The sequence below is a fragment of the Massilia mucilaginosa genome (assembly GCF_011682145.1).
Lineage (GTDB): Bacteria > Pseudomonadota > Gammaproteobacteria > Burkholderiales > Burkholderiaceae_D > Telluria_A > Telluria_A mucilaginosa.
In genome coordinates, this window is record NZ_WHJH01000039.1 from 1 (window position 1) to 57,671 (window position 57,671).

Consider the following 57,671-nt stretch of genomic DNA (forward strand, 5'->3'; position numbering starts at 1 on the left):
AGTTGCCAGCGGACAAAGAAATGGTTATGCCAGGCGATAACGTGTCGATCACCGTCAAGCTGATCAACCCGATCGCGATGGAAGAAGGCCTGCGTTTCGCCATCCGCGAAGGTGGCCGTACCGTTGGTGCAGGTGTTGTTGCAAAGATTCTCAGCGAAGTAGCTGGTAAGTAATTAGTTAGGGCGGGCCCGGACATGCGTCCGGTGCCCCGCCGAAATCAGTCATTGCCATCAGCGGCCGCACGATGGTATAATTTCTGATTCCACTGAAGTTTTACGTAGGGACGTAGCTCAATTGGCAGAGCGTCGGTCTCCAAAACCGAAGGTTGGGGGTTCGATGCCCTCCGTCCCTGCCACCGTTCTGGTGCAGGGCACCGAAAGTAAAAACGTATGTCTAATCAATCCGTGCAAACCGTCAGTACGTCAAACGACAAGTTTAAAGTCGCGCTGGCAGTGGTTGCCGCGATTGCAGGGGTCGTCGGGTTCTTCTACCTGAAAGGCCAAAGTAAACCAGCTTGGATGTGCGCTGTCGCACTCGCGGCTGGTTTAGTTTTTGCCGTCCTGCTTTTGTGGACTTCGTCCAGTGGCCGTGAATTCCTGAGCTTCGCCAAGGAATCGGTTCGCGAGACCAAAAAAGTCGTCTGGCCCGCTCCCAAAGAAGCAATGCAGATCACCGGTATCGTGTTCGCGTTTGTGACCGTCATGGCGCTGTTCCTGTGGGGCACGGATAAGACGATTGAATTTCTGTTGTACGACGTGATCCTGGGTTGGAAATAAAATGAGCGAAAATGTGCAAGATGATGCGGCCGACGCTTCGGCGGGGGGTGCTGAAGTGCCGGGCGTAGACGTTCCGGCACAAGAGTCTGGCGCAGCCTTGAGCGTGCCAGTCAGCAACAAGCGCTGGTACGTGGTGCATGCTTATTCCGGCATGGAAAAAAGTGTCATGCGTGCCCTGACCGAGCGCGTCGAGCGCGCCGGTATGCAAGATCAGTTCGGCCGCATCCTGGTGCCAGTCGAAGAAGTCGTTGAAGTCAAGAATGGCCAGAAATCGGTTACCGAACGTCGTTTCTTCCCAGGCTATGTGCTGGTTGAAATGGAAATGACGGACGAAACCTGGCACCTGGTCAAGAACACCAGCAAGGTCACCGGCTTTATTGGCGGTAAGTCGAACAAGCCGACGCCGATTCCCGCGCGCGAAATCGACAAGATCATGCAGCAGATGCAAGAAGGCATCGAGAAGCCACGTCCAAAAGTGCTGTACGAAGTGGGCGAGCAGGTACGTATCAAGGATGGTCCGTTCACCGACTTCAACGGCAACGTCGAAGAAGTCAATTACGAGAAATCCAAAGTGCGCGTCTCGGTCACCATCTTCGGTCGTGCAACGCCAGTCGAACTCGAGTTCGGCCAGGTCGAGAAAGTCTAAGCGCCGTCCCCTTGGGGCGTCCCCTTGGGGCGTCCCCTTGGGGCGCCCTCTCGGGGGCGGCAGCGGCAGCAAACGCGTAATCGAGGCGTCGCGGTAGTCGAGCGGAACTCGGTAAGAGGAGCCCTGCCATGATTGTACCGGCGGGGCGCTACTACTCAATCCAAGATAGGAGCCATCATGGCAAAGAAAATCATTGGTTTTATCAAGCTGCAAGTGCCAGCTGGTAAAGCAAACCCATCCCCACCGATTGGCCCAGCACTGGGTCAGCGCGGCCTGAACATCATGGAATTCTGCAAGGCGTTCAACGCCCAGACCCAGGGTCAAGAGCCAGGTATGCCAATTCCGGTCGTGATCACCGCGTTCGCCGACAAGTCCTTCACCTTCGTGATGAAGACGCCTCCAGCGACCTACCTGATCAAGAAATTCGCCGGCATCACCAAAGGTTCGCCAACGCCGCATACCACCAAGGTAGGCAAGCTGACCCGCGCTCAAGCTGAAGAAATCGCTAAAATCAAACAGCCGGATCTGACCGCTGCCGACATGGATGCCGCAGTGCGCATCATCGCCGGTTCCGCTCGTTCGATCGGCATCACGGTGGAGGGTCTGTAATGGCTAAGCTGTCCAAACGCGTTAAAGCAATCAAAGCCAAAGTCGACCGTAACAAGTCCTATGGTTTCGACAATGCAGTCGCTCTGGTGAAAGAATTCGCCACCGCCAAGTTCAATGAGTCGATCGACGTATCGGTTCAGCTGGGCGTGGATCCTAAGAAGTCGGATCAAGTCGTGCGCGGCTCCGTCGTTCTGCCAGCAGGCACCGGCAAAACCGTTCGCGTTGCAGTATTTGCAACCGGCGACAAAGCCGAGCAAGCGAAAGCTGCCGGCGCCGACATCGTTGGTATGGAAGATCTGGCTGAGATGGTTAAAGCCGGCAACATGCCTTTCGATATCGTCATCGCTTCGCCAGATACCATGCGTATCGTTGGTACCCTGGGCCAGATCCTGGGACCACGCGGCCTGATGCCTAACCCGAAAGTCGGCACTGTTACCCCTGACGTCGCTACCGCTGTGAAAAACGCGAAAGCCGGCCAGGTCCAGTACCGTACCGACAAGGCAGGTATCATCCACGCAACGATCGGCCGTAAATCGTTCGCTGACGCTGACCTGAAAGCCAACCTGGTTGCGCTGATCGATGCACTGAACAAGGCCAAGCCAACGTCGTCGAAAGGTGTTTACCTGCGTAAGGTTGCACTGTCGTCGACCATGGGCGCCGGCGTTCGCGTCGACCAGGCTTCGCTGGCAGCTTAATAACTCGTTGGTGCCAGAGCGGACATCGCGCAGCGATGTCCGCTCTGGCACCAAGAAGATATCAAGAATTAAGTCCACGGTGCAAACCGTGGCGACTCTTTGGGATGTCCGGACGCAAGTCCGGGCAGACAATCAAAGACCGTTGGGCCCAAGGCAGCATGCAGGCCGGAGGTTAATACATCACCCAACGCAGATGGTGCACCCGAGCAAGTTTTGTTAGTCCCGCTGCGTGAATTCATCCGCTCAGTTGTACTTCTAAACGTCGGACGCCGTTGTTCGAACCGATGCAAGGCATTTGCCGCGCATCATTTTAGGAGGTTGACCGTGGGTCTCAATCTGAATGACAAAAAGGCCGTCGTCGCCGAAGTTTCCGCAAAAGTAGCAACTGCGCAAACGATCGTCGTGGCCGAATATCGTGGCATCCAGGTTGGTCACTTGACGCAACTTCGTGCCAAAGCGCGTACCCAGGGTGTGTACCTGCGTGTTCTGAAGAACACGCTGGCTCGCAAATCCGTTGAAGGTACGCAGTTTGCTAACCTGGCCGACTCGATGGTCGGTCCGCTGATCTACTCGATCTCGGATGATGCCGTTGCAGCAGCTAAAGTCATCGCTGACTTTGCTAAAACCAACGACAAACTGGTTATTACCGCAGGTAACTACGCAGGCAAACAGCTGGATAAAGCAGCTGTTGTCGCGTTGGCAAGCATTCCTAGCCGTGAAGTTCTCATCTCCCAGATCCTGGGCCTGATGCTGACGCCGGTGTCGAGCTTTGCACGTGGTCTGGCTGCCCTGGCAGCGAAAAAAGGCGAAGGCGCCGCTCCTGCAGAAGAAACTGCAGCAGCAGAAGAAGCCCCAGCAGCAGCGTAATCGTTCGCGATTACCCTTGCACTTTTTTAGTCAATACCAATCTATACAACGTATTAGAGGACATCGCCGCCAAGCGGCCCTGTCCTCAACAAAATAAATGGAGTTTCAAATGGCAATCAGCAAAGACGACATCCTGGCAGCAGTTGGCGAAATGTCCGTAATGGACCTGAACGACCTGGTCAAGGCATTCGAAGAAAAATTCGGCGTATCGGCAGCTGCAGTCGCAGTTGGCGGCGGCGCTGGTGCGGGTCCTGCAGCTGTTGTTGAAGAGCAGACCGAATTCAACCTGGTTCTGGCTGATTTCGGCGCGAACAAAGTTGGCGTCATTAAAGCAGTTCGCGAAATCACCGGCCTGGGCTTGAAAGAAGCTAAAGACCTGGTCGATGGCGCACCAAAAACCGTTAAAGAAGCGATCTCGAAAGCTGACGCTGAAGCCGGCAAGAAAAAGCTGGAAGATGCTGGCGCGAAAGCCGAAATCAAGTAATAGCAATAAAGCCTTATTTGGCGTTCAGTTCTGCGCCGGAGTCAAAGCTTGCGGTCCTCTCCCGAAAGGGGGAGGATGCGGCTTTGGCTCTTTTGTCGTCCCTGTCGTATAAGTAACGCTTAAGCAGCACCCAGTAGTATTCGTATTATCTTCTTATCACCTGGCATAAAGTTCGAGACTTGAGGCCTTTCTAGTGCGCGCCCGGCCCTGGAAATTCCTGAATTCTCATCCTTTCTGTCACTCACGGAGTGTCCATGCACTACTCATTTACTGAGAAGAAACGCATTCGCAAGTCATTCGCGAAGCGCGCCAACGTTCACAACGTTCCTTTCCTTCTGGCTACACAGCTCGAATCCTACGAGAATTTCTTGCAAGCGGATACCATCCCGTCGACCCGCAAGAACGACGGCCTGCAGTCGGCTTTCACCTCGATTTTCCCTATCGTGTCGCACAATGGTTTTGCGCGTCTCGAATTCCTGTCGTATGTCCTGGGTGACCCGGCTTTCGACGTCAAGGAATGCCAACAGCGTGGCCTGACGTTCGCGTCGCCGCTGCGCGCCAAGGTGCGCCTGGTGATTCTGGATAAAGAATCGCCAACCAAGCCTGTGGTTAAGGAAATGAAAGAGCAAGAAGTTTACATGGGCGAATTGCCGCTCATGACGACCACCGGCTCGTTCGTCATCAACGGTACCGAGCGTGTCATCGTCTCGCAGCTGCACCGTTCGCCTGGCGTGTTCTTCGAACACGACCGCGGCAAGACCCACTCGTCGGGCAAGCTGCTGTTCTCGGCACGGATCATTCCGTACCGCGGCTCGTGGCTGGACTTCGAGTTCGACCCGAAGGACATCCTGTTCTTCCGCGTCGACCGCCGCCGCAAGATGCCAGTGACGATCCTGCTGAAGGCCATCGGGATGTCGCACGAACAGATCCTGGCGAACTTCTTCGTATTCGACAATTTCAATCTGCGCTCCGAAGGCGCCGAGATGGAATTCGTTGCCGAACGCCTGCGTGGTGAAGTCGCGCGTTTCGACATCGTGGACAAATCCGGCAAGACCCTGGTGCTGAAAGACAAGCGTATCAACGCCAAGCACGTGCGCGACATCGAAGCGGCCGGCATCAAGCACATTTCCGTGCCTGAAGACTATCTGCTCGGCCGTGTGCTGGCCAAGAACATCGTCGATGCCGACACCGGCGAAGTCATCGCCTCGGCCAACGACGAGCTGACCGAAGACGTCCTCGGCCGCCTGCGCGATGCGTCCGTGAGCGAAATCCAGACCCTGTACACGAACGATCTCGACCAGGGTGGCTACATCTCGCAAACCCTGCGTATCGACGATACCGCCGACCAGATGGCCGCCAAGGTCGCCATCTACCGCATGATGCGTCCAGGCGAGCCGCCAACCGAAGATTCGGTCGAAGCCCTGTTCAACGGCCTGTTCTACAGCCCTGAGCGCTACGACCTGTCGGCCGTGGGCCGCATGAAGTTCAACCGCCGCATCGGCCGTGATGAACTGACCGGCGCCATGACCCTGTCGAACGACGACGTGCTGGCCGTGATCAAGATCTTGGTGGAACTGCGCAATGGCCGCGGCGAAGTCGACGATATCGATCACCTGGGTAACCGCCGCGTACGTTGCGTCGGCGAACTGGCGGAGAATCAATTCCGCGCCGGCCTGGTGCGCGTTGAGCGTGCTGTCAAGGAACGTCTCGGCCAGGCCGAAGCGGACAACCTGATGCCGCACGACCTGATCAACTCGAAGCCGATTTCGGCCGCGATTCGCGAGTTCTTCGGTTCGTCCCAGCTGTCGCAGTTCATGGACCAGACCAACCCGCTGTCGGAAATCACCCACAAGCGCCGCGTTTCCGCGCTCGGACCTGGTGGTCTGACCCGCGAACGCGCCGGCTTCGAAGTGCGCGACGTGCACCCGACCCACTACGGCCGCGTGTGCCCGATCGAAACCCCAGAGGGCCCGAACATTGGTCTGATCAACTCGCTGGCTCTGTTTGCCCGCCTGAACGAATACGGCTTCCTCGAGACGCCGTACCGCAAGGTCGAAAACAGCATGGTCACCGACAAGATCGACTATCTGTCGGCGATCGAAGAAGGCCGCTACATCATCGCTCAGGCGAACGCGACCATCTCGTCCGAAGGCACTTTGTCGGATGAACTGGTGTCCGCGCGTGAAGCCGGCGAAACGATCCTGGTCTCGCCGGAGCGCATCCAGTACATGGACGTCGCCCCAGGCCAGATCGTGTCGGTCGCAGCGTCCCTGATTCCGTTCCTCGAACACGATGATGCGAACCGCGCATTGATGGGTGCCAACATGCAGCGCCAGGCCGTTCCTTGCCTGCGCCCTGAAAAAGCCTTCGTCGGTACCGGTATCGAACGCACCGTGGCAGTCGACTCCGGCACCACCGTGCAAGCGCTGCGTGGCGGCGTGGTCGACTACATCGATGCAGGCCGTGTGGTGATTCGCGTCAACGACGACGAAGCGCTGGCGGGCGAAGTCGGCGTGGACATCTACAACCTGATCAAGTACACCCGTTCCAACCAGAACACCAACATCAACCAGCGTCCGATCGTGCAGGTCGGCGACCGCGTCGCCAAGCGCGACGTGATCGCCGATGGCGCATCGACCGACCTGGGCGAACTGGCCCTGGGTCAGAACATGCTGGTGGCATTCATGCCATGGAACGGTCTGAACTTCGAAGATTCGATCCTGATCTCGGAAAACGTCGTGAAAGACGACCGCTACACCTCGATTCACATCGAAGAGTTGTCGGTTGTGGCACGCGATACCAAGCTCGGCGCCGAAGAAATCACGCGCGACATCTCGAACCTGGCTGAGAACCAGCTGGCTCGTCTGGATGAGTCCGGCATCGTCTACATCGGTGCGGAAGTGCAAGCAGGCGACACCCTGGTCGGTAAAGTGACGCCAAAAGGCGAAACCCAGCTGACCCCGGAAGAGAAGCTGCTGCGCGCGATTTTCGGCGAGAAAGCATCGGACGTCAAAGACACCTCGCTGCGCGTGCCTTCGGGCATGGTCGGCACCGTGATCGACGTGCAAGTGTTTACCCGTGAAGGCATCGTCCGCGACAAGCGCGCCCAGCAGATCATCGATGATGAACTCAAGCGTTTCCGCCTCGACCTGAACGACCAGATGCGTATTGTGGAAGGCGATGCCTTCCAGCGTCTGGAAAAAATGCTGATTGGCAAAGTTGTCAATGGCGGCCCTAAAAAGCTGGCCAAGGGCGTGAAGATCACCAAAGAGTACCTCGACGACCTCGACAAGTACCACTGGTTCGATATCCGTCCCGCCGACGACGATGCCGCCACCGCCCTCGAAGCGATCAAGGAATCGATCGCCGAGAAGCGTCACCAGTTCGACCTGGCCTTCGAAGAGAAGCGCAAGAAGTTGACCCAGGGCGATGAACTGCAACCTGGCGTGCAGAAGATGGTCAAAGTCTACCTGGCCGTCAAGCGCCGCCTGCAGTCGGGCGACAAGATGGCCGGCCGTCACGGTAACAAGGGTGTGGTTTCCCGTATCGTGCCAGTCGAAGACATGCCGTACATGGCGGACGGTACCCCGGCCGATATCGTACTGAACCCGCTGGGCGTGCCGTCACGGATGAACGTCGGTCAGATTCTCGAGACCCACTTGGGTTGGGCAGCCAAGGGCCTGGGCCTGCGCATCGGCGAAATGCTGAAAGCGCAAGCCAAGGTCCAGGAAATGCGCAAGTTCCTGAACCTGATCTACAACGAAACCGGCAAGACGGAAGACCTGGACAACTTCAGCGACGACGAGATCATGACCTTGGCGCAAAACCTGAAGAACGGCGTGCCTTTCGCGACGCCCGTGTTCGACGGTGCGCACGAGTCGGAAATCCATCGCATGCTGGACCTGGCGTATCCTGACCATATCGCGACCAAACTCGGCATGACACCGTCGAAGAACCAGGTCACGATGTACGACGGCCGCACCGGCGAATCGTTCGAGCGCAAGGTAACTGTTGGCTACATGCACGTACTGAAGCTGCACCACCTGGTCGACGACAAGATGCACGCGCGTTCGACCGGTCCTTACTCGCTGGTCACGCAGCAGCCACTGGGCGGTAAAGCCCAGTTCGGTGGCCAGCGTTTCGGTGAGATGGAAGTCTGGGCACTGGAAGCGTACGGCGCATCGTATGTGCTGCAAGAAATGCTGACCGTCAAGTCGGATGACGTGAACGGCCGTACCAAAGTGTACGAAAACCTGGTCAAAGGCGACCATGTGATCGACGCGGGTATGCCGGAATCGTTCAACGTGCTGGTGAAAGAGATTCGTTCGCTGGGTATCGATATCGACCTCGAGCGTAATTAATACTGCCACCTCGTCGTTCCCGCGCAGGGCTAGGCGCCCCCGCGGGAGCCCATAGCACCTCGGATCTGCCGTGCTATGGACCCCCGCCTTCGCGGGGGCGACGGCGCAACGCATTGGTGGATGTAATATAGAAGTTCCATCACCTGGAGTGATACATGAAAGCACTGCTCGATCTATTCAAGCAAGTTCAGCAAAACGAAACGTTCGACGCGATCAAGATTGGTCTGGCGTCGCCTGAAAAAATCCGTTCGTGGTCCTACGGCGAAGTCAAAAAGCCGGAAACCATCAACTATCGTACCTTCAAGCCAGAACGCGACGGTCTGTTCTGCGCCAAGATCTTTGGCCCGATCAAGGATTATGAGTGCCTGTGCGGCAAGTACAAGCGCCTGAAACACCGCGGTGTGATCTGCGAAAAGTGCGGCGTCGAAGTCACCCTGGCCAAGGTGCGCCGTGAGCGCATGGGCCACATCGAGCTCGCTTCGCCAACCGCGCACATCTGGTTCCTGAAGTCCTTGCCGTCGCGTCTGGGCATGGTCCTCGACATGACCTTGCGCGACATCGAACGCGTTCTGTACTTCGAAGCCTACGTGGTCACCGATCCAGGCATGACCCCGCTCAAGAAGTGCCAGATCATGTCGGAAGACGACTACGCCGCCAAGTACGAAGAGTACGGCGACGACTTCACCGCCTTCATGGGCGCCGAAGGTATCCGTGAACTGCTGCGCTCGATCGACATCCACCGCGATGCCGAAGCCCTGCGCGTTGAGCTCAAGGAATCGAAGTCCGAAGCGAAGATCAAGAAATACGCCAAGCGCCTCAAAGTGCTCGAGGCATTCCAGCGTTCGGGCATCAAGCCGGACTGGATGATCATGGAAGTGCTGCCAGTGCTGCCGCCGGAACTGCGTCCGCTGGTGCCGCTCGACGGCGGCCGCTTTGCGACCTCCGACCTGAACGACCTGTATCGCCGCGTCATCAACCGTAATAACCGCCTGAAGCGCCTGATGGAATTGCGCGCGCCGGAAATCATTACGCGTAACGAAAAGCGCATGCTGCAAGAAGCGGTCGATTCGCTGCTGGATAACGGCCGTCGCGGCAAAGCGATGACCGGCGCCAACAAGCGTCCGCTGAAATCGCTGGCCGAAATGATCAAGGGTAAAGGCGGCCGTTTCCGTCAGAACTTGCTGGGCAAGCGCGTCGACTACTCGGGCCGTTCGGTCATCGTGGTCGGTCCCCAGCTCAAACTGCACCAGTGCGGTTTGCCGAAACTGATGGCGCTGGAACTGTTCAAGCCCTTCATTTTCAACAAGCTCGAACTGATGGGTCTGGCAACGACAATCAAGGCCGCCAAGAAGCTGGTCGAGATCCAGGAACCGGTCGTGTGGGACATTCTGGAAGACGTGATCCGCGAACATCCGGTCATGCTCAACCGTGCGCCGACCTTGCACCGCCTTGGTATCCAGGCCTTCGAGCCAGTCCTGATTGAAGGCAAGGCCATCCAGCTGCACCCACTCGTCTGCGCGGCGTTCAACGCCGACTTCGACGGTGACCAGATGGCGGTCCACGTTCCTCTGTCGATCGAAGCGCAGATGGAAGCGCGTACCCTGATGCTGGCGTCGAACAACATCCTGTTCCCGTCGAACGGCGAACCGTCGATCGTGCCGTCCCAGGATATCGTGCTCGGCCTGTACTACGCGACGCGCGAAGCGATCAACGCCAAGAACGAAGGCATGCTGTTTACCGACGTCTCGGAAGTGATCCGCGCCTACGACAACAAGGAAGTCGAACTGACGACCCGCATCACCGTGCGTATCGTCGAGAACCCGAAGGATGCCGAGTCCGGCGAATTCGTGCGCACCGTCACGCGCTACGAAACCACGGTCGGCCGCGCCATCCTGTCCGAAATCCTGCCGAAGGGCCTGCCGTTCTCCGTACTGAACCGCGCCCTGAAGAAGAAAGAGATTTCGAAGCTGATCAACACGTCGTTCCGCAAGTGCGGCCTGCGTGCCACCGTCGTGTTCGCCGACAAGCTGATGCAATCCGGTTTCCGTCTCGCGACGCGCGCCGGTATCTCGATCTGCGTCGACGACATGCTGGTACCGCCACAAAAAGTGACCCTGATTTCCGCCGCGGAGCAGGAAGTCAAGCAGATCGAGCAGCAGTACGCGTCGGGTCTGGTCACCGCTGGCGAGCGTTACAACAAGGTGGTCGACATCTGGGGCAAGACCTCGGACGAAGTCGGCAAGGCCATGATGGACCAGCTCAAAGTGGAAGACGTCATCAAGCGCGACGGCACCAAGTCGACGCAGGAATCGTTCAACGCGATTTACATGATGGCCGACTCGGGCGCGCGCGGTTCGGCAGCCCAGATTCGCCAGTTGGCTGGTATGCGAGGCCTGATGGCCAAGCCGGATGGTTCGATTATCGAAACGCCGATTACCGCGAATTTCCGCGAAGGCTTGAACGTGTTGCAGTACTTCATTTCGACCCACGGCGCTCGTAAAGGTCTGGCCGATACGGCGCTGAAAACGGCGAACTCGGGTTACCTGACCCGCCGTCTGGTCGACGTGACCCAGGATCTGGTTGTGATCGAGGACGATTGCGGCACCACCAACGGCGCGCTGATGAAGGCGATGGTCGAAGGCGGTGAAGTCATCGAGCCGCTGCGCGACCGTATCCTCGGCCGTGTCAACGTGCATGACGTCGTCAATCCTGAAACCCAGGAAACCTTGTACGAAGCCGGCACCCTGCTCGACGAAGACATGGTCGAAGAAATCGAACGCCTGTCGATCGACGAAGTCAAGGTGCGCACGCCACTGACTTGCGACACGCGCTTCGGCCTGTGCGCCAAGTGCTATGGCCGCGACCTCGGCCGCGGCATGCTGGTCAACGCCGGCGAAGCCGTTGGTGTTGTTGCAGCGCAGTCGATTGGTGAGCCGGGTACCCAGCTGACCATGCGTACCTTCCACATTGGTGGTGCGGCATCGCGTGCGGCAGTGGCCTCGTCGGTGGAAGCGAAGTCGAACGGTACCATCCGTTTCACCGCGACCATGCGTTACGTTACCAATGGCAAGGGCGCCCAGATCGTCATTTCCCGTTCCGGTGAAGTGCTGATCACGGACGACCACGGCCGTGAGCGCGAGCGTCATAAAGTGCCGTACGGCGCGACCCTGATCGTCAAGGATGGCATGGTCATCAAGGCCGGTACGGCCCTGGCAACCTGGGATCCGCTGACCCGTCCGATCATTACCGAGTACGCCGGTACGGTTCGCTTCGAGAACGTCGAAGAAGGCGTCACCGTGGCCCGTCAGGTCGATGAAGTGACCGGCCTGGCAACCCTGGTGGCGATCGATGCCAAGCGTCGCGGTTCGCTGACCAAAACGCTGCGTCCGCAAGTGAAGCTGCTCAACGACGTCAACGAAGAAGTCAAGATTGCCGGTACCGAACACTCGGTGGCGATCGGCTTCCAGGTCGGCGCGCTGATCATGGTCAAGGACGGTCAATCGGTATCGGTCGGCGAAGTGCTGGCACGTATCCCGACCGAATCGCAGAAAACGCGCGACATTACCGGTGGTCTGCCACGGGTTGCCGAGCTGTTCGAAGCGCGTTCGCCGAAAGACGCCGGCATGCTGGCGGAAGTCACGGGTACGGTTGCGTTTGGTAAAGAAACCAAGGGCAAGCAGCGTCTGGAAATCACGGACATGGACGGCAACAAGCACGAGTTCCTGATCACCAAGGACAAGCAAGTGCTGGTTCACGACGGCCAGGTAGTGAACAAGGGCGAGATGATCGTGGACGGCCCGGCCGATCCGCAAGACATCCTGCGTCTGCTGGGTATCGAAGCGCTGGCGCGTTACATCGTTGACGAAGTGCAGGACGTGTACCGTCTGCAGGGCGTGAAGATTAACGACAAGCACATCGAAGTGATCGTGCGCCAGATGCTGCGCCGCGTGCAGATCGTGGAAGCGGGCGATGCGAACTACATCGTCGGCGAACAGGTCGAGCGTTCGGAGCTGCTGGACGAGAACGATCGCGTGATCGCTGCCGGCAAGATCCCTGCGACCTACGAAAACGTACTGCTGGGTATTACCAAGGCATCGCTGTCGACCGATTCGTTCATCTCGGCCGCATCGTTCCAGGAAACCACCCGCGTGCTGACGGAAGCGGCGATCATGGGCAAGCGCGACGGTCTGCGCGGCCTGAAAGAGAACGTCATCGTCGGCCGCCTGATTCCTGGCGGTACCGGTCTGGCCTTCCACCGCGCCAAGAAGGAAAAAGAGGCGTGGGAAGTGGAAGAGCGCAAGGCGCTGCTGGATGCTGAAAAAGCCAACATGGCGACCGAGCTGCAAGCCATGGAAGACAACACGGCGGCACAGCACAGCGACGAAGCATAATCTAGCTTAGACGCACACGAAAACGGCACCGAGGAGAAATCCCGGTGCCGTTTTTTTATGCCCATCGGCAGTTCATTCCAGTCAGTCGATTGCAAGCATCCGACCGTCCCACCTTTCAGCACAATCTATTTCCGGTAATCTGAGCAAATGGCAGAAGCGAATCGATCTGACTGTTGGGACAGAGCGGGGGAGCGGAAACGGTGGAAGTGCTTCCTCACAGACCAGCAATGATGCGCTGGTTCAAGCGAGACGGGTCATTCATAGATTTTGCCCATCCACAAAATCTGCGCCATGCGGCACCATGGATTTTGCGGGACGCTATAAAATTGCAAACCATCGGCTGACGCATCCGCCCAGGAATGTGCCGCGTCGAGGAAGTCGCCAATGGTATGGTTCTCCCAGCCATTGGCGCCCGGTCCGTAGGGGGAACTTGGCTGTTCCTTTTCTTTGCGCCGCTCATCCACCCAGTCTGCGCGAAGGGCTTCCAGAAAAGCCAGAAAGGATGGCTCGTCATGGACTTCGTCGGCCATCGTCGACAGTGCGATCTTCATCATCTCATCCCTTTCCGTGCGCTGGCTCCCGGCCGCTTGCCGTCCATTGTATCCGGCTGCGCGTGGCGGCCCTCAACAACGCGGCATCGCGCGGACAGCGCCGCTTCGACTGCCTCCAGCCCCACGTCTTCCGCGATCCGGCAGGCTTGCATGCCTGCGGACATGCGGTCATCCTGGCAGGAAAAATCGCGGAAGCGCAGGCGCGTGTGCTTTCCGAAATAGGCGAACTGGATCACCGGCCGCCTGGCCAGCCAGGCAATCAGGGGCCAGTCGAAATCGGCAAACGCTTGCGCCACGTTGGGTGCCACGATATGGTCCTGCTCCCAGGCCAGAAAAGCGTCGAACAACTGTTCGCGCTTGTGGCGGGGATATCCGGTACCGGCCGCGAACGAGGCATGGCAGTCGGCCAGCAAGTCGGCGAAATGCGCGCCGATCACCGGGCGGATGATCTCGTTGGCGCCATATTGCCGCGTGTAGTTGAAGATGGCGTACGATTCGGCGCAGACTTGGCGGTTAATGCTGCGGAAACGGTCCGCGAACACGGCAACGGCATCGAGCTTCTGCTTGCGCCTGCCGCGAATGCACAGCGACGGCAAGGAAGCGATGCGCGCACCGAGCTTTCCCAATTTGAAATACCCGGTCGCCCACAAGGACCCGTGTGCCGCGATCAAGGCAAAGACATGGCGTTTGCCGGACTCGAGGTAAATGCGGTGATACAGCCTGATGCGCTTATGCAAATCGTGCACCTCTCCCGCCAGCACATAACCTTCGCTCCTCAACCTCTCGTATGCCGCTGCTGTCATCCTGTCCTCGCCTGCTGATAAGTTTTCCGTACTCATCTATACGCAAGCGCCGTGCCACTTCTGCGAATTTTCCAAGTGATTGATTGTTAAGGGATTGCTGACTGCGCATTCACTGCGCCTGTCAACCTCGTGTACACCAAACGACGTGTGGCTATCAACGACGCTTACATCGGATCTGGCCGGCTACCAGCGCGATTGCAGCCGCGACGAGGAAGATCCGGCCGGCATGGACCGCAGCCTGGACCAGCTCTCTGGCGCCGAGATAGTTCATCGTCGTCCGTAACGATGAGCACTGGTCGCAGATCAATCATGGTTGCATTGAGCAGCGGCTGAATGTTAAGGTGCATTATTGTTCCAATAACATTGAAAAGCCGACATTCTGCTTTCATGTGTCAATTCCAGGAATCACAACATGTATGAGCTCGTGCAGCATCAGAAAGAACGTAATCTTGTCTCGGTTTCCCGCAGCGGCATCGATAATTACTCAATAGAAGCATTTGTCCTGGGCGTATCCGACGAGCTAGTATTGCTTCAATACGTCTACGACTTCAATCTTGATGGCTTGATGGTCCTCAGAATCGCTGACATTACTGAGGTCAGGTGCTCCGATACATGTAAATTCCAGCGCGAGCTGCTCGAGCACGAAGGATTGATCCAGCAAATTCCATTCGATATGAGCCTTGATTTGCGTAACTGGAAAACGCTGCTCGCGCAGTTGTCTACCATGTATCCGTTGATGATTCTGGAATGCGAAAAACTGGATGATCCGGACTATATCATCGGCCAAGTTGAAGAGGTCCGCACAACGGCAGTCGCGATGCAGTGGTTTTCCGGCACCGGCCGCTGGGACGACGAATTGGCAAGCCTGGCGTTAGAGGACATCACCTCGTGCCAGGTCGGGACGAATTACATCTCATTCTATCAACGCTATTTCGAGCGCACCGCGCACCGACCATGACCGCGTACCGCTTTCGCCTGCTTCTGTGCCTGTACATCATCCTCTCTGTCGCGGCAATCGTGGCGGCCTGGTACTCCTCCTACCTCATCTCGCCTGCGATGCAGGCGGCATCGGAAGCCGAGCCAGTCGCCTGGGACGTCGCCAATCTGGCACTGTCCATGTCGATAATTGTTCCTTTAGCCATCGGTTCCCTGGCCGGACTGGCCGGCATGTTCCTGTTCAAAGCGTGGGCGCGTACCTTCTCGCTCGTGTTCACGGTGGCCGGCATGGTCATGCTGCCCTTCATGGGAACGTCGGTCCTGTCGTGGCTCGACTACATGCTGGTGGACATGGCCGCAATGGTCTGGGGCGCCATTTTGGCACTGGCCTATTTTTCGCCTGTCAGCAGCCTGTTTTCCGCCGCGCGGCCATCGGCCTGAGCCGTGCCCGTTCGCCCATCTTTCTTAGACCTCCGGTGCCCTCCATGCCACTTCAAATGCCGCTGTATGCCCGGCTTGCCCAATACTTTCTGTTCGCGGTCCTGGCGTATCTGGCTGTCTGGTCGGGATGGACCTTCCTGGCCGATACACACAATGTGATGATGCTGGTTTTCTTCATCTGGCTGTGCGCCACCATCGTCGGCCTGTACCGGCGCGTGGCGTGGGGCCGTTTCTACGTCTCCTGCCTCAGCGTGATGGCGGCACTGCTATTGTCACTGTCGGCCATTCCGCTTTACGAACCGCCGGTGCGGGACACCATTCTTCACCAGATGCTCATGTTGCCGTTGTGGGGAGCGTGGCTGTGCCTCGTCACCCTGGCGATACTCATTCTGACGCCCGCATTCCTGATCGGCATACGCAAAGACTGGTTCCGCAGCGCGTGGTGGTAAGGCACCCGGTACGACAATTCCCCACAATGAATGAACGAGACAACCATGTTTAATCGAGCTGGATGGACCGCATCGGTGGCCCTGATGCTATGCGCGCTGTCCCTCCCTGCGTGGGCCGCGCAGATCACCGTCTTCAAATCCAAGCGCCTCCTGGAATACAAGGTCGATGGCATCACGCGCACCTACAAGATCGGCCTGGGCGGCTCCCCCGTCGGCCACAAGCTGCGCCAGGGCGACCGCAAGACGCCCGAAGGAAGCTACGTCATCACGCATAAAAATCCGCAGAGCCAGTACTACCTCTCGCTCGGCATCAGCTACCCCAACCTGAACGACGCCGCGCGCGCCCGCCAGTCCGGCGTGATCTCGAACGCGCAGTACGCCGCCATCGACGCCGCCATCAGGCAAGGCCGCGCGCCCTCCCAGCACACGCCACTCGGTGGCGACGTTTTCATTCACGGCAAAGGCGCCGGCAGCGACTGGACCCTGGGCTGCGTGGCCCTCGACGACAAGCAGATGCGCGAGCTGTACGACCTGGTGCGCCCGGGCGACAAGGTCGATATTCGCCCTTAGCCCTGTTTCAGCTGGTCGATGAACCAGCGCCCGGCCCGGCCCGGCGGATTGTCCGCCAGATGGATGGCATGCATCGAAAACCCCGGGCCGGCCGTCGCGAACATCTCCAGCTGAATCGTCACCAGCGCGCCGCTGGCAATATCGGCCTCGACCATGTGCAGCGGCATATGTCCCCAGCCCAGCCCGGCGCGCAGGAACGCATGCTTCGCGCCCAGGTCGGCCAGACGCCAGACCTGCGTCGACGCCACCCCGAAATTGCGCCCCGCCGTTAGCGCCGAACGGTCCGTCAGCACCAGCTGGATCTGCTCGGCCGCGGCGGCACGCGGCACCATGCCTTTCAGCGCCGCCAGCGGATGCGTGGGCGCCACCACCGTCACCGCCGGCACACTCAGCAAAAATTCGGACGCGCAGCCGGCCGGAATCTCTGGCAACGAGCCGATCACCGCGACCCGGCAATGGCCATCGAGCAAAGGCTGCAGCACCGCGCCCAGCGCCTCCACGTACAGCCGCAGCGGCGTCGACGGAAACGCCTGGTGAAAGGCCTGCACCGCGCGCGTCAGATGAGCGATCGGATACATCACATCGACCGCTACCGCCAGCTCCGGTTCCAGCCCCTCCGCCAGGCTGCGCGCCTTGGCCTTGAACTCATCCATGCTGTGCGCCGCCGCGCGCGCCAGCTCCAGCAGGGCGCGGCCCGCCTCGGTCAGCTGCGGATAGCGGCCGGTCCGCTCGAACAGCGCAAACCCCACCTGCGCCTCCAGATTGGCCAGGGTGGTGCTCACCACCGACTGGGCGCGCCGCAGCTTGCGCCCGGCGGCGGAAAAACTCCCTTCATCGGCTGCCGCAATGAAGGTGCGCAGCTGGTCCATCGACATCCCGTCAAGCATATATCTACTCCTTGGATACTATCGATCTAATTATATAGGCTTCTTGGATGCTTCAAGGAGGCATAAGATTCACTCATGCACTACCAACCAACACCGGAGAACGCCATGAACATGAATCAACCGCCACTCGAACAAACCTCGGCAGGCCAACGTCAACTGGCAGTGCGTTCCGCAGGCCACAGCCGCGGCGGCATCAACCGGCTGGTCAGCCCCGGCGATATTGGCCAGCTGATCAAGCCGTTCGTCTTCCTCGACCTGTTCCAGCTCGGCGCCAACGGCAGCAACATGGGCATGCACCCGCACTCGGGCATCGCCACCGTCACCGTGGTACTCGACGGCGCCATCGCCTACACCGAAACCACCGGCAGCGAAGGCGTGCTTGCGGCCGGCGGCGTGGAGTGGATGAGCGCCGGCGGCGGCGTGTGGCACGACGGCGGGGCGGTTCCCGGCCAGCCGGTCACCGGCTTCCAGCTCTGGCTGGCGCTGCCGGAAGAAGACGAAAATGGCCCTGCGCAAAGCCAGTACCTGTCGCCCCAGCAAGTGCAGAGCCACGGCCCGGCCCGCGTCATCATCGGCAACTATGGCGACGCCAGCAGCCTGATCCGTCCACGCGCCCCGATCAACTACCTGCACGTGACTCTGGCCGACGGCGAGCAATGGACCTACACGCCGCCCGCCGGCCATGACGTGGCTTGGGTCGCGGTCGCCAGCGGTGCCCTGCGGACGGCAGGCACCGTCGTCAAGCGGGAAGTAGCGGTATTCGAAGAAGGCGAGGGCGCGATCGCGTTCGTGGCCCAGGGCCGCACCGAATTCGTGCTCGGCTCGGCCCCCAGGCATCCGCATGAGCTGGTCATGGGCAACTACTCCGTGCACACCAACGCGCAAGCGCTGGCCCGGGGAGAGAAAGAAATCGCGCGTATCGGCGCCCAGCTGCGCGCGGCAAAACTGATGTAAGCGCTGCATCCAACAATCTGACTATGCAATCGAAAGGATTTACCATGAACACCACCACCAACACGACTTCCGTCATTCCCGTCATCGGCCGCGTGCTGCTGGCAGCGATCTTCCTCTTCAGCGCGCTCGGAAAAATCATGGCGCCGGCGGCCACCATTGGCTACATCGAGGCCATGGGCCTGCCGCTGGCCTCGGCCGGCCTGGTGCTTGCGATTACGGTTGAACTGGTAGGCGGCCTGATGCTTGCGGTCGGCATCAAAACCCGCGCGGTGGCCCTGGGCCTGGCGCTGTTCTCGATCGTGACCGGCCTGGTCTTCCACCATGGGATCAGCGACCAGAACCAGCTGATTCACCTGCTCAAAAACCTGGCGATGGCCGGTGGCTTGCTGCAAGTGGTCGCCTTTGGCGCCGGTGCGTACAGCCTGGATAACAAATCCCCCAGCCTGGTACCGCCGGTGTCAGGTCTGACAAACGGACACGAACTGAGCTGAGAATAGCATTTGCCGCCGGTGTCTGTTCCGCCGGTGTCTCCGCCGGTGTCAGGTCTGACAAACGGACACGAACTGAGCTGAGAATAGCGGCTGGGCTCGTGTCCGAATGTCAGACCTGACACCCTCCGCCGGTGTCAGGTCTGACAAACGGACACGAACTGAGCTGAGAATAGCGGCTGGGCTCGTGTCCGAATGTCAGACCTGACACCGGATGGGAGGTGCTAGAACACCGGTTCGCTAGCGATCGGCTCACGGCGCGCAGGCCGCGCCGGTTTATCCCGCCAACGCTTCTTCTTGCGCTCGAACCGGTCCAGCGCCAGATACATCGCCGGCGTCACGTACAGCGTAATGAGCTGCGAAAACACCAGCCCCCCAACCACCGCCAAGCCAAGTGGCTGGCGCAGCTCGGCGCCCGCGCCCCAGCCCAGCGCAATCGGCAGGGCGCCCATCAGCGCGGCAATGGTCGTCATCATGATCGGCCGAAAGCGCAGCAGGCAGGCCTGGCGCACCGCCAGCTCCGGCGCCATGCCTTCCTCGCGCTGCAAATGCAGGGCGAAGTCGATGATCATGATCGCGTTCTTCTTCACGATCCCGATCAGCAGCAAGATGCCCACCACCGCGATCATGGTCAGCTCCATCCCGAACAGCCATAACGTGAGCAGCGCACCGACCGCCGCCGACGGCAGCCCCGCCAGGATGGTCAGCGGGTGAATATAGCTTTCGTACAGCACCCCGAGCAGGATGTAGATGACCGCGAGCGCGGCCACGATCAGCCACACCTGGCTCGATTGCGCCTCCTGGAACACGGCCGCGTCGCCGCCGTAGCGCGCCACGATCGACGCCGGCAGCTTCATCTCGCGCGCCATCGCGTCGATGGCGCCGGTCGCGTCGCCCAAGGCCACGCCGGGCGCCAGGTTGAACGACAGCGTAATCGCCTGCAGCTGCCCCTGGTGATTGACCGACAGCGGCCCGATGCTGCGCTCCACCGTCGCAAAGCTCGATACGTTCACCAGTTCACCCGCCTTGCTGCGCACCGACAGATGGCCCAGCGCATCCTCGAACTGGCGCTCGGCCTGCGTCGATTCCAGGATCACCGAATAGGTGGCGGCGGCGCCGTAAATGGTCGCCACCTGGCGTTCGCCAAACGCCGAATACAAGGCGCTGCGCAGATCGGCGATCCGCACACCCAGCACGGCCGCCTTGTCGCGGTCCACCTTCAGCCTCGCCTGCAAGCCCTGGTTGCGCGCGTCGCTGGTCACGTCGGCAAAGCGCGCATCGGCCCGCATCCGCTCCAGGAAACCGGCGGCCCATTCATCCGGCCCGCCAGCCCCCACGCTTTGCAAGGTGTACTGATAGCGGCTCTTGCTGGACCGTCCACCGACCTGGAAATTCTGCACCGGCTTGAAGTACACGCCCACGCCGGCGATGCCGCTGGTGGCGCGTTTCAGGCTCTTGACCACCTCGGCCATCGGCGCGCGTTCTCCGCGTGGTTTGAGCAGCAGGAACAAGCTGCCGTTGTTGTCGCCGCTGACCGACGACGACACGTCGCGCACATTCGGATCGGCCTTGACCGCCGCCGCCACCTTCATGTGCAGTGCCAGCATGGCGGACGACGAAATATCCTCCGATGCCTCGGTCGAGACGCGGATCTGGCCCAGGTCTTCCTCCGGCAGCAGCCCCTTGGGAATGGCCGCGTACAGCCCCACCGTCAGCGCCAGGATGGCCAGCGCCGCCAGCAGCACCGCGCCGCGCCGCGCGAGCGCCCGCTCGAGCGAGCCCGCATAGGCGCGCTCCAGGCGCCCGAACAGGCTGGCCTTGTCCGCCACGTGCTGTTCATCGTCGTGCAGCAGGCGGCTCGCGAGCATCGGCACCAGGGTGAGCGACACCAGCGCCGACACCAGCACCGCCAGCGATACCACCACCGCGAATTCGTGGAACAGCAATCCCATCACGCCCGGCATGAAGAAAATCGGCATGAACACCGCCGCCAGCGAGATCGAAATCGACACGATGGTCAGGCTCACCTCGCGCGAGCCGGTAATGGCCCCGTCAAGCGGGTTTTTGCCTGCCTCGACATGGCGCACGATATTTTCAAGCACCACAATCGCATCGTCCACCACCAGCCCCACCGCCAGCGTGATCCCCAGCAGCGATACGTTATTCAGGCTGTAGCCGAGCCAGTGCATCAATAGCAGTGTCCCCAGCAGGGACACGGGAATCGTCAGCGCCGGAATCATCGTCGCCGCGGCGCGCCGCAGGAACAGGAAGATCACCAGGATCACCAGGGCGATGGTCAGCCAGAGCGTGATGTTCACGTCAATCATCGCCTCGCGCACCGATACCGAACGGTCGTTGATGATATTGACCGCGACCGATTGCGGCAGCTGTCCGCGCATGCGATCGAGCGTCCGCTTGGCCGCGTCCACCACCGCCAGGGTATTCGCATCGGGCTGGCGGAACAGCAGCAGCACGATCGAGCGCTCGCCGTTGAAACTGGTGGCCGAGCGCACCGACTGGTAGCTGTCTTCCACAGTGGCCACGTCTTCCAGGCGCACCGGCTGGCCGCCGCGCATGGCTACGATCAGGCCCGCGTAATCGGCCGCCTTGAGCAGTTGCGCGTTACCCTGGATGACCATGGTCTGCGCCGGTCCGTCCAGCACACCGAGCGGCGAATTGGCGTTGGCCGCCTGCAGCGCGGCCGACAGTTCGTCCATCGACAGATCGCGCGCCTTCATGCGGCCCTGATCGGCGCGCACGCGCACGGCAAAACGCTTCTGGCCCAGCACCGTCATCTGCGCCACGCCCGGCAGGCCGGACAAGGCCGGCGCGATCAGGTTCTCGGCGTAGTCGTTCAGCTCCGACAGGTCCATCGACGGCGATGTCATTTCCATCGACAGCACCGCCGCCTCGGCCGGATTGACCTTGCGGTACGAGGGCAGCTCGGTCATCTCGCGCGGCAGTGCGCGCTGCGCCCGCAGCAGCGCTGCCTGCACGTCCACCGCCGCGGCATTGATGTCGATGGCCGGCCCGAACTCCAGCGTCAGCGAGGTCGCGCCCAGGGTGCTGGTGGAGGTCATCAGGCTCACGCCGGCCACCGCCGAAAACTCCTTCTCCAGCGGCAGCGCCACCGACGACGCCATGGTGTCGGGACTGGCCCCCGGCAGGTTGGCCTGCACGTTGATGACCGGCGTGTTGTAGCTCGGCAGCGCGGATACGGGAATGAAGCGGTATGCCAGCAGCCCGGCGATCACCAGGCTGGCCGACAGCAGCACCACCATCACCGGGCGCTCGATGCACAATGCGGAGAGGTTCATCCCTGGCCCGCCTTGATGCGCGCACCGGTCTTAAGATTCTGCTTGCCCTCGGTGACGATGGTCTCGCTACCCGCCAGGCCGCTCACCGCCGCATTCGATCCGAATGCGTGCAGCCGCTTCACAGGCACCTGCTTCACCGTGCGGTCGGCCCCCACCACGTACACGAAGCTGCCGGCGGGACTGGTGATCATCGCCGCTTGCGGAATCACGACCGCGCCGCGCAGCGTGCGCACGGTGACGCGCGCGTCCACATACTGGCCCGGCCACATGGCGGCGTCGCCATTCTCGAAACTCGCCTTGACCCGGATCGCGCCGGCCACCGGGTCGACGCTGTTGTCGATGAAGCTGAGCGTTCCGCTGCGTTTGCCGGCTTCGACCGCCACCGCGCCGCGCTGGTGCGCCGCCAGCAGCTCGCCCACATGCGACTCAGGCAGGGTGAACGCCACCGCAATCGGATCGAGCCGCGTGACCGTGACCAGCAGGGTGCTGACCTGCACCAGGCTGCCCGGATACACGTTGACCGCGCCGACCCGGCCCGCCATCGGCGCGCGGATCGCGTTGAAGCCGGCGTCCACCCGCACGGCGCGCAGCGCCGCCTGGTCCGCCCGCAGCAGAGCGCGCGCGGCATCGACTTCGCTGCGCAGCGTGTCCACGGCGGTGACGGCGATGAACTGCTTTTCCAGCAGTTCCGCGCTGCGCCGGTAACGCTGCTCAAGGCCGGCCAGCGCCGCCTCGTCGCGCATCACCTGCGCCTGCGCGCGTTCCACATTGGCGCGTGCGGCACGGTCGTCGAGCGAAAACAGCAACTGGCCTTCCTTGACGAACTGGCCCTCGCGGATATGCACTTGCTTGACCGTGCTGGTAGTCTGCGCATGCACGTCCACCACGCTCGTTGGCGTCACCGTGCCGGTCGCGCGCAGCACCACCGGCACGTCGCGCACGACGGGCGTGACCGTGTTGACGACGATGTCGGGCGGGGAGGGCGACGCCGTCGCTGTGGCCGATGCGGCGCGGGCGGGCGTGCTCCAGACGCGTGCCGCGCAGGCCACCGCCACCGCGCCGCACAGCATCGCGATCGCGTATTCCTTCTTCATGCGGCCTCCCGCGCGCGCGGCGCCAGGCGGAACAGGCCGAACGCGGAGAGGAGCCCGACCGCGCAAAAGATCATCCACGGCAGCTGGGGCCACTGGCGCGCGCCGGAGAACTCGACCAGCCAGCCGCCGGTCACGTTGCCGATCGCGCCGCCAAGGGCCAGGCTGAGCGAACTAAAACCGAGAAAGGTCCCCAGCGCCTGCGGATTGGCCATGCTGGCGATCAGGTTCTGCATCGTCGGCCGCACCAGGATCGCGCCGATCGAAAACGCCGCCACGCACACCAGGAAGGCCGCAAAGGTATGCGCCAGGGCGATGGCGCCGGCGCCCAGCGCGATGATGGTCACGCCCAGCACCAGGATCTGCTGCGTCGACAGCCACTTTTCCGCCACCCGCAGCAGGTGGTATTGCAGCAGCACCGTCAGGGCGGCGCTGAGCGCGAACATGATGCCCACGCTGTCCTGGTTCCCGCTCAGGCGCTCGGCCAGCAGCGGGAAGCTGATATTGATCTGCACCGCCACGAACCAGTAGCCCATCATCAGGCCTGTGAACAGTAAAAAGGGACGGTCGCGCGTGACCAGCCCGAGACGATGCGCCATTGGACGCGGCGCCTCCGGGCTTGCCAGCGGCGGCAGCATCCACAGGGCGATGCCGCAGTTGAGCGCAAAGCACGCGGCCGCGGCGAGGCATACCATCTGGAAGTCGACATGCAGCAGCGCCACGCCGACCAGCGGGCCGACGGTGCTGGCAATGCCGCTGACCCAGTTACTGAGCGCGTAGTAGCGCGGCCGCGTCTCTTCCGTCGTCAGGGCCGCAATCGCCGCCTGGTAGGGCGCTTCGAACAGCGCGCCGCCCAGCGCCGACACCACCATCGCCACGCACAGCATCACGGCGTCGTCGGCGAAGGCCAGGCTGGCGAAACCGGCGGCGCGCAGCAGCACGCCGAGGCAGATCATGGGCCGCACGCCGAAGCGGTCGGCCAGCATGCCGCCCACCAGCGCGAGGCCCTGCTGCGTTATCTGGCGCAGCGCCAGCGCGCCGCCGACCACGGCCGCCGCCATGCCGGCATTGCTCACGAAGTGCACGCTCACCAGCGGCATCAGCATGGCAAAGCCGACCACCATCAGGAAGGTATACACCAGCAGCGCATTGAGCCCGCGCTTGCGGACCTGGTCGGACAGAACGGTCATGATGCGCGGTACAGGTAGACGGAGGTTGGATCGGCGCTGAATTGCGAGAACGGGAACGGCTCGGCGCATACCGCGGCCACGCCGTCGCCCAGAAAGCGCGGAATGATGCCGCTGCCGGTCTGCGCGTAGACGATCAGCGCAATCCCGCGCCGGCGCGCCGCCATCAGGATCTGGTCGAACGAGCCGTTCGACAGGGTCATGCCGGTGGCGATGATCATGTCGGCCGTCTCCAGGATCGGCAGCATGTCGCGCGCCACTTCCAGACCGCTTTGCGTGCGCTCCATGTTGAAGTCGCACGGCAGGCAAATGCCGCCGTTGCGCGTAATGGCGTCCACCAGCGGGTTGACCACGCCGATCAGGCCCACGCGCTGGCCCGGCGTGATCGACACCAGCGCGGCAATCGCGTTGTCGCGCGCCACCGCCCGCACCGGCGGCGCGCCGGCTGGCAGCGGCATGGCCTGCGCCAGCGCCGACTCGCGCGGCGGGCGCACCGCGTTCAGGTACGCGTCGAGCGCGGCGATGCGCACCGGCAGGCGCGGATCGACCAGCAGGTCGGCCACGCTCGACCCGGCCAGCGCGGGTGCAATCGTCGGGTCGAGCGCATCGCGTTCGATGCAGCAGGCGCCGAACGCCGCGCCCACGCGCAGCACCAGGTAATAGTTGCGATAGGTTTGCTGGGTACCCGGAAAACGCGTGCTTTGCGAAATCCACGACGCGCCGACCACGTGCAGCGATGCCGGCGCCGGTCCATACAGGCCGGCCTGCACGTCTTCGATCAGGCCCGCCACGTTCCACGGCGCGGCCGGCTCCCTGGCGTCGCCCGCAAAACTGATCTCGACCCTGCTCAATGCCCGCTCGGCATACTTGCGCGCATCCAGGCCGTCCGGATCGATGGCCACCACGTGGCCGAGGTAGCAGGCGTTGTCGATCGGCGCGGCCAGCTCCTTGCCGGTCGCATTCGTGATCAGCGCACGCGCCACGTGCGGCGCGCCGGCCACGCTGTCGATGCCGTTCATGGCCTTGACCCGTCCCGCGCCCTGCGGCACCAGGAACTTGATGGCGGCGCTCTGCACGCCGGTGTCCTTGCGCGTGAGGTCGGGCTGGCGGCCGAGCGCCAGGTCGATCTGGGCCGACAGAAACTCGATGCCGGTGACCCGCTCGATCAGCTCCGCAATGTAGTTGCCGCCCGGGCGCGGGTTGATTTCGACGATGCGCGGCCCCTTGCGCGTGATTTTCACTTCGGTGTGGCTGATGCCGTGGTCGAAGCCGACCGCCGCAAGCGCCGCCGTCACCAGTTCGCACACGGCGTCGGTGACGTCGCCGTCCAGCCGCGCCGGGAACATGTGGCCATCCTCGATGAAGTAGGGGAAGCCGGTCAGGCTCTTGTCGGTGACGCCGATGATGGTCGTCTGCCCGCCGAAGGTGCAGGCCTCCACGCTGACTTCCTCGCCTTTCATGTACTCTTCCAGCAGCCAGAGCGGCTCGCGCGCCTGCTCGCGGAAGTTGACCGGGAACGCCTCCAGCGCGCTGAACGCCGCGTGCAGTTCGTCTTCGTCCCCGACCAGCTTGACGAAGGCGCTCGACGCCAGGTCGGACGGCTTGAGGATCAGCGGGTAGCCGATCTCGCGCGCCGCCGCGCGCGCCGCATCCCACGACGTCACCGCGGCAAACGCCGGATTGGGCAGGCCGGCTTTTGCCAGCGCCGCGCGCACCAGGTGCTTGCGGCGCACCATCGCCACGTTGCTGCAGAAGGCCTGCGGCAGCTCCAATGCCTGCGCCACCTGGGCCACGGTGTCGATGTAGTAGTCGCAGATGGTCACCACGCCGTCGAATCCCAGCACGCGGTGCTGGGCGCGCAAAAAGGCGACCAGCGCCGGCACGTCGTTCGTTTCGGTGGTGAGCACATTGGCGGCGTGCGCCAGCACCGGGTGAATCGGTGCCTCGGCGCCATCCAGATAGTGGCCGCGGTTGCGCGTGACGAACGTGTAGGTGTGTCCGGCGCCGGTGATGGTGGCCGGGAAAATACGGCCGGTGCCGCCGACCCAGCTTTCGATCATTAACAGGTGTGCCATGCTTGAATACTCCCTTTTCAGTTGATTGATTCGGTGGCGGCGCGGCGGTTCCAGGCCATCACCGACCAGGGCAGGACGAGGTCCGCGTGCGCGTCGACGTGGGTGGGCGCCAGGTCATGCAGTTCCAGCGCGTTCTCGTGCTGCGCGAAGACCGCGTCCACGTAGCGGTGGCCGGTGTCGGGCGCGATGAACAGCACGTTGCGCTCGGGCCGCAGCTGCGCTTCGCGCGCCGCCGCCAGGTAGCAGCAGCCGCTCGACAGCCCGGCGAAGATGGCGTGCCGGCGCAGCAGGGCGACTGCGCCCGCCAGGCCGTAATCGAAGCCGATCCAGTGAATCTGGTCGTACAGCGCGTGCTGCACGTTGCGAAACGGGATGCCGGTGCCGATGCCGGCGATGATGATGCCCGGGTCTTCGATGTGCGCGCAGCCAAAGGTGACGCTGCCGAAGGGCTGCACGCCGACCAGCTCCACCGCCTCGTCGGTGCGGCGCAGGGCGCGCGCCAGGCCGCCGGTCGAGCAGCCCGAGCCCACGCCGCCGACAATGGTCAGGCCGTCGGTGCCGAGCAGGCGTTCGATCTCGCTGGCGATCGGCTCGTAGCCGGCGTAGTGAATGTCGTCGTGGTACTGCTGCATCCAGTGCACGTGCGGATTGGCCGCGCGGATCTCGCCGATGCGCGCCACACGCAGGCTTTGGTCCATCTTCAGGGTGGCCGACGGCGGCACCTGTTCCACGTTCGCGCCGAGCAGCTGGAGCTGCACCATCAGTGTCTTGTCCACCGTTTTCGAGGCGATGATGTGGCACTGCATGTCGAACTTGTGGCACGCCAGTGCCAGCGCGTAGGCGTAGATGCCGCTTGAGCTGTCGAGCAGCGTATCGCCTCGCTTGACCACGCCCGCCGCCAGCAGGCGCTCCACCGCCACCAGGGTCGAATATACCTTCATCGTCTCGAAGCGGGCGACGTACAGGTTGGGGCCGAGGCGTACGAAGTCCGGCGCCTTGATGGCGTCCGCAATGTGATCGAACATGGTCAGAATCCTGTCTGGACGAAGCGGCTTTGATACCCAAGGCCGCGAAAGAATGACGAAAGTGCGCCCATTTGCGTGGGCCCCGGTTTGTGGATGAACAGGTAGCCCGCCAGGCTGCCCGTGTGTGCGACGAAGATGCCGTCGGCTCCGTAGCGCGCCTGGTTCTTGAGCAGCACGCCCAGGTTGCGCTTGGGGATGGCGTCCTGCCCCAGCACCGCGCTGACCGTGGCGCAGGCGGCAATCGCACCGAGGTCGCCGCGCAAGAAGGCATCGACGGCGTTATCGAGATTGGCGGTGTAGGGCGTGAGCCGTTCCTGGTACAGCGACAGCAGGCGCGCTCCCGTTTTTTCGGTATCGATGCGGTTGCCCTCATCGATATAGCAGGCGTGAAAAGTCGGGGCGCTGCCGAAGCACTGCACCACTTGCTGGCGCCCGCTCAGGTACAGCGCGTACGTCTCCAGAAAGACGCTGTCCGAGCGCTCGATCGCGCGCAGGGTGGCCGATATCGATTCGCCGCACGACGCGATGCCGAAGATGGCGTCGAGACAGCGGATGGTGGCCACGATGTCGGCCGTCGAACTGGCCATGCCTTTCCCTTCCAGCAGTTCCGAATCGTGGCTCCAGGTCCCGGGCGGCAGTTGCCTGCCGTGCCGCGCAAGGTAATGGGCGATGGCTTGCTGGCACTTGGTTTTGGTGGCCAGCGCGTTGTCCGCGCCGGCCCGCTCGCCATGGGTGAAATGCATGCAGCTGTATTTCTTGACCGGCAGCGAGATCAGGCTGATCTGCGCCGCGCCATTCTCGATGTACGGGCCTTGAATCAGCTCGCCCAGGGTGCCGTGGCAGATCCCGCTGCTGATCGTTTCCTGCGTGCTGGCATGCCAGCTGAAGTTGGGGCGCGCCGCCGGTGTGTATCTGCTGTCTGCGAAGTCGATGGAAGGCACGGGATCATGGCTTTCGTGGTGGAGGTCGAGAGAGAGTTACGTGACTGCTTGGCGTTAACGATAATCCATTCTCATTAGCGAGGCAAGCATTTGTTCGGCTTTATGGGATAATGGGTTTTTGCTTCAATAGCCTTGCCATGGAACGTTCTACACGCCAGCGGACAGCGATTCGTACTGTCATCGATGCGGCGGCCCGCCCGCTCACGCCCCAGGAAATTCTCGCCGGGGTACGCGAAACCGTGTCCGAGATCGGTATCGCGACCATTTACCGCAACCTCAAGCTGCTGCTCGACGACGGCACCATCCAGACCGTGAGCCTGCCGGGCGAAAACGCGCGCTACGAAATGAGCCACGCGGCGCACCACCATCACCACCACTTTCATTGCATGCCGTGCGACCGGGTGTTCGATGTGGAAGGCTGCCCTGGGTCGATGGACAGCCTCGCGCCGGCCGGGTTTGTGATCGACCGCCACGAGCTGACCTTGTACGGCGTATGCGCCGACTGCTCGGTGGAGCGCGCCAAGGAGGCGCCAGTGCCCAAGCGCCGGGCGCGCGCGCCGAAGACGCACTGAAAAGTCGATCCACCTCTCCCCTCGTCGTTCCCGCCGAGTGCCGCCTTGGCGCGGGAACGACGTTACGCTTACACCTTGAACTTCCTCCCGCTCCACAGCACCAGCATCACCCCGCCCGCCAGCAGCCACAAATACCCCACCGCGCCGCCAATGCTGCGTGCCACGCCATCGAGCGGCCGGTCCGCCTCGAAGCGCGGAATCCTGTCATGCTCGGTAAAGTTCATTCGCCCCGCACAGCCCTGGCACGCCGTGCCCGGCCGGGCCGCTTCGGCCATTGCGCGCGGCCAGAAGAACGCCCGCAGTTGGTCCGTATACTCGCCGGTGCGCTTGATGAAGCGCTTGTGCCGTTCCACGCCGCTGCCCGCAGCCTGCTGCAGCAAGGTGTCGAACACCATCGCCGGCGACAGCCAGCGCAGCGCGGCGGCCTTGCCCGAAGCGAGATCGTTCTGGCGCACCGACGCCGCGGCGCGCTCGGCCACCTGGCGCTCCACCGCCTGCTGCACCGCGATCTGCTTGGTCGCATACGATACCTTGCCAACCCGCTCCGCCGCCGCCGCATACGCCGGATCGGCGCGCGCCAATGCAACGAACAGCGCATCGCGCTCGGCCGGCTTGAAGTCGTTCGCGCGGCGCAGGTCGTCCAGGTACAGCAGCGGCGACTGCGCTGGATACGCCATGCCGATCAGCAGCGCACCGGCCGCCGGTACGAAGAACGTCAATCCGATCCACACCGACACCAGCCGCAGGTAACTGCCCACCACCCCGATGCGGCTGGCCACCAGCGCCGTCAGCGCCACCCAGAACAGGGTGAAGCCGGCCAGCGCTGCGCCCAGCAGCAGCATGGTGTCCATGGTCTGCACACTCCAGCAGGGCGTGCCCGCCACCAGCAGGGCCAGCACGGTCGCCCCCAGCGTGAACGGCACGCAGACGACGGCGACCACGCTGAACTTGAGCATCACCAGCTGGCGGAACGACGGCAGTTGCGCCGCCATCAGCCGCAGCGCGCCGGAGTCGCGTTCGGCCGCCAGGCGCGAGGCGCCGATGGCGATCAGGGCCAGCGGCAGCACATACACCAGCACGAACGACAGGTCGAAGTCGCCCAGGCTCAGGATGCGCGGGTTGATGAAGTCGAACGAGGCCGCCGGCGGCGCCACATAATCCAGATCGGTCTTGATGTAGAACGGCAGCAGGCGCGACTGGCCGATGGCGATGCCCGCCAGCGGCGACGGCGGCTTGACCGCATACGCGGCGAGGCCATAGCGCATGTAGCCGGCGGCGTCGGACGGGTCCTGCCAGTACGGCAGCACCGCGTCAAGCGGGCGGCTGTAGCGCGCCACGTCGGCCTGCTGCTTCGCCACCTTGGCCGCCGCGTGCACTTTCACCCGGTCGACGGTGGCCTGCTGCGCGTCGGCGTTGGCCTGGCCGTTGACCGCCCCCCAGGCCAGCGCCGCGAACAGCAGCGCGCCGATAATCCATGTGAAGCGCGCCTTGAGCAGCATCGCCAGTTCGAACCGGAACAGTGCGCGCGTCATGGCCGCACCCCTTTCGCTGCGCGCCAGGCGGCAAGGCCGGCCACAGCGCACCATCCCGACAGCAGCAGCAGGGGCGCCGCCGCATTCGCCAGCACGCTGCCGAGTGGCGGCGCGCGGTAGGCAAACGCCGGCACCGCTTCCCAGAATTGCTGGCCGGTTGATTTGCTGGCGTCTTCGTGTTCCGTGTGTCGCATCAAATCTCCATTGAGGCGGTTGACCATCGCGCGCCGGTAGGTTTCGGCCGCTTCGATGAAATGCCTGTGCTGATAAAAGTCGGTGCCGGCGACGGCCGCGCCGGAGGCTTGCAGCGCCACCGTCGGCGTGAATGCGCCCAGCCAGCCGAAGGTACGGTCCTGCTGTTCGACCGAATCGTAGAAGCGCCCCAGCACGCGGTCGAACACCGCATGCGATTCGCGCTCCGACTGGTCGAGCTGCGCGGCGCGCACATTGGTGGCGCCGGCCTTGATCAGGGCCTGGCGCCGCGCTTCCCATTTGTCGGCCCCTTCGTACGCGGGCGACTCGGTTTCAAGATGGCTGCGCACTTCCTGGTACGAGGGCACCGGCGCCAGCACCTGCGCCGCATTGCCGGCGGCGCGCGGCAGCACCACGCACAGCACCAGCCAGAGCACCAGCATGATGGTCAGCGCCGCGCGCGCACTGGGCGCCTTGAGCGACACGGCCAGCGCGATCAGCAGGAACACCAGCAGGTACAGGAAGTTCAGCAGGCTCCAGAGGGCTAGCCGGCCGGCGCCGCCCCAGCCGGCATCGGGCAGGGCCTGCAAGGCGTACGACCCCATCGCCACCACGGGAGCGAGCGCCATGCACACCAGCAGGCCCACCATCACCGCGAAGCGCGACAGCAGCAGCCGTCCCGGCGTGGCGCCGTTACCGAAGGCCATGCGCAGGGTGCCGCGCTGGCGGTCCTGGGCAAAGCCGGCAAAGCCGAGCAGGATCGCGAACATCGGCCCCAGCACTTCGAGCACCTGCGCCACCGAGGCGGCGCTGCGCATGATCGGATCGGCATCCTGGTTGGGGCGGAAAATCATTTCGTTGCGCTTGTGCGCTTCGAGCCAGACCGACAGGCCGACAAACGGCTCGATGCCAGGCGCGAGCACCTGCAGCGGCGACGACGGCTTGACCGCCCACACGCCGAAGTGGGCCGCGCTGTGCGGGTCTTTCTGGCCCTGCGCGACCCAGCGCGCGCGCTCGGATGCGGCGAAGCGCGTGCGTTCGTCGGCCATGCGCGCGGCGCTGTTCATCGACGCGAAAAACACGATCAGCAGCAGCACCGGCGCCAGCATGGCAACCCAGCGCAGGCGCGGTTCGCGCCACAGGCGCTGCGCTTCGGCGCGCAGCAGCGCCGTACGTAAAGTCGCAGGCAAACCCCGGCTCATCGCGCCAGCTCCGCGATGTAGACCTGTTCGAGCGTCGCGTGTTCGGTTGTCTGCGGATCGATCTCGCGTTCGATGCGGCCCGCGTGCAGCACGCCCACGCGGGTAGCGACTTCCTTGATGCGGTACAGGTCATGCGTGGCCATGAGGATGGCGACGCCGCGCTGCGATGCGGCGCGCAGCAGGCCGGACAGCTCGGACGCGGCCAGCGGATCGAGTCCCGAAGTCGGCTCGTCGAGCAGCAGCAGCTTGGCCTCGCGCGCCATGGCGATCGCAATCCCGACCTTCTGACGCATGCCTTTGGAGTAGTTGCGCGCGTGGCGGTCGTGGGCGTCGGCGCGCAGGCCGGCCTCTAGGAGCAGGCGGCGCAGGGTGGCGTCGTCGAGCTCTTTCGACGCCAGCAGCGAAAAGTAGCGCAGGTTTTCCAGTCCGCTCAGTTCCGGATAAATCGCCACCTGTTCGGGCAGATAGGCAATCGAACTGCGCGTGCGGGCCGCGTCGCCGGCCACCGGCTCGCCGCACACATGGATGCTGCCGCCGTCCGGCTGCAGGAAGCCGAGGATCAAATTGAGCGTGGTGGTCTTGCCGGCGCCATTCGGCGCGAGCAGCGCGTACACCTCGCCCGCCTGCAAGGTGAGCGAGAGGCCGTTCAGGGCCACGCGCTCGCCGAAACGGCGCGTGACGTTGTCCATCTGGAGGGCTGGTTTCATCATGTCCATGGGTTGGCTTAACTAAAAGATTGCGAAAGTGTCGAGGACTATACGATAATGAGAACTTATTATCAATAGGAGTCTTGCCGTGAAACTCAGAAAGCTGCCTTGCGCACTGCTTTGCCTGTACAGCCCCCTGGCCGCGTATGCCGACGACGCGCCGCCGCCGATGCAGGTGGTCGTCATCGACAGCGCCCGCGTGCAAGCCGGCAGCGACAGCACGGCCCTGGGCAGCCGCCTCGACCTGACCCTGCGCGAGACGCCGGCCTCGGTCGAGGTGATCGACCGCGCCCTGATCGAGGTACGCGGCGCGCGCAGTCTCGATGAAGCGGTGCGCGGCGCGGTCGGCGTCACCCAGGGCGGCAATGCCACCTCGCCGTCGCAGACCTCGTCGCGCGGCTTCAGCGCGGGTTTTGTCAGCTATCTGTACGACGGCAGCCGCATCGCCGTGCCGACCATGAGCGCGCGTACCCAGGACACATTCAATTTTGAACGCATCGAAGTGCTCAAGGGCCCGGCCTCGCTGATGTCGGGCGACGGCGCGATCGGCGGCGCGATCAATTTCGTGACCAAGCGGCCGGACCGCGCGCAGGCGTCCAGCGAAGCGATGCTCTCCTACGGGAGTTTCAACACCTGGCGCATGGGCGCGGGCCTCAACCGTCCGCTCGGCGAATCGCATGCGCTGCGCATCGATTACAGCCACCAGCAGAGCGACGGCTACATCGAGCGCAACAAGCAGCGCTACGACAGCCTGACCCTGGCCACCACCAGTGCGCTCACGCGCGACATCACGCTCGACCTGAGTCTCGACCTGCTGTCCGATAACGTGAACTCGTACCAGGGTTCGCCCCTGGTTCCGCGCGCGCTGGCGACGGACCCGATCGGCGCGGTCAGCGACGCCGGCGGGCGCGTGATCGACCGCCGCCTCGCCTTCAAGAACTACAACGTCGACGACGCGGTAATGGAGTCCGACAGCGCCTGGGCGCGCGCCAAGCTGACCTGGAAGCTTGCCCCCGAGTGGACCTTGCGTAACGAACTGTCGTATTACACGGCCGACCGCAGCTGGCGCAATGCCGAAAGCTACACCGTCAGCGCGCCGCGCCAGGTGGTGCGCGACCTGGTCGGCGTCACGCACGACCACCAGGTGTTCGGCAACCGGCTCGACCTGTCGTACACCGGCAAGCTGGCCGGCATGAAGCACCGCTTCGCCGCTGGTGCGGAATACAGCAAGACGCGCTTCGCCACCCGGCGCAGTTTTTCGAACGGCGGCGCCGCCGCCAATGCCGCATTGGCGGTCGACCTGTTCGATCCGGTCTACGGCACCTACGAGTCGCTCAGCGCCAACAGCGCGCTGTACACCGGCGCCGGCAACCGCAGCAATTTTTCGACCAGCATTCCGACCGCCTCGCTGTACCTTGAAGATGCGCTCTGGGTGACCGACAAGTGGACCATCGTCGCCGGCCTGCGCCAGGACCGCGTCAAGCTCGCGCGCCGCACGGCGGACCTGAACATCGGCGCGGCCACGGCCTACGCGCAGACCTACGATCCGCGCTCGCTGCGCATCGGTACCGTGTACGCGTTCGACAAGGACCTCTCGCTCTACGCGCAGCACACCAATGCCTCGGCTCCGGTCGGCTCGGGCAACCTGCTGCTGCTGTCCGCCGCGAATGCCGCTTTTGAACTGTCGAAAGGCACGCAGAGCGAAATCGGCATCAAGCAGTCGCTGTTCGGCGGCAGCGTCGACTACACGCTGGCGCTGTACAGGATCGGCCTCGATAACATCCTCTCGCGCGACGCGGCGGTGCCGACCCTGACCGTCAACAGCGGCAAGCAATCGTCGCGCGGGGTGGAGCTGGCGGCGGCCTGGCGCCCGGCGCGCCAGGTGAGCATCAACGGCAACGTGGCCGTGCTGGACGCACAGTTCGACCAGCTGCTCGAAGCGGGCAACGTGTCGCGCGCGGGCAAGCTGCCGCCCAACGTCGCCAAAAAGACCGGCAACCTGTGGGTCGACTACAAGATGGACCAGCTGCCGCTCAAGGTCGGCGCAGCGCTCAATTACACGGGCGAGCGTTTCACCAACAACGCCAACACGATCCGCATGAACGCCTTCACCACGGCCGACGTGTACGCGAGCTGGCGCCTGGGCTCGGGCGAGATGACCCTGCGCGTGCGTAACCTGGGCGACAAGCTGTATGCCGGCTGGAGCGGGGCGAATGTGAACAGCCAGGTCATCCTGGGCGCGCCGCGCAGCGCCGACCTGACCTATCACGCGCGGTTTTAAGCGGGTTTCGGCACCGACGGCATAAAGGAGCGCCGGTTTGCTGTGGCGAAGGCGAAAATCAGGGTAAGATTGCCGTTCTTATCAACTTGCAAACCGGAGTACATCATGAGTTTCGACAATTTTCTGACTCGCCTGAAAACCAAAGCCGGTGAAATGAAAACGGAAGTACTGAAATTCAAGAACAAGGATTTCATGAACGCGGCCATGGCCGGTTCGGCGCTGATCGCCATGGCCGACGGCAGCATCACGTCCGACGAGAAGCAAAAAATGGTCAAGTTCATCGAGACCCACGACGCGCTGTCGGTCTTCACGACCAACGATGTGATCAAGGCTTTCCAGGAACACGTGGGCCAGCTCGAATTCGACAAGGATATCGGCGAATCGAAAGCCTACCAGGCCCTGGGCAAGATGAAATCGAACGGCGAAGCGGCGCGCCTGCTGGTGCGCATGGTGATCGCCATCGCCTCGGCCGACGGCAATTTCGACGCCCGCGAAAAGGCGGTTGCGGTCAAGATCTGCAAGGAACTGGGCGTCCCCCCGTCCGAATTCGAACTGGCATAAACAACGGGGTGGGCGCGCCGCCCACCCCGTGCTTCTTTACTTGGCTGACGCGCGGATCTTGCCGAAGGCGTCGCCGGCTTTCCAGGCCGGCATCTTCGGCGCGTTCGCCACGCGCAGGCCCAGGTTCAGCGTGAACTGCGCCTGCTGCACCATCCCTGCCAGATCCCAGGTCGGATCGTATTCGTCGCCTACCTGATGGTAGCGCGCGCGGTACGACGCCTGCTTGGCCTTCGCGCCCTCGATATCCTTCACGTAGTCCTTGCCGCCTTCGATCGAAAAGGCCGGAATGCCCGCCTTCGCAAAGCTGAAATGGTCGCTGCGGAAGTAGCCGCCGGCCAGGTCGGGCTCCGGCGTGCGCACCCTCAGGCCCATGGCCTTGGCGGTGGCTTCGGCCAGCGCACCCAGTTCCGTGCGTTCGCTGCCCTTGGTGCCGATATCCCTGGCCGCGCCGACGAAATTGAGGCTGTCCAGGTTCAGGTTGGCCGCGGTTTTGTTCGCTGGCCACAGCGGGCTGCTGGCGTAGGCCGCGCTGCCCAGCAAGCCCTGTTCTTCGGCCGCCACCCACAGGAACATCTGGCTGCGCTTGGCCGGCGCGCGCACCGCTTCCTGCGCCATCGCCAACAGGCCCGCGGTGCCGGAGGCATTGTCGACCGCACCGTTGTAGATGGTATCTAGGCCTTCGCCTTGCTTGCCCAGGTGATCCCAGTGGGCGCTGTAGATGACCACTTCGTCCTTGAGCCTCGGATCGGTGCCCGGCACCACGCCGGCCACGTTGAACTGTTCGACCATGCGCACGGCCGCCTTCATGTCGCCCTTGACCTTCGCTTTCAGGGCCACCGGCTTGAAGTTCTTGGTCTCGGCCGCGGTGCGCAGCAGGTCCAGGTCTTCGCCGGCGGCGGCGAACAGGGTGCGCGCGGCGGCTTCGGTCATCCAGCCTTCCATGCTGGCGCCACGCTTGCCCTGCGCCAGCTGGAAGCGTTCGGCGAGCCAGCTGTTCTGCACCACGCTCCAGCCATACGAAGCCGAGGCGTCGGTGTGAATCAGCAGCACGCCAGCGGCGCCCTGGCGCGCGGCTTCCTCGAATTTGTAGGTCCAGCGGCCGTAGTAGGTCAGGCCCTTGCCGTTGAAGCGATTCGGCTCGGCGGCGGTCGGCGCCGGGTCGTTGACCATCATGACCACTACTTTGCCCTTGACGTCCATGCCCTTGTAGTCGTCCCAGCCTTCTTCCGGCGCGGTGATGCCGTAGCCGACGAAGACCAGTTCCGCATCCATCGCGTGCGCGTCTTTCGCGTCGCCCGGCGCCCAGACCCAGTCCTTGCCGAAGGCGAGCGACTGCGCCTTGCCGCCGGCTTCCAGCGCCACGCTGCCCGCCTCCGGCGTGGATTTCACGCCAGCGATCTTGACCGACTGGCGGAAGCTGTCGCCGTTGCCCGGCTTGAGGCCGGCGGCCAGCGCCTGCGCTTCCAGGTAAGCGACGGTCAGGTCGCCGCCGCGCTGGCCGGTACCGCGCCCTTCGAGCAGGTCGCTCGACAGGAACGACATGTGGGCGCGCAGCGGCGCTTCTTTAACGATGGGAGCGGCGGCGCCGGCGGCGCAGGCCGGGAAAGCGACGGCCAGGCTGGTAGCCAAGGCCGTGCCGACGAAGGAGGAAAGCATCTTTTGCATGGGTTCCTAGTGCGGTAAAGGGTGGTAAATACGGCGTCCACGGGGGACGAAGCGAAACATTGTATGCCATTCCGCCGCGCCGTTTGCAAAGGAAATCGCGCCTCGCTAACGCAGTACCAGGGTATCGGTCGCCAGCGTGCGGCCGCTGCGCCGCGCGTCGATGCGGCGCGCCGGAACGGCGTCGGCGGGCAGGCCCGGGATCGACTCCTCGATCATGATGCGCGCGGGGCGCTCGCCGTCCAGTTCCAGCTCGATGGGCAGGCGCCGCTCGCCCATGCCGTGCAAGGTCAGCGTCCAGCCGCCGCCGCGCCGGGCGGCCAGCGCGCGGCCGTCCAGGCGCGCGGCCAGCACGCGCGCCCCTTCGACCCGCAGTGCGATGGTCGGCGCGGCGTTTTTGGAGGTGAGCGCAAAGGCCACCTTGCGCCGTGCCGGGCTGTCTTCATCCTTGAGCATTTCCACCTGCGGAAAGGCGATGCCGCTCCCCGGCGCTTCGGTGGCCGTGCGCGTTTTGCTGCCATCGAGCCAGTACGATTTCCAGGTGACGGCGTCGGCCAGGAAGGTAATGCCGGCCGCTGGCGGTGCCGCTGCTGGCGTGCGCGAATCGGCCGCCAGCGGCACAAGCAGCACGATCGCCGGCAGCAGGCCGAGCGTCGCAATCGCGCCGCGCGCAGGCCGCGACAGGCTGGCGGCCAGCGGCAGGTACAGCGCGCCAACGCCCAGCAGCACGCCGATCAGCGGCCACGCCAGCAGGTAGCTTGCGCCGGGCCTGGCCGCGCTCACGACGATCAGCAGCGCAAGCGCGCCCGCCAGCGACATCGGGACGATGCGCACCACGCCACGGCGCAGCAGCGCCCAGCACACCACCAGGCACAGCGCGCAGGCGACGCGCGTGATGTCCCACACGATGTGCTCGGGGTAGTGCAGCACGCCGGCCAGCGGTACGTTGAAGTACACCCGCTCCGGCGCGGCGATGGCTTCCAGCGGCCTTGCGCCGAAGGCACGCACCAGCGACAGCATCGCCGCGCCGTCGTCAAGCGTGGCGGAAAAGCGCATGCCCGCCAGGCCGAGGGTGCGCAGCGGCGACGGGTCGGCTTCTGGCGCGCGCGAGGAGCCAGCCGTTGCCGCATCCAGGGTCGCCCACGCCGTCACTGCATTGCCATTGGCGCCCTGCGTACCCAGGAGTGTGAGCGGACCCTTGCCGGCGGCGCCGTCGAAGCGCAGCAGCAGGCCGATATGGCGCGCCCGCGGATGCTGTTCCACAAAGGCGCGCGCGCCCAGCGAGCCGGCGTGCTCGCCGTCGGCAATGAGCACGATCAGGTCGTTGCGCAGGGGCGGGCCGTGGCGCAGGGCGCGCAGCGATTCGAGCAGGGCGGCCACGGCGCCGGCGGCGTCCGGCGCATCGGCCACGCTGTCGTAGTGCGTGGCCAGCATCAGCGGCGTGCGGCGCACCAGTGCGCTGCCGCGCACGCGCAGCACGATGTTGTGCACCACCGCCACCGTGAGCCGATCGGCGCCGCCCGTCACGGTGGCGGTCTGCACCTGCGGGTCGAGGCCGAGCGCGCGCAGCTTTTCGAGCAGGTAGTCGCGCGCGCGCAGGTTGGCGTCGCTGGCGATGGGGCGCGGCGTGTGCGCCAGGAAGTCCCTGTGCGCCAGCGCCCGGGTGGCCGAAAAACCGGCCGGCCCGGGATCTTGCGGCGCCGCCGGCGGGGCCGGACGCAGCGCCAGCCAGGCCAGGGAGACGGCCAGCAGCAGGGCGGCGGCCAGTCCCGCCGCGCCGCCCTTGCCGGCAATGAGCCAGTCGATCCGCATCGGCGCGGCCGGGGTAGCGGTCGCGCCGGATTGCATTGCTTAGTCCAGCGTCCAGACGTAGGCGATCTGCGCCCAGGCCGGTTCGGCGACGCCGCCAACCGTGGCCGGCTTGAATTTGCACAGGCTCAGGGCTGCGACGGCCGCCTTGTCGAGCTCACGCGATCCGCTCGATTTGTCGACGCGGGCATCGGTCACCTTGCCATCGACACCGACCAGCAGCGCGAGGTTGACCGTGCCGGTGGCGCCGTCGCGGGCGGCGCGCGCCGGGTAATCCGGCTTGACGCAGGCCGAGGCGTCGGCCAGTACGGCGGTGCGCTTTTCGACGGCCGCGCGGGGCACGGCCGGCACAGTCGGCGGGACCACCGGGTCGGCCGTGCGGGCCGGCGGGGTCGCTGGCGGCAGCGGTGCGTCTTTCTTCAAGACCTCGGCGGCGATGGTGTCCTCGCGCGGCTCGGTCTCCACGCGGAACGGCTCGGGAATCACAAGGCGCGGCTGCACCGGTTCCGGCTCGAATGGCTTTGGCTGCGGCGGCGGTTCGACCGGTTTTTCGGGCGTCACCGTGGTCACCGTGAGCGGCGGCGGGGTGTCGCTCGGCCCCGCTACCCGGTTCATATTGTGGATCAGCGCACCGCCAACGAGGACGTGCAGCGCGGTGACGACGGCCATTTTGGTGAATTTGTTGGTGGCGCCGATGTGCTGTTGAGAGAAATGCATGGTGTGCTCCGTATTGTTGTGTTCACGAAATGGGTCGCATGGTGGAAGGCCGCACTGCTTTACTTCCAGTCCACGGATCAAATATATGCTATGTCCTAGCAATTGAAAAGGGTTTTCGTAGTAATTCTTTTGCTGCGTCCGGAGCGATGCAGGTCATTCTGGTGGTAAATCTTGCCTGTCGGGGCATGGCTCGCGTCGGGGGCCGATGTGTGAAATAATCTGGTAGGCGCGGCGTGCCTGCCGTCTGGTCGCACATATTGATGCGATTCAATGGCAAGGCGGAGTAAGCGGACGCAGCCTTTACCCGTGGAGAGTAAAAGTGCAGACAGAGCAAAAATCGATTCGGGTCTTGCTGGCGGACGACCATCCCATCGTGATGACCGGTTTCGCCATGTCGCTGGCCGGTGTTGGGATGGATGTGGTGGGGCAGGCCAAGACGCCCGATGAAGCCGAAGAGATGTATGCCGCCCTCGATCCGGACGTGCTGGTGCTCGACATCCGCTTCGGTACCGAGTTGACGGGGCTGGACGCGGCCAAGAGCATCCTGGCCAAGTTCCCGCAAGCGCGCATCGTGTTCCTGAGCCAGTTCGACCAGGATAGCCTGATCAAGGAGACCTACCGTCTGGGCGCGCGCGCCTTCGTGACCAAAGATTGCGATCCGGCCGACCTGGCCACGGCGGTCAGCCATGCGCACGAGGGCAAGCTGTACTTCCTGCCGCAGATCGCCGAGCGCCTGGCCAACCTGTCGGTGCGCGGCGACGCGTCGCCGCAGTCGCAGCTCGACCAGCGCGGGCTGGAGATCTTCAAACTGATGGCCGAAGGCCTGACCAACGCCGAAATCGCCGAGAAGCTCAACCTGTCGACCAAGACCATCAGCAATATCAGCCAGTCGGTCAAGGAAAAGCTGGGCGTGCACCGGCAGGCGTATATCACCAAGCTGGCCGTCAAGTACGGCTTGATCGAACCGTAGTGGGAGGTCGCGTGTTCGCAGGCTTGAGGAGATGGGTCGCGACTGCGTGTGCCCGCCCGATCGTTGTGCGCCTGACGGCGGCATCCAGAGCGGACGACGGTGGCAGTGGACGTTTTTCGGCCATTGCGCTGGCCATCGGCCTCACCCTGGCCACCACCGCCAGCGCCGCCGGCGTGATCGGCCCGGCCACCTCCACCGACCCCACTGGTTTCCGCTTCCAGATCGTCACCGCCGACGACTCCGGCGTCACGCGCCGCATCGCCGACGACTTGTACAAGCAGCTGATGCCGATTTTCGGCGGCTTTCGCACCGAACTGGCGCAGCACCGGCGCATGGTGTACGTGGCCATCGGCCCGGTCGCGCTGCGCAATGTGGCCGCGCGCAAGTGCGATTGCGTGGTCATCGCCGCCTTCACCTCCAGCCAGGTGTGGCGCTCCGTCACCGAAAACCTGCAACCCGAGCGTGTGCTGTCGATGACGGCGATTTACGCCGAACCGGCCCCGGTCGACCAGTTGCGCCTGATCGAACTGCTCTACAAACGCCCGGTGCGCGTGGCCGCCATCGTCAGCAGCAATACGGGCTTCCTGAAACCGACGCTGCAAGGCATCGCCGAAATCGAACATTACGACCCCAGTGAGGATATCAACGTGGTCCTGAACCGCATCGGCAAAACCGAGGTCCTGCTGGCCATGCCCGACCGCAGCGTCTACAACACCGAGAACGTGCGCAACATCCTGCTCTCGACCTACCGCCACAACCAGGCGGTGATCGGCTTTTCGGCCGACATGGTCACGGCCGGCGCACTGGCCACCACCTATTCCACCATTGAGCAGATCAACGCCCAGGTGGCCGACGTGGCCAACGAATTCGTCGCCACGGGCGAGCTGGCGCCGCCGCAGTTCCCGCGCTACTTCAGCACCGTCATCAACGAAGGCGTGGCGCGCTCGCTCGACGTGGCGGTCGACGACGCCGCCCGTCACTTCACGCGTCGTCCACCGGTGAGGCGTCAATGAACCTGCGATTCTGGCAAAGCTGGAGCATCGGCACCCGCATGGCCTTCATCACCATGCTGCCGGTGGTGTTCCTGTTCTCGTCGTTCGTGGGCTACTCCTGGTATTCGCACCGCGCCCAGGTGGCGCTCGAACTCGAAGAGCGCGGCCGCATCCTGGCCAAGGCGCTGGCCGAAACCAGCGAATACAACGTCATCTCGGGCAATCTGTCCGACCTGCGCCTGACCATCAATGGCCTGGTCCAGTCGGACAAGAGCATCCACCGCATCGACGTCGTCGACGCCAACCAGAAGGGCGCCATCAACGTCATCTCGCAGGGTTCGGCCATCGGAGAAGATCGCTTTTACGAAGCCCCGATCAAGAAGCAGATGATCTGGATTAACCTGTTCTCGGACAACGGCGTGCCGCACGTCTCGGGCTCCAGCGACACCAAGCCGACCACCGTGCCGACCGAGGTGGTGGGCTATGTGCGGGTGACCATGTCGCCGACCAACATGCTGCACAAGCAGGCGCGCCGCTTCCAGGTCGAACTGGCGATGGCCGCGCTGGCGCTGGTGGTCAGCGGGGCGCTGGCCTACGTGCTGGCGCGCAGCCTGACCATTCCGCTCAAGTCGTCGATCGGCGCGCTGCGCGAAATCCGCGGCGGGAACTATCAGGTGGCGCTGCCCGTCACCACCGGCGGCGAGGTGGGCGAGCTGCAGGAATCGATTACCGAAATGTCGGTGGCGCTGGGCCGCTCGCGCCAGGACCTCGAAAACAAGGTGGCCGAACGCACCAAGGACCTGGTCGAATCGCGCAACGAAGCGCTCAAGGCCGATGCCGACAAGCGCAAGCTGATTCAGAAGGTGAACTCGATCGTGGAAGATGAGCGCAAGAGCATCGCCATCGAAATTCACGACGAACTCAATGCCTCGCTGATCGCCGCGCGCCTGGAGTCGCAAAGTATCCTGCACCTGGCCGGCAAGGTGGAGCAGGGGCCGATGATCGACGAGATCAAGCAGAAGTCGCAAGCCATCACCAAGCTCACGCTCGACCTGTACGCCAGCGGACGGCGCCTGGTGCGGCGCCTGCGTCCCGAGGTGCTCGACATGCTCGGCCTGCACGGCGCGGTGGAAGAAATGATCCGCCACTACGATGCCAGCCACCCCGAGTGCCATTTCCAGTTCCACTCCGACGGCGATTTTTCGGGGCTCGAGAGCGAACTTGCGATTTCCGCCTACCGCATCGTGCAGGAAGCGCTGTCGAATGTGCTCAAGCATGCCGGCGCCACGCACGCGCAGGTGGCCATGACCTTGTCCGAGCAGGACGATACGCTGCACATCGAAATCGCCGACGATGGCGCCGGCTTCAGTACAGCCAGCGCCTCGTCGGGCATCGGCATCATCGGCATGCGCGAAAGGGTGTACGCGCTGGGCGGCACCATCGACTTCAGCTCCGAGCCCGACAAAGGCACCGTGGTCGGCATCGCCCTGCCGATCGCACAAACCGTCTGACCGCTGAATTTTGTTCGCACCTCATTCCCACCGTCTCAACCTCATCGCAAAACACACAATGTCGAACGAATTGAAAACGCCCTACGAACAGGGCAACAAAAACCAGACCACGACCTGGGCTGATTGCATCGCATGGTATGAAGAGCTGGCGCGCCGCTATCCCGGCGTGCTGCATTTTAGCGTCGTCGGCACCTCCGACGCCGGCCTGCCGATCCACGCCGGCGTGGTATCAAGCGACGGCGTGTTCGAGCGCCAGCGCATCAAGGACGAAGGGCGTCCGGTGTTCTTCAACAATAACGGCATCCACCCGGGCGAACCGGAAGGCGTGGACGCCTGCATGGCGCTGGTGCGCGACTTTTGCACCGAGCCGGCGCGCCTGGCCGCGCTGGGCAAGACCGTGTTCCTGTTCGTCCCGCTGTACAACGTCGACGGCAGCATCAACCGCGCCGACACGTCGCGCGTGAACCAGGACGGCCCCGAGCAGTTCGGCTTTCGCGGCAACAGCCGCCACCTCGACCTGAACCGCGACTTCGTCAAGTGCGACAGCCTCACCGCGCAGGTCTTCAACAAGCTGTTCACGGCCTGGGACCCGGACGTGATGGTCGATACCCACACCTCCAACGGCGCCGACTATCCGTACACGATGACCCTGATTCACACCCAGACAGATAAACTCGGCGGCGCGCTCGGCCAGTTTTTGCAGGGCACCATGCTGCCGCATATGTTTGCCGAGATGGCGCGGCGCGGCTGGCCGACCTGCCCGTACGTCAATCCGGTCAAGGACAGCCCGGACCACGGCATTGCCGAATTCCTGGAGACGCCGCGCTTTTCGACCGGCTTCGCGGCGCTGCACCACACCATCGGCTTCATGCCCGAGACGCACATGCTCAAGCCCTTCGCCGACCGCTACGACTCGATGCGCGCGCTGGTCGAAACGGCGCTCGACTTCACGGTGGCGCAGGCGGCCACCATCCAGGCCCTGCGCCGCGCCGCGCGCGACGAAGGCAAGGCCCGGCGCGAGTGGCCGGTGCACTGGTCGATGGATGCCGATAAACCGTCGACCTTTCCGTTTCGTGGCTACGCGGCCAACTACACGCCCAGCACGATCGGCAATTACACGCGCCTGTCGTACGACCGCAATGCGCCGTGGGAACGCGACATCGCCTACTTCAACAGCTTCCCGGCCGATATCGTGGTGGCCACGCCGCGCGCGTACGTGCTGCCGCAAGCCTGGCGCGAAGTCGTCGAACGCCTGCAGTGGAACGGCGTGGCGATGACGCGCATCGAGGCCGACCGCATCCAAGAGGTGCGCTGCTACCGCATCGTCTCGGTCGACTCGCGCGCGAACGCTTACGAAGGCCACATGTTCCATGACGACGTGCAGCTGGAGGCGTTCACCCAGGCCGTGATGCTGCGCGCGGGCGACTGGTTTATTGAGCTGGACCAGGACATGGCGCGCTACGCCATCGAAACGCTGGAGCCGCAGGGCCACGACAGCTTTTTCCGCTGGGGTTTCTTTAACAGTGTGCTGGAGAAGAAGGAAGCGTATTCGGACTACGTGTTCGAAGACCACGCGGCCGAACTGCTGCGCGACGAGCCGGCGTTGAAGGCCAAGTTCGAAGCCTGGAAGGCGGTCAATCCGGCGCTGTTGTCGGACCAGGGCGCGGTGCTCGACTTCATCTTCGCCAACTGCGCGCGCTACGTGGAGCCGGAGTGGCGCCGTTATCCGGTGCTGTCGGTGATGTAAGCCAGCGCCAACATGGGGGAACGCACGCGTTCCCCCGATCGTTTACTGGTTCTTTTCGATCCAGCGATTGACCTTCGCTTCCAGCAGCGACAGCGGCAGGGTGCCGTCTTCCAGCACGATCGCGTGGAATGTCGGCAGGCTGAATTTATCGCCCAACGCCGCTTCCGCGCGGCGCCGCAGTTCGGTGATCTTGAGCGCGCCGATCTTGTAACCGAGCGCCTGCCCCGGCCACACCATGTAACGCTCGGTCTCGCTTCTGGCCATCGACTCCGGATAGCCCAGCGTGTCGCGCATGTACTGGATCGACTGCTCGCGCGTCCAGCCCTTGGCGTGCATGCCGGTATCGACCACCAGCCGCACCGCGCGCAGCATTTCGTCGTTCAGGTGGCCGAAATAGTCCTCCGGCTTGTCGAACAGGCCCATCTCCTTGCCCAGGGTTTCGGCATACAGCGCCCAGCCTTCGGTGTAGGCCGTGTTGCCGCTGAACTTGCGGAATTTCGGCAGGTCCAGCTCCTGCAGCAGGGCGATGTGGAAGTGGTGGCCCGGCTGCCCTTCGTGCAGGAACAGGGTGACCATGCCGGTGCTGCCGTACTGGGTTGGATCGTTCACCACCGACCAGAACACGCCGGGCCGCGAGCCATCCATGGCCGGCGCGGTGTAGTGGTCGGACGCGGTGGCGCGCGACAGCTCCGGTTCCAGGCGCAGGTCCAGCGGCGCCTTCGGCATCAGGGTGAACAAGGCCGGCAGCTTGGTGCGCAGCAGCGCATCGAGCTTGCGGTACACGTCGATGACTTCCTGGTCGGTTTTGAACGGCTTGTATTTGGCCTGCTGCGACACCCATACCGGTAAACCCGCCGCCGGCCCGGTGTAGCCCATCTTCGGCCCCACCACGCCATACTCGCCCTGGATGCGCGCCACTTCGGCCACGCCGATCGCGTGGATTTGCTCCGGCGTGAGATTGGTGGTGGTGCGCACCGCCACGTTCTTTTCGTACCATTCCTTCCCTTCGGGCAGGGCGCTCCAGCCGGTGCTCTGGCGTGCCGCCGGCAGGTAGTCCTCCTCGATGAAGGTGGCCAGGCGCACCAGCGCCGGCGCCAGCCTGGCGTCGATCGCCTTGCGGTAGGCGGCCGTCAGCTGCGCTTTGTCGGCGGTCGAAAAACTGGCCGGCATGTTGCGGATCGGGGTGTAGTAAATGCTCTCTTCGGCCTTGGCGCTGACCAGCTTCTGGTACTGCGGCAGCATCGACACCACCGCCGCGCGCGGCAAGGTCACGTTCACGCGCATCCCTTCGCGCATGTTGGCGATGGCCTGGTCGATCCACGCTGGCAGTTGCGTCAGGCGGTTCAGGTACGCCTTGTACTGCTTCACCGTTTTCAGGGGCTGGGCGGCGTCGCCGCCGGCGTAGTTGGCGATGGTGACCGGCATGCCGTCCATCTGGTTCAGCGGCAGCATCAGTTCCGGCAGGTTGGAAAACGACAGCAGGCTGTTCAACTCGAATTCGAGCACGTCGTAGTTGGTCTGCGAGCGCAGGTCGAGCGCGCGCCGGTCCAGCGCGTGCAGGCGGTTCAGGAAGACGTTGTAGCGCGCGTTCTGGCGCGCCCGTTCTTTGGGGCCGATGCTCATGCCGATCTGGTCGTCGAAGCGGTTGTCGCCGCGTTCGGTCGCGTCGACCGGGTCGAAGCGCGCCACCGCTTCATAGTAGTCGGCGGCGAGCGTCTCGAGCTGCTTTTTGGCCTGGGCCGATACCACGCCCGATACCTTGCCGGCCGGCGGCGCGGCCAGCGCCGCGGCGGGTGCGAAGGTCAGGGCGAGCGCGGTCCACAGCGCGGTCTGGGCAAACATTTTATGCATAATAATTATCCGGTGAAAAATGAACGCGGCAATCAGGATACGCGATTTTTTGGTCGCATACGGCTGGCCGGGGGGCGATAGATTTGCCTGATCGGCAGCACGCGCACGAATGGGAATTTGTATTGTCGTCCTGGCGCGGGCGGGCGTATGATCGACGCCAGACACTGTCTCCCGCCGCGCCGGCAAACTGCAAGAATGCCGGCCGGACCAGGCAAGCCTGCTTCCTGCGCCGCGCGTCGCGCGCCAGTCTCGGGGCCTCTGCCATTCGAGCCGCTCTCCGCTTGTTGCGGGAGCGGCTTTGTTTTTTCAGCGCGCTCAGCGCGCCGCTGGCGCTTCCGTCAGCATGCCGCGCCGCTTGAACCAGATTTCGAGCGGAATCGTCACCAGCGGCGGCACCGCGGCCACCAGGGCGATCAAGGTCGCCCACCATGGCCAGCGCAGGCGCAATGCGGCCAGCACCGTCACCACCACATACACCATGAACGCGCCACCATGCACGGGGCCGAAGATTTTCACACCCAGGTCGGTGGTCTCGGTCGTATATTTGAGGAACATGCCGATCAACAGGCCGGTCCAGGTCAGGCCTTCGATCAGGCAGACGGCGACGAACAGCTTGCCGATGCCGGTGGGTTTGGTTGTGGTCATGCCAGCTCCGCGATGTTTGTAAGATGCGCGAAGCATAGACCACTCCGGTCCATGCGATCAAGCAAGTTTTTGTAGCGGCGCGATCCGGTAAACACAGCGCGTGGCGCCGGCCAGCACATGCTGCTCGCGCGTGACGGTCGCATCAAGCCCGGCGACTTCGGCGAACAGCTGCAGCTCGGAGCGGCAAAAACCCTGGCAGCTGCGCGCCGCCACGCAGATCGGGCAGTGGTCTTCGATCAGCAGCCAGCCCTGCGCGTCGGCCTCGACGCGCGCCATATAGCCTTCGTCGGTGCGTACCGCCGCCAGTTGCGCCAGGCGCTCCTGCACGGTGGCGCCATTGCAGACTTGCCGGTACAGCAGGCGCGCTTCGTTCTCGCGCTGGGCCACCAGTTTGTCGAGCCCCTCTTCGCCGAACAACTGGCGGATCGATCCGATCAGCTGCACCGTCATCTGCGCGTGCGTGTCCGGAAAGCGCCGGTTGCCGGCCTCGGTCAGCACCCAGTCCTGGCGCGGCCGCCCGACCCCGGCCGCATCCTGCTGGCGGCCCTCGATCAAACCGGCCGCGACCAGCTTCTGCACCTGCTGGCGCGCCGCTTCCGGGGTCATCTCCAGCATCTGCGCCAGGCGCGCGGTGGGGCTCGGCCCCTTCGACTTGATGAAGAACAGGATGCGCTCGGCGGGCTTGCCCTCGGCCGAGTTATCCAACGATTTGCTTGCGTAATTCACGGCTCCGCCTTATTATCCAAATGTTTTCTTGCATATTAAGCCAATCCCGAAGTCCTGTCGATCAAAGCACCATGTCCACTGCCATACCTGCCACCGCCTCCTGGGGCGCGCTGTTTTCCGGCCAAAACGGCCTGCTGGCCCTGGCCCTCACCGGGGGCGTGGCGCTGCACGCGATTAACGTCCACATCGTCACCACCGTGCTGCCGTCGGTGGTGCAGGATATCGGTGGCCTGGACTGGTACGCGTGGAACACCACCCTGTTCGTGGTGGCCTCGATCATCGGCGCGGCGCTGTCGGTGCGCCTGCTGGCCGGCGCCGGTCCGCGCGGCGCCTGCCTGGCGGCGCTCGGCATCTTCGCGCTCGGTTCGGCCGCCTGCGCCGGCGCACAATCCATGCCGTGGATGCTGGCCGGGCGCAGCGTGCAGGGCCTGGGCGGCGGCGCCCTGGCCGCCCTGAGCTACTCGCTGATTCGCGTGGTGTTCCCCGCGCCGCTGTGGCCACGCGCGGTAGCGCTGGTGTCGGGCATGTGGGGCGTGGCCACCTTGTGCGGGCCGGCCGTGGGCGGCCTGTTCGCCCAGTCCGGGCACTGGCGCTGGGCCTTCTGGACCCTGCTCCCGGTGGCCCTGCTGCAGGCCATGCTGGTGGCCGTGCGACTCGGTCCGGCAGCCGGCGCAGCCGTCAAGCCGGTGATTCCGGTGGCGCAGATCGCCTTGCTGGCCGCCTCCGTGCTGGCGGTGGCGGCGGGCGGCTTGTCGCGCGCGCTGGTCTGGCAGGGCGCCGGCGTGGCGGCCGGCATCGCGCTCGGTGTGGCGGCGATGATGGTCGAGCGCCGCTCCACGGTGCGCCTGCTGCCGTCCGGGACCTGCGAACTGGCCTCGCCGCTGGGCGCGGTGTACGCCAGCGTCGCCCTGCTCCTGGTCGGCACCACCACCGAAATCTACGTACCCTATTTTTTACAAACCCTGCACGGCTACACGCCGCTGGCCGCCGGCTACCTCACCGCCGCCATGGCGGCCGGCTGGAGCTTCAGTTCCATGCTCTCGTCCGGGCGCCAGGGTAACGCTGCCGTGGCGATGCTGCGGGCCGGGCCGCTGCTGGGCGCCGCCAGCCTGGTGGCGCTGGCGCTGCTGGTGCCGGCCGCCGGCGCCCTCGCGCCCGGCATGCTGATGCTGTTGTATGGCGCGGCGCTGGCCGCTGCCGGCGCCGGCGTGGGCCTCGGCTGGCCGCATCTGCTCACGCGCGTGCTGACCCTGGCGCCGGCGGGCGAGGGCGGTCTGGCCTCGGCGGCGATCACCACCGTGCAGTTGTACGGCATGGCGATCGGCGCGGCGGTGGCGGGACTGGTGGCCAATGCCGCCGGCCTGACCGAGCCGGGAGGCAAGGCCGGCGCGCAATCGGCGGCGCTGTGGCTGTTCGCCAGCTTCGCGCTGGCGCCCGCACTGGCGGCGCTGCTGGCGCGCCGTATCGCCCGCAAACAAGGAGCAGGCGCATGAGCGGTTCGACATCCATCTGGCTGTTCCAGTCGGTGCACGCGGTCGGGCTGTCGGCCTGGCTGTCGATCGCCGTCATCAATAACCTGCAAGCGTTTGCCGGTTCGGCCGGGGCGGTCGGGGCCACCATGTCGATGGCGCCATTGAGGCAGGCGCCGGAGATCGCAACGCCGCTGCTGGCGCGCGCCATCGCTTCGCCCTTGCTGGCGCGCGTTGCCATGTTGATCGTGCTGGCGCTGCAGATCGTCGCCGCCGGCGCTTGCTGGGCTGGCGCGTATGCGCTGGCGATCGGCGGCGACCTGCCGGGCGCCCGTCCCGCACTGAACCTGGCCATGAGCAGCTTTGCCGCCTTCCTGTTCGCGATGCATCTCGGCGGAATGTGGTTCGCCTACTGGATCCGGCAGGAGGGCCTGCAACTGACGCATATCGGTTTGCTGGTGTGGAGCGTGGCCGCCTTTTTGCTGTTTAACCTGCCGCTGGCATAGGGAGCGCGATGCGCGAACAACTCGAAAAACTGCTGGCGTCGGGGCGCGACAACGCGCTGCTGCGCTTCGGCCTGGGCAACGCCTGCCTCAAGGACGGCGACGCCGCCGCCGCCGCCCTGCATTTGCAGCAGGCGACGCAGCAAAACCCGGTTCATTCGGCCGCCTGGAAGCTGCTCGGCAAAGCCCTGCTGGCGCTGGGCCGCGCGGACGACGCCGAAGCCGCATGGAACAAAGGACTGGAGGTCGCCGTCAAGCAGGGCGACATCCAGTCCTCGCGCGAGATGACGGTGTTCCTCAAGCGCTTGCGGCGCTGAGGTTCATCCGCAACCCTATTTGTAGAAGCGCCAGCCCGGCTTGAAGTCGCGCGCGACCTTCTCGTTCTTCAGGCGCGCGCGTACCAGTTCGATCGGCAGCATGCCGCCGTCGAGAATGCGGTCGTGGTACTCCAGCAAGGTCATTTTGCCGCCGTCGACCAGTTCGCGTTTCAGTTCGCGCAGTTGCAGCGCGCCGACCATGTAGCCGGCCTGGTACAGCGGTGGATAGTCGCCGTTGAACGAACGCCGCACCTCGGCGCGCGCGTTGTCCGGCTCATGGCCGACGCGCTGTATCAACATCTCGACCGCCTGCTCGGGCGTGACTTTCCCCATGTGGAAGCCGAGCGAAAACAGGATGCGCGCGGCGCGGTGATTACGCCAGAACATCATGCCGATGCGGTCTTCCGGCGTGACCGCGAAATTGCGCTCGTAGAGCAGCATCTCCCAGTACACGGCCCAGCCTTCGACGTAGAAGGGCGAGTCGAACAGGCGGCGCTGCGGCTGGTAGCGCTCGGCCATGAACAGTTGCAGGTGGTGGCCGGGAATGAGTTCGTGCTGCACGGTCGCGCGCGAAAAATGCGGGTTGTTTCCGCGCATGGACATCATTTTCTGCTCGTGCGTCATGTCGGCCGTGGGGTAGGACACCAGGATCGTGTCGCCGCCCAAAAAGAAGGGGCTGATCAACTGGCTCTCGGGCGAGAGCATGTCCATGCGCCAGCTGCGGCGCGCCACTTCGGGCACCGTCACCAGCTTGTTGGCCGCCATGTAATCGATCGCTTCCTTGGCCAGGCGCCGCACCATGGCCGGCTGCTCGCCCGGCGCCACGTACATGGTTTTCACTTTTTCCATGGCCGCGTGCCAGTCGGTCCCGAACCCCATCTCGGCCGAGGCCTTGCGCAGTTCGGCCTCGCCCCAGGCCAGTTCCTTCTCGGCCAGCGCCATCAGTTCTTCCGGCGTGTACGGGATCATCTCGCGCTGCAGGGCGCTGAGCAGGCCATCGCGTCCGATCGGGTCGCCCGTCACATTGAGCAGCTTGGCCGAGGCCTTGCCGACCAGCCGTTCGTTCAGGCTGGCCGCGTACTCGCTCATGGCCTTGTCCAGGTCCGCGTAGGGCCGCTTGACCCACCAGGTCAGCTGCGGATCGTAGCCTTCGTAATAGCCGTACCAGGCTTTCAGGTCGCGCGCGGTGGTGGCCAGCACCTGCGCCGCGCGGTTGGCCACGTTGCGCGAGGCCATCGGTTTGCGCGCGTTGATGTCGGCTCCGGCCAGCAGCGTCTGGTGCGCCTTGCGCACCGCTACCAGCGCTTGCTGGAGAACCGCCGCGCTGGCCGCGCCGTCCTGCGCCTGCATCACGCGGCGCGCTTCGGCCATGTCGATCAGCGCTCGCGCGAACGGCACCAGGGGCTCGGCTTCGGTAAAGCGCTGGCGCTGGGCCGCCAGTTCGCGCAGCTCGAAATCGATCTGGTTGCGCATCATGACCACGTCGATGCGGTCTTCCACGCCGTAGCTGTCGAACGGCAGCGCGTCGAGCGCCGCGCGCCACTGCGTGAAGAATTCCTGCATCTGGCGCGCGCGCGCCGTGCCGTTGGCCACGGTGTAGAGTTTATCCAGACTGGCGTAATCGAGCTGGTAGCGCTGGATAAACGCCGGCATGGCCTGCTGTGCGATGGCGAAATGCGACAGCGGCGGCGTCAAGGGGGCTGACGTCAAGGACGCTGGCGTCCGGGCGGCGGCGTGCGTGGCCAGGCCGGCCGCGCCCAGCGCCGCCGCCAGCAGCAGGGAGCCGCGCATCAGTACGTGGCCAGCGCGGAAGGCACGCCGTTCTTGAAGGTATAGACAGTGACGGCCGACTGCTTCATGTTGCCCTTGTCGTCGTAGGCGTAGTTACCCACCACGCCCTTGTAGCTGCTGGCGCGCATGGCGCTGGCCACCACCGACGGATCGAGCGAATTGGCCGACTTCATGGCTTGCGCGATGAACATGGTCTGGTCGTAGAACGAGGCCGCATACACGTCCGGCGCCTGCTTGAAGCGCGCCTTGTAGCGGGCCTGGAAGGCCGGGCCGTCGGCCTGCTTTTCCAGGATCGCGCCGCCCTGCGCGCACAGCACATTCTCGCCGACGGCGTCGCCCCCGAGCTTGGCCATTTCGGGGCTGCACAGGGTGTCGCCGCCGAGCAGTTTCGCTTTCAGGCCCAGCGCGCGCATCTGGCGCGCCATCGGTGCGCCCTGGGGCGCGTAGCCGCCGAAGAAAATCGCGTCGACGTTCTTCGATTTGAGCTTGGTCAGGATGGCGGCGAAATCGGTCGCCTTGTCGGTCGTGAACTCGTGGCCCGCGACCACGATGCCGGAGGCCTTGGCCTGCTTGACGAATTCCATGGCGATGCCCTGGCCGAAGGCGGTGCGGTCGTCGATCACGCCAATGGTCTTGAGCTTGAGCTGTTTGGCCGCGTAGCCGGCCATCGAGGCGCCGAGCTGGGTGTCGCTGGCGACGATGCGGAACACGCCCTTGTAGCCGCTCTGCGTGACCTTGGGATTGGTGCCCACGGTGGACATCAGCGCGCCGGCGTCGTCGTACACGCGCGAGGCGGGAATGGCCACGCCGGAGTTGTAGGGGCCGAGCACGAAGCGCACGCCGGCGTCGACCAGTTTTTGCGCCACCACCACGCCGGCTTTCGGATCGCCCTGGTCATCTTCGGACTTGAGTTCGAACTTGATGGCCTTGCCGCCGATGCTGATTTTCCTGGCGTTCAGTTCCTCGAGCGCGAGGCGCACGCCGTTTTCGTTGTCCTTGCCGGCAAAGGCGTTGGCGCCCGAGAGCGGGCCGGTCACGCCGATCTTGACGACCTGCTCCTGCGCCAGCGCGGTCTGGGAAACCAGCAGCAGTGCCGCTGCGGCGAAGGGAATATGTTTACGGTTCGATGCCATGCGTTTGTCTCTCCTCTGGTCTGGACAGCGGCATCATCGCACGATTCGACTGATTTTTATATGCCGTTTTAAGCGGGCAGGCGCTTCGAAATCAGGTCGAGCGGCAGCGCCGTGGTGTACTTGATCTGCTCCATCGAAAACGCCGACGACACCCCGCTGATGTGCGCCGTCTTGATCAGCTTTTTGTAGAAGCGGTCGTAGCCGCCGATGTCGGTGGTGACCACCTTGAGCAGGTAATCGACGTCGCCGCTCATGCGGTGAAACTCCATGACTTCGGGCAGGGCGATGACGGCGGCGGCGAAGCGGGTCAGCCATTTTTCGTCGTGTTCGGTGGTGCGCACGCTCACAAACACAGTGACCGGCAGGCCCACCTTGTCGCGGTTGATGATGCTCACGCGGCTCTGGATATAGCCTTCTTCCTCCAGCCGCTTGACGCGCTTCCAGCACGGGGTGCTGGACAAACCGACCTTCTCGCTCAGGCCGGCGATCGACAGGGTGCCGTCGGCCTGCAAGGCCGCGAGGATGGCGCAATCATACTTATCGAGAGAACTCATTCTGCTTTCTGGTGAAATGTGAGATGAATATGCTAAACGAGTACGAATATGAGCAAACTTTGGCATATTTTCTCACGTTTTAGCCGATAACATATCACGCTAGAACGACATACCCATGACACACCCCTTCAGACGCCATGCATACCGAAATCTACCTTGACGCAAATGCCACATCGGCCGTCCACCCTGCCGCCCTCGCCGCCGCCGCCCAGGCCATGCGCGACTGCTACGGGAACCCCAGCAGCAGCCACGCCACCGGCCTGAAAGCGAAGGCCATGCTCGACGGCGTGCGCGCACTGGCGCGGCGCGTGGTCGGCGCGGGGCAGGGCAGGCTGACGTTTACCAGCGGCGCCACCGAAGGCATCCAGACCGCCGTGCTCTCCGCCTTGTGCGAGGTGCGCGCGCGCCGCGCCAGGGGCGAAGCGAGCGGCGACCTGCTGCTGTACGGCGCCACCGAACACAAGGCGGTGCCCGAGAGCCTGGCGCACTGGAATACGCTGCTCGGCACCGGCCTCGAACTGCGCGCGCTGCCGGTCGACGGCGACGGGCGCCACCGCCTGGACGTGCTGCGCGAACTGGCGCCGCGCGCCGCCTTCGTGTGCACCATGGCGGCCAACAACGAAAGCGGCGCCGTTTCCGACCTGGCCGCCATCGAAGCGGTATTGAATGAATGCGCACCGGACGCGCTGTGGATGGTCGACAGCGTGCAGGCGCTCGGCAAGCTGCCGCTCGACCTGGCCGCCACCCGCATCGACTATGCGCCCTTCTCGGGCCACAAGCTGTACGCGCCCAAGGGCATCGGCATGCTGTACGTGCGCGAGGGCGCGCCGTACACCGCCCTGATGATGGGCGGCGGGCAGGAATCGGCCCAGCGTTCCGGGACCGAGAACATGAGCGGCATCGCCGCGCTGGGCGCGGTGCTGGCGGCGCTGATTGAGGGCGCGAGCTTTCGCAGCCACGCGCAACTGGTGAACATGCGCGAACGCCTGGCTGCGGCCTTGCGCGAGGCGCTGCCCGGCATCGTGTTCAACGCGCCGTTCGATACCAGCCTGCCGACCACCCTCAATTTTTCGGTGCCCGGTCTCGCCGGCAAGGAACTGCTCGACTTGTTCGACGCCGCCGGCGTGCGCGTCAGCGCGGGGTCGGCCTGTTCGGCGGCCAAGGCCGCGCCCAGCTACGTGCTGGCGGCGATGGGCCTGGCGCCGTGGCGCTGCGCGGCCGCGGTGCGCATGTCGTTCGGGCCGATGGCCGACGACGCCTTCATCGACGCCGCCTGCGAACGCATCGCCCGCTGCGGCGCGGCCCTGCGCGCCAGCTGCCTGGTGCCGTCGGCCATGCCGGCGCAGGATGGCGACGGCGTGATTCAACTCGGCGTCGACGGCGTGATTCAACTCGGCGTCGACGGCGCCTGCACCTGGCTGCTGCTCGACGCCGCCAGCCGCACCTGCGCCATCGTCAATCCACTGGCGCCGCTGGCGGTGCGCATCAACGACTTCGTGCGCTGCCAGGGCTACCGCGTGCGCGCCGTGATCGACACCCATGGCGGCGGTGCCGGCCGCGCGGCCCTGGTGGCGGCGCTGGGCGGCCAGCTGGCCGGCGGCATCAGCCACGAAGCGCTGGGCTGGCCCGCGCTGGACGACCAGGTCACGCTCGATAACGGCCAGATCGCCAGTGCGCTGATGTTCGGCAGCCGCCTGCTGGCGCGGGTCGAACACGGCGTTGGTGCCAGCTACCTGTTCGGCGAACGCTCGGCCGCCGGGCTGGCCGCCGGCGACGTGCGCTTCGCCTTCACCGGTCCGGACGCCGATATCGACCAACTGGCGGAACTGGTGTCGCGCAAGACCATCGTGTGCCGGGCCAGCGATGCCGCAAGCCCGGCCTGCACCACCTTGATGGCGGAACGCGGCGGCGCCAGCGCGGCCGCCAACCCCTTGACGATGCAGCTCGAGGCGCATGGCCTCGAGCGCTTCTTCAACGACCATCCGGACGCGCTGCTGATCGACGTGCGCGAAGCCTACGAACACGCGGCCGCCGACACCAAGCAATGGCACGGCCATGCGGTCGACAGCGTGCCCTTGTCGCGCCTGGCCGACCGCCTCTCGGTCTGGTTGCGCGCCGAAGAGCGCCCGCTGGTGTTCTTCTGCCGCAGCGGCGCGCGCAGCATCAAGGCCGCGCAGTGTCTGCACCGCCTGGGCTATCGCAACGCCTGGCATGTGGCGGGCGGAGTGGCATTGGGCGCGATGCTGCCGCTGGCCGCGTAAAAGGTCGCATGGCTCGGTCACGGTGCAATGCCGTTGATCGAGTGCCCACCGTCTATTCGATGCGCACGGGATCTCCACTATTGGCGCTCGCCATCGTTTGATGCTCCCGGATTACAGGCATGATGGGAGACGCAATATTTTTGTTGGATTGCCGGCAAACTGCCCCAGCTGCCTCCGGCGGACAAGCCAGTAGTGTTCGCTGGCGCACAGTCTTGAACATACTATCGTTATAAGATTGCAACAGCCGTACGACCCGGTCGCAACTCGCTGTCCCGCAGCGTGTTGGCTACTTATGCCCACGCGAGGTCTCTGTTGAACCAAGAAAACACTAAATTAGCCGACACGCTCTACGCCTGGCGCAATGTCCATGACGGCGAACGCCATGCCGGCGACGACGTCCCCCTGCGCTCGGAACTGTTCAGTGCCGCTCAAATGGCGATGCACGGCAAGCATCTGGCCTCTACCCACAAGCTCAGCGAGCGCAGCGGGCCCGATCGCCTGCTCCCGCGCCTGACCGAAAACGCCGCCATCATCACCGACACGTGTTCGGAGCTGACCGCCGCCATCAAGGCGGGGCGACAGATTACGCCGGCCTCCGAATGGCTGCTCGATAATTTCTACCTGGTCGAAGAGCAGATCCGCATCGCCCGGCGCCACCTGCCGAAAGACTATTCCAAGGAGCTGCCGCGCCTGGCCAACGACGAAGCCGACGGCAATCCGCGCGTGTACCAGATCGCGCTGGAGATCATCTCGCACGGCGATGGCCGGGTCGATCCCGAAAGCCTGTCGCGTTTTGTGGACGCCTACCAGGAAGTCGCCACCCTCAAGCTCGGCGAACTGTGGGCCATTCCGATCATGCTGCGTCTCGCGCTGATCGAGAACCTGCGGCGCGTGGCCGCGCGCGTGTACGACAACCGCGCCCAGCGCGACCGCGCCAACACCTGGGCCGACCAGATGGCCGAAACGGCCGAAAAGAATCCGAGCGACCTGATTTTGCTGGTGGCCGACATGGCCCGTTCCGGCCAGCCGATGAACAGCGGTTTTGTGGCCGAACTGGCGCGCCGCCTGCAAGGGCAGAGCCCCGCGTTGACCCTGGCGCTGCAGTGGGTGACCACGCGCCTGGCCGACGCGGGTCTTACCATCGAACAGCAGATCCAGGCCGAAATCGGCCAGCAGGCCGCCGACCAGGTCTCGATCAGCAACAGCATCGGCAGCCTGCGCTTCCTCGGCACCATGGACTGGCAGGAGTTCGTCGAAACCATGAGCGCGGTCGAGCAGACCTTGCGCCAGGACCCGGCCGGCACCTACGGCAAGATGGAATTCGCCACGCGCGACAACTACCGCCACGTGATCGAAAAGCTGGCCAAGCGCAGCGACTTCACCGAAGTGCAGGTCGCGGAAACCGCGCTCGAACTGGCCACG

Annotated in this window: 49 protein-coding genes and 1 tRNA gene (1 of these 50 running past the window's edge); 29 read left to right on the top strand and 21 right to left on the bottom strand. The window is 64.1% G+C overall.

Annotation, left to right across the window (positions count from 1 at the left end; genetic code table 11):
• The 10 genes from F2P45_RS24110 to rpoC form a co-directional block, all read left to right on the top strand.
• The coding region (locus tag F2P45_RS24110) for an EF-Tu C-terminal domain-related protein (protein ID WP_502572740.1) at positions 1-173 on the top strand (173 nt) is incomplete at its 5' end.
• A 106-nt stretch (positions 174-279) separates the two neighbouring features.
• A tRNA-Trp gene (locus F2P45_RS24115) sits at positions 280-355 on the top strand.
• A 34-nt stretch (positions 356-389) separates the two neighbouring features.
• Positions 390-776, top strand: a complete 387-nt coding sequence (gene secE, locus F2P45_RS24120) for a preprotein translocase subunit SecE (protein WP_126077281.1) — start codon at positions 390-392, stop codon at positions 774-776.
• Position 777: 1 nt separating this feature from the next.
• Positions 778-1,422 carry a transcription termination/antitermination protein NusG gene (nusG, locus tag F2P45_RS24125; protein ID WP_166880639.1) on the top strand — a complete coding sequence of 215 codons (645 nt, stop codon included), beginning with the start codon at positions 778-780 and terminating at the stop codon, positions 1,420-1,422.
• 177 nt (positions 1,423-1,599) lie between these two features.
• Positions 1,600-2,031: a 50S ribosomal protein L11 gene (rplK, locus tag F2P45_RS24130; protein WP_054265745.1), complete on the top strand. Its 432-nt coding sequence runs from the start codon at positions 1,600-1,602 to the stop codon at positions 2,029-2,031.
• Positions 2,031-2,726: a 50S ribosomal protein L1 gene (rplA, locus tag F2P45_RS24135; RefSeq protein ID WP_166880641.1), complete on the top strand. Its 696-nt coding sequence runs from the start codon at positions 2,031-2,033 to the stop codon at positions 2,724-2,726. The genes rplK and rplA overlap by 1 nt, the downstream gene beginning before the upstream one ends.
• Positions 2,727-3,050: 324 nt before the next feature.
• Positions 3,051-3,593, top strand: a complete 543-nt coding sequence (rplJ, locus tag F2P45_RS24140) for a 50S ribosomal protein L10 (protein WP_166880643.1) — start codon at positions 3,051-3,053, stop codon at positions 3,591-3,593.
• A 109-nt stretch (positions 3,594-3,702) separates the two neighbouring features.
• A complete protein-coding gene (gene rplL, locus F2P45_RS24145; RefSeq protein WP_166880644.1) occupies positions 3,703-4,077 on the top strand; it encodes a 50S ribosomal protein L7/L12 in 375 nt (124 codons plus the stop codon).
• Positions 4,078-4,331: 254 nt separating this feature from the next.
• On the top strand, positions 4,332-8,438 hold the full coding sequence (gene rpoB / locus F2P45_RS24150) for a DNA-directed RNA polymerase subunit beta (protein ID WP_166880646.1): 4,107 nt from the start codon (positions 4,332-4,334) through the stop codon (positions 8,436-8,438).
• Between the two features lie 155 nt (positions 8,439-8,593).
• Positions 8,594-12,829 carry a DNA-directed RNA polymerase subunit beta' gene (gene rpoC, locus F2P45_RS24155; RefSeq protein WP_166880648.1) on the top strand — a complete coding sequence of 1,412 codons (4,236 nt, stop codon included), beginning with the start codon at positions 8,594-8,596 and terminating at the stop codon, positions 12,827-12,829.
• Between the two features lie 254 nt (positions 12,830-13,083).
• Here the strand turns inward: rpoC and F2P45_RS24160 are convergent, their stop codons facing one another.
• Both F2P45_RS24160 and F2P45_RS24165 read right to left on the bottom strand, forming a co-directional pair.
• The gene (locus tag F2P45_RS24160; protein ID WP_223164820.1) at positions 13,084-13,383 is read right to left on the bottom strand and encodes a DUF7660 family protein; all 300 of its coding nucleotides are present in this window, start codon (positions 13,381-13,383) and stop codon (positions 13,084-13,086) included.
• Positions 13,380-14,219, bottom strand: coding sequence for a hypothetical protein (locus F2P45_RS24165; RefSeq protein WP_166880649.1), 840 nt, complete (start codon positions 14,217-14,219; stop codon positions 13,380-13,382). The genes F2P45_RS24160 and F2P45_RS24165 overlap by 4 nt, the downstream gene beginning before the upstream one ends.
• Before the next feature lie 109 nt (positions 14,220-14,328).
• Between F2P45_RS24165 and F2P45_RS24170 the strand changes: the two genes are divergently transcribed.
• The 5 genes from F2P45_RS24170 (at position 14,329) to F2P45_RS24190 (ending at position 16,579) form a co-directional block, all read left to right on the top strand.
• Positions 14,329-14,466 (top strand): hypothetical protein, encoded by a 138-nt coding sequence (locus F2P45_RS24170; protein ID WP_166880651.1) that lies wholly within the window; start codon positions 14,329-14,331, stop codon positions 14,464-14,466.
• 129 nt (positions 14,467-14,595) lie between these two features.
• On the top strand, positions 14,596-15,141 hold the full coding sequence (locus F2P45_RS24175; protein ID WP_166880652.1) for a hypothetical protein: 546 nt from the start codon (positions 14,596-14,598) through the stop codon (positions 15,139-15,141).
• Positions 15,138-15,560, top strand: coding sequence for a hypothetical protein (locus F2P45_RS24180; RefSeq protein ID WP_166880654.1), 423 nt, complete (start codon positions 15,138-15,140; stop codon positions 15,558-15,560). Before F2P45_RS24175 ends, F2P45_RS24180 begins: the two co-directional genes overlap by 4 nt.
• Before the next feature lie 56 nt (positions 15,561-15,616).
• Positions 15,617-16,009, top strand: a complete 393-nt coding sequence (locus F2P45_RS24185; protein WP_166880655.1) for a hypothetical protein — start codon at positions 15,617-15,619, stop codon at positions 16,007-16,009.
• A 45-nt stretch (positions 16,010-16,054) separates the two neighbouring features.
• On the top strand, positions 16,055-16,579 hold the full coding sequence (locus tag F2P45_RS24190) for a L,D-transpeptidase family protein (RefSeq protein ID WP_166880657.1): 525 nt from the start codon (positions 16,055-16,057) through the stop codon (positions 16,577-16,579).
• Here the strand turns inward: F2P45_RS24190 and F2P45_RS24195 are convergent.
• The gene (locus F2P45_RS24195) at positions 16,576-17,466 is read right to left on the bottom strand and encodes a LysR family transcriptional regulator (RefSeq protein WP_166880659.1); all 891 of its coding nucleotides are present in this window, start codon (positions 17,464-17,466) and stop codon (positions 16,576-16,578) included. The genes F2P45_RS24190 and F2P45_RS24195 overlap by 4 nt on opposite strands.
• A 105-nt stretch (positions 17,467-17,571) precedes the next feature.
• On the opposite strand from F2P45_RS24195, the gene F2P45_RS24200 reads away from it, so the two are divergent.
• On the top strand, positions 17,572-18,420 hold the full coding sequence (locus F2P45_RS24200) for a pirin family protein (protein ID WP_229505265.1): 849 nt from the start codon (positions 17,572-17,574) through the stop codon (positions 18,418-18,420).
• A gap of 44 nt (positions 18,421-18,464) precedes the next feature.
• A complete protein-coding gene (locus tag F2P45_RS24205; RefSeq protein WP_229505266.1) occupies positions 18,465-18,911 on the top strand; it encodes a DoxX family protein in 447 nt (148 codons plus the stop codon).
• A 221-nt stretch (positions 18,912-19,132) separates the two neighbouring features.
• Here F2P45_RS24205 and F2P45_RS24210 read toward each other — a convergent pair whose 3' ends face one another.
• Genes F2P45_RS24210 through F2P45_RS24235 form a run of 6 tightly spaced genes read right to left on the bottom strand, consistent with a single transcriptional unit; the run spans position 19,133 to position 28,544 of the window.
• Complete coding sequence (locus F2P45_RS24210; RefSeq protein ID WP_166880662.1) at positions 19,133-22,225, bottom strand: efflux RND transporter permease subunit; 3,093 nt, start codon at positions 22,223-22,225, stop codon at positions 19,133-19,135.
• Positions 22,222-23,319 carry an efflux RND transporter periplasmic adaptor subunit gene (locus F2P45_RS24215; RefSeq protein ID WP_166880663.1) on the bottom strand — a complete coding sequence of 366 codons (1,098 nt, stop codon included), beginning with the start codon at positions 23,317-23,319 and terminating at the stop codon, positions 22,222-22,224. Before F2P45_RS24215 ends, F2P45_RS24210 begins: the two co-directional genes overlap by 4 nt.
• Positions 23,316-24,506: an MFS transporter gene (locus F2P45_RS24220; protein ID WP_166880665.1), complete on the bottom strand. Its 1,191-nt coding sequence runs from the start codon at positions 24,504-24,506 to the stop codon at positions 23,316-23,318. Before F2P45_RS24220 ends, F2P45_RS24215 begins: the two co-directional genes overlap by 4 nt.
• Positions 24,503-26,578, bottom strand: coding sequence for an ATP-grasp domain-containing protein (locus F2P45_RS35745; protein ID WP_223164821.1), 2,076 nt, complete (start codon positions 26,576-26,578; stop codon positions 24,503-24,505). Before F2P45_RS35745 ends, F2P45_RS24220 begins: the two co-directional genes overlap by 4 nt.
• 17 nt (positions 26,579-26,595) lie before the next feature.
• Positions 26,596-27,603, bottom strand: coding sequence for a pyridoxal-phosphate dependent enzyme (locus F2P45_RS24230; RefSeq protein ID WP_166880667.1), 1,008 nt, complete (start codon positions 27,601-27,603; stop codon positions 26,596-26,598).
• Positions 27,604-27,605: 2 nt separating this feature from the next.
• Entirely contained in the window at positions 27,606-28,544 is a 939-nt protein-coding gene (locus F2P45_RS24235; protein WP_166880668.1) for a GHMP family kinase ATP-binding protein, read from the bottom strand.
• A gap of 137 nt (positions 28,545-28,681) precedes the next feature.
• Between F2P45_RS24235 and F2P45_RS24240 the strand changes: the two genes are divergently transcribed.
• Positions 28,682-29,116, top strand: coding sequence for a Fur family transcriptional regulator (locus F2P45_RS24240; RefSeq protein WP_166880670.1), 435 nt, complete (start codon positions 28,682-28,684; stop codon positions 29,114-29,116).
• 68 nt (positions 29,117-29,184) lie between these two features.
• On the opposite strand, the gene F2P45_RS24245 is transcribed toward F2P45_RS24240, so the two are convergent.
• Genes F2P45_RS24245 through F2P45_RS24255 form a run of 3 tightly spaced genes read right to left on the bottom strand, consistent with a single transcriptional unit; the run spans position 29,185 to position 32,749 of the window.
• Complete coding sequence (locus tag F2P45_RS24245; protein ID WP_166880672.1) at positions 29,185-30,648, bottom strand: ABC transporter permease subunit; 1,464 nt, start codon at positions 30,646-30,648, stop codon at positions 29,185-29,187.
• Positions 30,645-32,030 (bottom strand): ABC transporter permease subunit, encoded by a 1,386-nt coding sequence (locus F2P45_RS24250; RefSeq protein WP_166880673.1) that lies wholly within the window; start codon positions 32,028-32,030, stop codon positions 30,645-30,647. Before F2P45_RS24250 ends, F2P45_RS24245 begins: the two co-directional genes overlap by 4 nt.
• An 8-nt stretch (positions 32,031-32,038) precedes the next feature.
• Positions 32,039-32,749: an ABC transporter ATP-binding protein gene (locus F2P45_RS24255; RefSeq protein ID WP_229505267.1), complete on the bottom strand. Its 711-nt coding sequence runs from the start codon at positions 32,747-32,749 to the stop codon at positions 32,039-32,041.
• A gap of 88 nt (positions 32,750-32,837) precedes the next feature.
• Between F2P45_RS24255 and F2P45_RS24260 the strand changes: the two genes are divergently transcribed.
• Entirely contained in the window at positions 32,838-35,030 is a 2,193-nt protein-coding gene (locus F2P45_RS24260) for a TonB-dependent receptor (protein ID WP_166880675.1), read from the top strand.
• A gap of 105 nt (positions 35,031-35,135) precedes the next feature.
• Entirely contained in the window at positions 35,136-35,591 is a 456-nt protein-coding gene (locus F2P45_RS24265; protein ID WP_166880677.1) for a tellurite resistance TerB family protein, read from the top strand.
• Between the two features lie 36 nt (positions 35,592-35,627).
• Here the strand turns inward: F2P45_RS24265 and F2P45_RS24270 are convergent, their stop codons facing one another.
• The 3 genes from F2P45_RS24270 to F2P45_RS24280 form a co-directional block, all read right to left on the bottom strand.
• Positions 35,628-37,256, bottom strand: coding sequence for a M28 family peptidase (locus tag F2P45_RS24270; protein ID WP_166880678.1), 1,629 nt, complete (start codon positions 37,254-37,256; stop codon positions 35,628-35,630).
• 105 nt (positions 37,257-37,361) lie between these two features.
• Entirely contained in the window at positions 37,362-39,101 is a 1,740-nt protein-coding gene (locus tag F2P45_RS24275; protein ID WP_166880680.1) for a M28 family peptidase, read from the bottom strand.
• A gap of 3 nt (positions 39,102-39,104) precedes the next feature.
• A complete protein-coding gene (locus F2P45_RS24280; RefSeq protein WP_166880682.1) occupies positions 39,105-39,779 on the bottom strand; it encodes an energy transducer TonB in 675 nt (224 codons plus the stop codon).
• Between the two features lie 319 nt (positions 39,780-40,098).
• On the opposite strand from F2P45_RS24280, the gene F2P45_RS24285 reads away from it, so the two are divergent.
• From F2P45_RS24285 to F2P45_RS24300, 4 genes are all read left to right on the top strand, one after another.
• A complete protein-coding gene (locus tag F2P45_RS24285) occupies positions 40,099-40,749 on the top strand; it encodes a response regulator transcription factor (RefSeq protein ID WP_126077256.1) in 651 nt (216 codons plus the stop codon).
• A 65-nt stretch (positions 40,750-40,814) separates the two neighbouring features.
• The gene (locus F2P45_RS24290) at positions 40,815-41,762 is read left to right on the top strand and encodes a hypothetical protein (RefSeq protein ID WP_370663307.1); all 948 of its coding nucleotides are present in this window, start codon (positions 40,815-40,817) and stop codon (positions 41,760-41,762) included.
• A complete protein-coding gene (locus F2P45_RS24295; protein WP_166880684.1) occupies positions 41,759-43,252 on the top strand; it encodes a sensor histidine kinase in 1,494 nt (497 codons plus the stop codon). Before F2P45_RS24290 ends, F2P45_RS24295 begins: the two co-directional genes overlap by 4 nt.
• A 58-nt stretch (positions 43,253-43,310) precedes the next feature.
• On the top strand, positions 43,311-44,999 hold the full coding sequence (locus F2P45_RS24300; RefSeq protein ID WP_166880685.1) for a M14 family zinc carboxypeptidase: 1,689 nt from the start codon (positions 43,311-43,313) through the stop codon (positions 44,997-44,999).
• 42 nt (positions 45,000-45,041) lie between these two features.
• On the opposite strand, the gene F2P45_RS24305 is transcribed toward F2P45_RS24300, so the two are convergent.
• The 3 genes from F2P45_RS24305 to F2P45_RS24315 all read right to left on the bottom strand — a co-directional run bounded on the left by F2P45_RS24305 (position 45,042) and on the right by F2P45_RS24315 (position 48,221).
• Positions 45,042-46,850 carry a DUF885 domain-containing protein gene (locus F2P45_RS24305; RefSeq protein WP_166880687.1) on the bottom strand — a complete coding sequence of 603 codons (1,809 nt, stop codon included), beginning with the start codon at positions 46,848-46,850 and terminating at the stop codon, positions 45,042-45,044.
• A 315-nt stretch (positions 46,851-47,165) separates the two neighbouring features.
• A complete protein-coding gene (locus F2P45_RS24310; RefSeq protein ID WP_166880689.1) occupies positions 47,166-47,495 on the bottom strand; it encodes a DUF3817 domain-containing protein in 330 nt (109 codons plus the stop codon).
• Between the two features lie 57 nt (positions 47,496-47,552).
• Entirely contained in the window at positions 47,553-48,221 is a 669-nt protein-coding gene (locus F2P45_RS24315) for a helix-turn-helix transcriptional regulator (RefSeq protein WP_166880690.1), read from the bottom strand.
• Between the two features lie 71 nt (positions 48,222-48,292).
• On the opposite strand from F2P45_RS24315, the gene F2P45_RS24320 reads away from it, so the two are divergent.
• The 3 genes from F2P45_RS24320 to F2P45_RS24330 are packed head-to-tail and all read left to right on the top strand — an operon-like array spanning position 48,293 to position 50,510.
• Positions 48,293-49,714, top strand: a complete 1,422-nt coding sequence (locus F2P45_RS24320) for an MFS transporter (protein ID WP_166880692.1) — start codon at positions 48,293-48,295, stop codon at positions 49,712-49,714.
• Entirely contained in the window at positions 49,711-50,196 is a 486-nt protein-coding gene (locus F2P45_RS24325) for a DUF2165 family protein (protein ID WP_166880694.1), read from the top strand. Before F2P45_RS24320 ends, F2P45_RS24325 begins: the two co-directional genes overlap by 4 nt.
• 8 nt (positions 50,197-50,204) lie before the next feature.
• Complete coding sequence (locus F2P45_RS24330; protein ID WP_187367219.1) at positions 50,205-50,510, top strand: tetratricopeptide repeat protein; 306 nt, start codon at positions 50,205-50,207, stop codon at positions 50,508-50,510.
• Between the two features lie 15 nt (positions 50,511-50,525).
• Here F2P45_RS24330 and F2P45_RS24335 read toward each other — a convergent pair whose 3' ends face one another.
• From F2P45_RS24335 to F2P45_RS24345, 3 genes are all read right to left on the bottom strand, one after another.
• The gene (locus tag F2P45_RS24335) at positions 50,526-52,301 is read right to left on the bottom strand and encodes a DUF885 family protein (RefSeq protein WP_166880696.1); all 1,776 of its coding nucleotides are present in this window, start codon (positions 52,299-52,301) and stop codon (positions 50,526-50,528) included.
• Positions 52,301-53,434 (bottom strand): branched-chain amino acid ABC transporter substrate-binding protein, encoded by a 1,134-nt coding sequence (locus F2P45_RS24340; protein ID WP_166880697.1) that lies wholly within the window; start codon positions 53,432-53,434, stop codon positions 52,301-52,303. Before F2P45_RS24340 ends, F2P45_RS24335 begins: the two co-directional genes overlap by 1 nt.
• A gap of 68 nt (positions 53,435-53,502) precedes the next feature.
• The gene (locus tag F2P45_RS24345; RefSeq protein WP_166880699.1) at positions 53,503-53,988 is read right to left on the bottom strand and encodes an Lrp/AsnC family transcriptional regulator; all 486 of its coding nucleotides are present in this window, start codon (positions 53,986-53,988) and stop codon (positions 53,503-53,505) included.
• 137 nt (positions 53,989-54,125) lie between these two features.
• Here F2P45_RS24345 and F2P45_RS24350 point away from each other — a divergent pair, with 137 nt between their 5' ends.
• Together F2P45_RS24350 and F2P45_RS24355 are read left to right on the top strand one after the other, a co-directional pair.
• The gene (locus F2P45_RS24350) at positions 54,126-56,249 is read left to right on the top strand and encodes an aminotransferase class V-fold PLP-dependent enzyme (RefSeq protein WP_166880701.1); all 2,124 of its coding nucleotides are present in this window, start codon (positions 54,126-54,128) and stop codon (positions 56,247-56,249) included.
• Between the two features lie 312 nt (positions 56,250-56,561).
• On the top strand, positions 56,562-57,671 hold the 5' end (the start) of the coding sequence (locus F2P45_RS24355) for a GH36-type glycosyl hydrolase domain-containing protein (protein WP_308613743.1). Its footprint extends 7,626 nt past the window's final position; 1,110 of the gene's 8,736 nt are visible here — the first part of the coding sequence; the start codon lies at positions 56,562-56,564; its stop codon lies beyond the right edge, outside the window.

Bases quoted from the DNA above. Each gene is read 5' to 3' on its own strand.
- secE (WP_126077281.1), top strand. From the start codon at position 390: ATGTCTAATCAATCCGTGCAAACCGTCAGTACGTCAAACGACAAGTTT.
- nusG (WP_166880639.1), top strand. From the start codon at position 778: ATGAGCGAAAATGTGCAAGATGATGCGGCCGACGCTTCGGCGGGGGGT.
- rplK (WP_054265745.1), top strand. From the start codon at position 1,600: ATGGCAAAGAAAATCATTGGTTTTATCAAGCTGCAAGTGCCAGCTGGT.
- rplA (WP_166880641.1), top strand. From the start codon at position 2,031: ATGGCTAAGCTGTCCAAACGCGTTAAAGCAATCAAAGCCAAAGTCGAC.
- rplL (WP_166880644.1), top strand. From the start codon at position 3,703: ATGGCAATCAGCAAAGACGACATCCTGGCAGCAGTTGGCGAAATGTCC.
- rpoB (WP_166880646.1), top strand. From the start codon at position 4,332: ATGCACTACTCATTTACTGAGAAGAAACGCATTCGCAAGTCATTCGCG.
- rpoC (WP_166880648.1), top strand. From the start codon at position 8,594: ATGAAAGCACTGCTCGATCTATTCAAGCAAGTTCAGCAAAACGAAACG.
- F2P45_RS24160 (WP_223164820.1), bottom strand. From the start codon at position 13,383: ATGATGAAGATCGCACTGTCGACGATGGCCGACGAAGTCCATGACGAG.
- F2P45_RS24165 (WP_166880649.1), bottom strand. From the start codon at position 14,219: ATGAGTACGGAAAACTTATCAGCAGGCGAGGACAGGATGACAGCAGCG.
- F2P45_RS24175 (WP_166880652.1), top strand. From the start codon at position 14,596: ATGTATGAGCTCGTGCAGCATCAGAAAGAACGTAATCTTGTCTCGGTT.
- F2P45_RS24180 (WP_166880654.1), top strand. From the start codon at position 15,138: ATGACCGCGTACCGCTTTCGCCTGCTTCTGTGCCTGTACATCATCCTC.
- F2P45_RS24185 (WP_166880655.1), top strand. From the start codon at position 15,617: ATGCCGCTGTATGCCCGGCTTGCCCAATACTTTCTGTTCGCGGTCCTG.
- F2P45_RS24190 (WP_166880657.1), top strand. From the start codon at position 16,055: ATGTTTAATCGAGCTGGATGGACCGCATCGGTGGCCCTGATGCTATGC.
- F2P45_RS24195 (WP_166880659.1), bottom strand. From the start codon at position 17,466: ATGCTTGACGGGATGTCGATGGACCAGCTGCGCACCTTCATTGCGGCA.
- F2P45_RS24200 (WP_229505265.1), top strand. From the start codon at position 17,572: ATGAACATGAATCAACCGCCACTCGAACAAACCTCGGCAGGCCAACGT.
- F2P45_RS24205 (WP_229505266.1), top strand. From the start codon at position 18,465: ATGAACACCACCACCAACACGACTTCCGTCATTCCCGTCATCGGCCGC.
- F2P45_RS24210 (WP_166880662.1), bottom strand. From the start codon at position 22,225: ATGAACCTCTCCGCATTGTGCATCGAGCGCCCGGTGATGGTGGTGCTG.
- F2P45_RS24215 (WP_166880663.1), bottom strand. From the start codon at position 23,319: ATGAAGAAGGAATACGCGATCGCGATGCTGTGCGGCGCGGTGGCGGTG.
- F2P45_RS24220 (WP_166880665.1), bottom strand. From the start codon at position 24,506: ATGACCGTTCTGTCCGACCAGGTCCGCAAGCGCGGGCTCAATGCGCTG.
- F2P45_RS35745 (WP_223164821.1), bottom strand. From the start codon at position 26,578: ATGGCACACCTGTTAATGATCGAAAGCTGGGTCGGCGGCACCGGCCGT.
- F2P45_RS24230 (WP_166880667.1), bottom strand. From the start codon at position 27,603: ATGTTCGATCACATTGCGGACGCCATCAAGGCGCCGGACTTCGTACGC.
- F2P45_RS24240 (WP_166880670.1), top strand. From the start codon at position 28,682: ATGGAACGTTCTACACGCCAGCGGACAGCGATTCGTACTGTCATCGAT.
- F2P45_RS24245 (WP_166880672.1), bottom strand. From the start codon at position 30,648: ATGACGCGCGCACTGTTCCGGTTCGAACTGGCGATGCTGCTCAAGGCG.
- F2P45_RS24255 (WP_229505267.1), bottom strand. From the start codon at position 32,749: ATGAAACCAGCCCTCCAGATGGACAACGTCACGCGCCGTTTCGGCGAG.
- F2P45_RS24265 (WP_166880677.1), top strand. From the start codon at position 35,136: ATGAGTTTCGACAATTTTCTGACTCGCCTGAAAACCAAAGCCGGTGAA.
- F2P45_RS24270 (WP_166880678.1), bottom strand. From the start codon at position 37,256: ATGCAAAAGATGCTTTCCTCCTTCGTCGGCACGGCCTTGGCTACCAGC.
- F2P45_RS24275 (WP_166880680.1), bottom strand. From the start codon at position 39,101: ATGCAATCCGGCGCGACCGCTACCCCGGCCGCGCCGATGCGGATCGAC.
- F2P45_RS24280 (WP_166880682.1), bottom strand. From the start codon at position 39,779: ATGCATTTCTCTCAACAGCACATCGGCGCCACCAACAAATTCACCAAA.
- F2P45_RS24295 (WP_166880684.1), top strand. From the start codon at position 41,759: ATGAACCTGCGATTCTGGCAAAGCTGGAGCATCGGCACCCGCATGGCC.
- F2P45_RS24300 (WP_166880685.1), top strand. From the start codon at position 43,311: ATGTCGAACGAATTGAAAACGCCCTACGAACAGGGCAACAAAAACCAG.
- F2P45_RS24305 (WP_166880687.1), bottom strand. From the start codon at position 46,850: ATGCATAAAATGTTTGCCCAGACCGCGCTGTGGACCGCGCTCGCCCTG.
- F2P45_RS24310 (WP_166880689.1), bottom strand. From the start codon at position 47,495: ATGACCACAACCAAACCCACCGGCATCGGCAAGCTGTTCGTCGCCGTC.
- F2P45_RS24320 (WP_166880692.1), top strand. From the start codon at position 48,293: ATGTCCACTGCCATACCTGCCACCGCCTCCTGGGGCGCGCTGTTTTCC.
- F2P45_RS24325 (WP_166880694.1), top strand. From the start codon at position 49,711: ATGAGCGGTTCGACATCCATCTGGCTGTTCCAGTCGGTGCACGCGGTC.
- F2P45_RS24330 (WP_187367219.1), top strand. From the start codon at position 50,205: ATGCGCGAACAACTCGAAAAACTGCTGGCGTCGGGGCGCGACAACGCG.
- F2P45_RS24335 (WP_166880696.1), bottom strand. From the start codon at position 52,301: ATGCGCGGCTCCCTGCTGCTGGCGGCGGCGCTGGGCGCGGCCGGCCTG.
- F2P45_RS24340 (WP_166880697.1), bottom strand. From the start codon at position 53,434: ATGGCATCGAACCGTAAACATATTCCCTTCGCCGCAGCGGCACTGCTG.
- F2P45_RS24345 (WP_166880699.1), bottom strand. From the start codon at position 53,988: ATGAGTTCTCTCGATAAGTATGATTGCGCCATCCTCGCGGCCTTGCAG.
- F2P45_RS24350 (WP_166880701.1), top strand. From the start codon at position 54,126: ATGCATACCGAAATCTACCTTGACGCAAATGCCACATCGGCCGTCCAC.